At 65.2% G+C, this 56,871-nt stretch carries 55 protein-coding genes (1 of these 55 only partly in view); 40 read left to right on the forward strand and 15 right to left on the reverse strand.

Annotated elements, in window-relative coordinates:
- Window positions 1-118 precede the first annotated feature (118 nt).
- The 5 genes from NN2_RS07435 (at window position 119) to polX (ending at window position 6,117) form a co-directional block, all read left to right on the forward strand.
- Window positions 119-766, forward strand: a complete 648-nt coding sequence (locus NN2_RS07435; RefSeq protein WP_063011612.1) for a DUF2267 domain-containing protein — start codon at window positions 119-121, stop codon at window positions 764-766.
- Between the two features lie 166 nt (window positions 767-932).
- Window positions 933-2,261 (forward strand): phosphoribosyltransferase family protein, encoded by a 1,329-nt coding sequence (locus tag NN2_RS07440; protein ID WP_063011614.1) that lies wholly within the window; start codon window positions 933-935, stop codon window positions 2,259-2,261.
- 45 nt (window positions 2,262-2,306) lie between these two features.
- Complete coding sequence (locus NN2_RS07445; protein ID WP_174554953.1) at window positions 2,307-3,239, forward strand: ribose-phosphate diphosphokinase; 933 nt, start codon at window positions 2,307-2,309, stop codon at window positions 3,237-3,239.
- Between the two features lie 256 nt (window positions 3,240-3,495).
- The gene (locus NN2_RS07450; RefSeq protein WP_063011616.1) at window positions 3,496-4,293 is read left to right on the forward strand and encodes a ribosome hibernation promotion factor; all 798 of its coding nucleotides are present in this window, start codon (window positions 3,496-3,498) and stop codon (window positions 4,291-4,293) included.
- 69 nt (window positions 4,294-4,362) lie between these two features.
- Window positions 4,363-6,117, forward strand: a complete 1,755-nt coding sequence (gene polX / locus NN2_RS07455; protein ID WP_064922974.1) for a DNA polymerase/3'-5' exonuclease PolX — start codon at window positions 4,363-4,365, stop codon at window positions 6,115-6,117.
- A gap of 51 nt (window positions 6,118-6,168) precedes the next feature.
- Here polX and ftsH read toward each other — a convergent pair whose 3' ends face one another.
- Both ftsH and NN2_RS07465 read right to left on the reverse strand, forming a co-directional pair.
- Window positions 6,169-8,187, reverse strand: a complete 2,019-nt coding sequence (ftsH, locus tag NN2_RS07460) for an ATP-dependent zinc metalloprotease FtsH (protein WP_082856796.1) — start codon at window positions 8,185-8,187, stop codon at window positions 6,169-6,171.
- Between the two features lie 39 nt (window positions 8,188-8,226).
- Window positions 8,227-8,502 carry a DUF1918 domain-containing protein gene (locus NN2_RS07465; RefSeq protein WP_063910706.1) on the reverse strand — a complete coding sequence of 92 codons (276 nt, stop codon included), beginning with the start codon at window positions 8,500-8,502 and terminating at the stop codon, window positions 8,227-8,229.
- 209 nt (window positions 8,503-8,711) lie between these two features.
- Between NN2_RS07465 and NN2_RS07470 the strand changes: the two genes are divergently transcribed.
- On the forward strand, window positions 8,712-9,131 hold the full coding sequence (locus NN2_RS07470) for a CBS domain-containing protein (RefSeq protein WP_063011779.1): 420 nt from the start codon (window positions 8,712-8,714) through the stop codon (window positions 9,129-9,131).
- A gap of 890 nt (window positions 9,132-10,021) precedes the next feature.
- Window positions 10,022-10,561: a hypothetical protein gene (locus tag NN2_RS07475; RefSeq protein ID WP_063011620.1), complete on the forward strand. Its 540-nt coding sequence runs from the start codon at window positions 10,022-10,024 to the stop codon at window positions 10,559-10,561.
- 284 nt (window positions 10,562-10,845) lie between these two features.
- Here the strand turns inward: NN2_RS07475 and NN2_RS07480 are convergent, their stop codons facing one another.
- Window positions 10,846-11,772, reverse strand: a complete 927-nt coding sequence (locus NN2_RS07480; RefSeq protein ID WP_063011622.1) for an esterase/lipase family protein — start codon at window positions 11,770-11,772, stop codon at window positions 10,846-10,848.
- 129 nt (window positions 11,773-11,901) lie between these two features.
- On the opposite strand from NN2_RS07480, the gene NN2_RS07485 reads away from it, so the two are divergent.
- The 5 genes from NN2_RS07485 to NN2_RS07510 all read left to right on the forward strand — a co-directional run bounded on the left by NN2_RS07485 (window position 11,902) and on the right by NN2_RS07510 (window position 16,688).
- Window positions 11,902-12,444, forward strand: coding sequence for a TetR/AcrR family transcriptional regulator (locus NN2_RS07485; RefSeq protein ID WP_030518910.1), 543 nt, complete (start codon window positions 11,902-11,904; stop codon window positions 12,442-12,444).
- A 921-nt stretch (window positions 12,445-13,365) separates the two neighbouring features.
- Window positions 13,366-14,244 carry a helix-turn-helix domain-containing protein gene (locus NN2_RS07495; RefSeq protein WP_245658588.1) on the forward strand — a complete coding sequence of 293 codons (879 nt, stop codon included), beginning with the start codon at window positions 13,366-13,368 and terminating at the stop codon, window positions 14,242-14,244.
- 72 nt (window positions 14,245-14,316) lie between these two features.
- A complete protein-coding gene (locus NN2_RS07500) occupies window positions 14,317-14,928 on the forward strand; it encodes a dihydrofolate reductase family protein (protein ID WP_063011628.1) in 612 nt (203 codons plus the stop codon).
- 494 nt (window positions 14,929-15,422) lie between these two features.
- Complete coding sequence (locus NN2_RS36965) at window positions 15,423-15,641, forward strand: nuclear transport factor 2-like protein (RefSeq protein WP_156511249.1); 219 nt, start codon at window positions 15,423-15,425, stop codon at window positions 15,639-15,641.
- A gap of 366 nt (window positions 15,642-16,007) precedes the next feature.
- Window positions 16,008-16,688, forward strand: coding sequence for a DUF4232 domain-containing protein (locus NN2_RS07510; protein WP_082856797.1), 681 nt, complete (start codon window positions 16,008-16,010; stop codon window positions 16,686-16,688).
- Window positions 16,689-16,890: 202 nt separating this feature from the next.
- Here the strand turns inward: NN2_RS07510 and NN2_RS07515 are convergent, their stop codons facing one another.
- Complete coding sequence (locus NN2_RS07515) at window positions 16,891-17,847, reverse strand: glycoside hydrolase family protein (RefSeq protein WP_245658589.1); 957 nt, start codon at window positions 17,845-17,847, stop codon at window positions 16,891-16,893.
- 174 nt (window positions 17,848-18,021) lie between these two features.
- Complete coding sequence (locus NN2_RS07520) at window positions 18,022-19,005, reverse strand: GlxA family transcriptional regulator (protein ID WP_245658590.1); 984 nt, start codon at window positions 19,003-19,005, stop codon at window positions 18,022-18,024.
- Between the two features lie 113 nt (window positions 19,006-19,118).
- On the opposite strand from NN2_RS07520, the gene NN2_RS07525 reads away from it, so the two are divergent.
- Together NN2_RS07525 and NN2_RS07530 are read left to right on the forward strand one after the other, a co-directional pair.
- Complete coding sequence (locus tag NN2_RS07525) at window positions 19,119-19,763, forward strand: HD domain-containing protein (RefSeq protein ID WP_063011634.1); 645 nt, start codon at window positions 19,119-19,121, stop codon at window positions 19,761-19,763.
- Window positions 19,760-20,422: an HD domain-containing protein gene (locus tag NN2_RS07530; protein ID WP_063011636.1), complete on the forward strand. Its 663-nt coding sequence runs from the start codon at window positions 19,760-19,762 to the stop codon at window positions 20,420-20,422. The genes NN2_RS07525 and NN2_RS07530 overlap by 4 nt, the downstream gene beginning before the upstream one ends.
- Window positions 20,423-20,544: 122 nt before the next feature.
- On the opposite strand, the gene NN2_RS07535 is transcribed toward NN2_RS07530, so the two are convergent.
- Entirely contained in the window at window positions 20,545-21,240 is a 696-nt protein-coding gene (locus tag NN2_RS07535; RefSeq protein ID WP_063011638.1) for an MBL fold metallo-hydrolase, read from the reverse strand.
- Between the two features lie 240 nt (window positions 21,241-21,480).
- On the opposite strand from NN2_RS07535, the gene NN2_RS38460 reads away from it, so the two are divergent.
- The gene (locus tag NN2_RS38460; RefSeq protein WP_255407305.1) at window positions 21,481-21,651 is read left to right on the forward strand and encodes an SDR family oxidoreductase; all 171 of its coding nucleotides are present in this window, start codon (window positions 21,481-21,483) and stop codon (window positions 21,649-21,651) included.
- Window positions 21,652-21,753: 102 nt separating this feature from the next.
- Here NN2_RS38460 and NN2_RS07540 read toward each other — a convergent pair whose 3' ends face one another.
- Window positions 21,754-22,122, reverse strand: a complete 369-nt coding sequence (locus NN2_RS07540) for a VOC family protein (RefSeq protein WP_040830063.1) — start codon at window positions 22,120-22,122, stop codon at window positions 21,754-21,756.
- A gap of 433 nt (window positions 22,123-22,555) precedes the next feature.
- Between NN2_RS07540 and NN2_RS07545 the strand changes: the two genes are divergently transcribed.
- Window positions 22,556-23,539 (forward strand): serine/threonine-protein kinase, encoded by a 984-nt coding sequence (locus NN2_RS07545; RefSeq protein ID WP_063011640.1) that lies wholly within the window; start codon window positions 22,556-22,558, stop codon window positions 23,537-23,539.
- Between the two features lie 603 nt (window positions 23,540-24,142).
- Window positions 24,143-25,150, forward strand: a complete 1,008-nt coding sequence (locus NN2_RS07550) for an RNA polymerase subunit sigma-70 (protein ID WP_063011785.1) — start codon at window positions 24,143-24,145, stop codon at window positions 25,148-25,150.
- A gap of 49 nt (window positions 25,151-25,199) precedes the next feature.
- On the opposite strand, the gene NN2_RS07555 is transcribed toward NN2_RS07550, so the two are convergent.
- Both NN2_RS07555 and NN2_RS07560 read right to left on the reverse strand, forming a co-directional pair.
- Window positions 25,200-25,763: a dihydrofolate reductase family protein gene (locus tag NN2_RS07555; protein WP_063011642.1), complete on the reverse strand. Its 564-nt coding sequence runs from the start codon at window positions 25,761-25,763 to the stop codon at window positions 25,200-25,202.
- A 144-nt stretch (window positions 25,764-25,907) separates the two neighbouring features.
- Complete coding sequence (locus tag NN2_RS07560) at window positions 25,908-26,540, reverse strand: hypothetical protein (RefSeq protein WP_063910704.1); 633 nt, start codon at window positions 26,538-26,540, stop codon at window positions 25,908-25,910.
- 498 nt (window positions 26,541-27,038) lie between these two features.
- Between NN2_RS07560 and NN2_RS07565 the strand changes: the two genes are divergently transcribed.
- From NN2_RS07565 to NN2_RS07580, 5 genes are all read left to right on the forward strand, one after another.
- Window positions 27,039-28,082 carry a YdcF family protein gene (locus tag NN2_RS07565; RefSeq protein ID WP_063011646.1) on the forward strand — a complete coding sequence of 348 codons (1,044 nt, stop codon included), beginning with the start codon at window positions 27,039-27,041 and terminating at the stop codon, window positions 28,080-28,082.
- Window positions 28,083-28,275: 193 nt separating this feature from the next.
- Window positions 28,276-28,773: a hypothetical protein gene (locus NN2_RS36145; RefSeq protein WP_082856799.1), complete on the forward strand. Its 498-nt coding sequence runs from the start codon at window positions 28,276-28,278 to the stop codon at window positions 28,771-28,773.
- 359 nt (window positions 28,774-29,132) lie between these two features.
- Window positions 29,133-30,575 (forward strand): lipase family protein, encoded by a 1,443-nt coding sequence (locus tag NN2_RS07570; RefSeq protein ID WP_231983132.1) that lies wholly within the window; start codon window positions 29,133-29,135, stop codon window positions 30,573-30,575.
- 270 nt (window positions 30,576-30,845) lie between these two features.
- Window positions 30,846-31,460: a hypothetical protein gene (locus tag NN2_RS07575; protein WP_063011650.1), complete on the forward strand. Its 615-nt coding sequence runs from the start codon at window positions 30,846-30,848 to the stop codon at window positions 31,458-31,460.
- 56 nt (window positions 31,461-31,516) lie between these two features.
- Entirely contained in the window at window positions 31,517-31,993 is a 477-nt protein-coding gene (locus tag NN2_RS07580) for a hypothetical protein (RefSeq protein ID WP_063011652.1), read from the forward strand.
- A 37-nt stretch (window positions 31,994-32,030) separates the two neighbouring features.
- On the opposite strand, the gene NN2_RS07585 is transcribed toward NN2_RS07580, so the two are convergent.
- The gene (locus tag NN2_RS07585) at window positions 32,031-32,519 is read right to left on the reverse strand and encodes a hypothetical protein (RefSeq protein ID WP_063011654.1); all 489 of its coding nucleotides are present in this window, start codon (window positions 32,517-32,519) and stop codon (window positions 32,031-32,033) included.
- Here NN2_RS07585 and NN2_RS39255 point away from each other — a divergent pair.
- The gene (locus NN2_RS39255) at window positions 32,406-32,921 is read left to right on the forward strand and encodes a DUF427 domain-containing protein (protein WP_501193548.1); all 516 of its coding nucleotides are present in this window, start codon (window positions 32,406-32,408) and stop codon (window positions 32,919-32,921) included. The two genes, NN2_RS07585 and NN2_RS39255, sit on opposite strands and share 114 nt — an antisense overlap.
- Window positions 32,922-33,056: 135 nt before the next feature.
- Here the strand turns inward: NN2_RS39255 and NN2_RS07595 are convergent, their stop codons facing one another.
- On the reverse strand, window positions 33,057-33,848 hold the full coding sequence (locus NN2_RS07595) for an alpha/beta fold hydrolase (RefSeq protein ID WP_169812383.1): 792 nt from the start codon (window positions 33,846-33,848) through the stop codon (window positions 33,057-33,059).
- 375 nt (window positions 33,849-34,223) lie between these two features.
- Between NN2_RS07595 and NN2_RS07600 the strand changes: the two genes are divergently transcribed.
- The 9 genes from NN2_RS07600 to NN2_RS07640 all read left to right on the forward strand — a co-directional run bounded on the left by NN2_RS07600 (window position 34,224) and on the right by NN2_RS07640 (window position 46,512).
- Window positions 34,224-35,072, forward strand: a complete 849-nt coding sequence (locus NN2_RS07600) for a family 43 glycosylhydrolase (RefSeq protein WP_169812384.1) — start codon at window positions 34,224-34,226, stop codon at window positions 35,070-35,072.
- Window positions 35,073-35,210: 138 nt separating this feature from the next.
- Window positions 35,211-36,623, forward strand: coding sequence for an L-fucose/L-arabinose isomerase family protein (locus tag NN2_RS07605; RefSeq protein ID WP_063011660.1), 1,413 nt, complete (start codon window positions 35,211-35,213; stop codon window positions 36,621-36,623).
- Between the two features lie 2 nt (window positions 36,624-36,625).
- Window positions 36,626-38,107 (forward strand): FGGY-family carbohydrate kinase, encoded by a 1,482-nt coding sequence (locus NN2_RS07610; protein WP_063011662.1) that lies wholly within the window; start codon window positions 36,626-36,628, stop codon window positions 38,105-38,107.
- Window positions 38,100-39,107 (forward strand): glycoside hydrolase family 172 protein, encoded by a 1,008-nt coding sequence (locus NN2_RS07615; RefSeq protein WP_063011664.1) that lies wholly within the window; start codon window positions 38,100-38,102, stop codon window positions 39,105-39,107. Before NN2_RS07610 ends, NN2_RS07615 begins: the two co-directional genes overlap by 8 nt.
- The gene (locus tag NN2_RS07620; RefSeq protein ID WP_063011666.1) at window positions 39,108-40,088 is read left to right on the forward strand and encodes a zinc-dependent alcohol dehydrogenase family protein; all 981 of its coding nucleotides are present in this window, start codon (window positions 39,108-39,110) and stop codon (window positions 40,086-40,088) included.
- Window positions 40,089-40,112: 24 nt separating this feature from the next.
- Complete coding sequence (xylB, locus tag NN2_RS07625) at window positions 40,113-41,486, forward strand: xylulokinase (protein ID WP_082856801.1); 1,374 nt, start codon at window positions 40,113-40,115, stop codon at window positions 41,484-41,486.
- Window positions 41,487-41,592: 106 nt separating this feature from the next.
- On the forward strand, window positions 41,593-42,330 hold the full coding sequence (locus tag NN2_RS07630) for a hypothetical protein (RefSeq protein WP_218022003.1): 738 nt from the start codon (window positions 41,593-41,595) through the stop codon (window positions 42,328-42,330).
- Window positions 42,327-44,417, forward strand: coding sequence for a hypothetical protein (locus tag NN2_RS36970; protein WP_156511251.1), 2,091 nt, complete (start codon window positions 42,327-42,329; stop codon window positions 44,415-44,417). The genes NN2_RS07630 and NN2_RS36970 overlap by 4 nt, the downstream gene beginning before the upstream one ends.
- Window positions 44,418-44,469: 52 nt before the next feature.
- The gene (locus NN2_RS07640; protein ID WP_156511252.1) at window positions 44,470-46,512 is read left to right on the forward strand and encodes a hypothetical protein; all 2,043 of its coding nucleotides are present in this window, start codon (window positions 44,470-44,472) and stop codon (window positions 46,510-46,512) included.
- A gap of 184 nt (window positions 46,513-46,696) precedes the next feature.
- Here the strand turns inward: NN2_RS07640 and NN2_RS07645 are convergent, their stop codons facing one another.
- Together NN2_RS07645 and NN2_RS36975 are read right to left on the reverse strand one after the other, a co-directional pair.
- Entirely contained in the window at window positions 46,697-47,179 is a 483-nt protein-coding gene (locus tag NN2_RS07645; protein WP_063011674.1) for a hypothetical protein, read from the reverse strand.
- An 11-nt stretch (window positions 47,180-47,190) separates the two neighbouring features.
- The gene (locus NN2_RS36975; RefSeq protein WP_156511253.1) at window positions 47,191-48,636 is read right to left on the reverse strand and encodes a helix-turn-helix domain-containing protein; all 1,446 of its coding nucleotides are present in this window, start codon (window positions 48,634-48,636) and stop codon (window positions 47,191-47,193) included.
- A 245-nt stretch (window positions 48,637-48,881) separates the two neighbouring features.
- Between NN2_RS36975 and NN2_RS36980 the strand changes: the two genes are divergently transcribed.
- The 7 genes from NN2_RS36980 (at window position 48,882) to argS (ending at window position 54,065) form a co-directional block, all read left to right on the forward strand.
- Window positions 48,882-49,040, forward strand: a complete 159-nt coding sequence (locus NN2_RS36980) for a hypothetical protein (RefSeq protein ID WP_156511254.1) — start codon at window positions 48,882-48,884, stop codon at window positions 49,038-49,040.
- A 181-nt stretch (window positions 49,041-49,221) separates the two neighbouring features.
- Entirely contained in the window at window positions 49,222-49,836 is a 615-nt protein-coding gene (locus NN2_RS07660; RefSeq protein ID WP_156511255.1) for a hypothetical protein, read from the forward strand.
- Between the two features lie 9 nt (window positions 49,837-49,845).
- A complete protein-coding gene (locus tag NN2_RS07665) occupies window positions 49,846-50,091 on the forward strand; it encodes a hypothetical protein (RefSeq protein WP_063011685.1) in 246 nt (81 codons plus the stop codon).
- Entirely contained in the window at window positions 50,088-50,240 is a 153-nt protein-coding gene (locus NN2_RS36985) for a hypothetical protein (protein WP_156511256.1), read from the forward strand. The genes NN2_RS07665 and NN2_RS36985 overlap by 4 nt, the downstream gene beginning before the upstream one ends.
- 51 nt (window positions 50,241-50,291) lie before the next feature.
- The gene (locus NN2_RS07670) at window positions 50,292-50,771 is read left to right on the forward strand and encodes a hypothetical protein (protein WP_063011687.1); all 480 of its coding nucleotides are present in this window, start codon (window positions 50,292-50,294) and stop codon (window positions 50,769-50,771) included.
- Between the two features lie 102 nt (window positions 50,772-50,873).
- Window positions 50,874-52,025 carry a hypothetical protein gene (locus NN2_RS36990; protein ID WP_156511257.1) on the forward strand — a complete coding sequence of 384 codons (1,152 nt, stop codon included), beginning with the start codon at window positions 50,874-50,876 and terminating at the stop codon, window positions 52,023-52,025.
- 45 nt (window positions 52,026-52,070) lie between these two features.
- Complete coding sequence (gene argS / locus NN2_RS07680) at window positions 52,071-54,065, forward strand: arginine--tRNA ligase (protein WP_245658591.1); 1,995 nt, start codon at window positions 52,071-52,073, stop codon at window positions 54,063-54,065.
- 412 nt (window positions 54,066-54,477) lie between these two features.
- On the opposite strand, the gene NN2_RS36995 is transcribed toward argS, so the two are convergent.
- Together NN2_RS36995 and NN2_RS07685 are read right to left on the reverse strand one after the other, a co-directional pair.
- Window positions 54,478-54,789 (reverse strand): hypothetical protein, encoded by a 312-nt coding sequence (locus NN2_RS36995; protein ID WP_156511258.1) that lies wholly within the window; start codon window positions 54,787-54,789, stop codon window positions 54,478-54,480.
- A gap of 160 nt (window positions 54,790-54,949) precedes the next feature.
- On the reverse strand, window positions 54,950-56,467 hold the full coding sequence (locus NN2_RS07685; protein ID WP_063011693.1) for a DHA2 family efflux MFS transporter permease subunit: 1,518 nt from the start codon (window positions 56,465-56,467) through the stop codon (window positions 54,950-54,952).
- A 382-nt stretch (window positions 56,468-56,849) separates the two neighbouring features.
- Between NN2_RS07685 and NN2_RS07690 the strand changes: the two genes are divergently transcribed.
- Window positions 56,850-56,871 carry the 5' portion of a type IV toxin-antitoxin system AbiEi family antitoxin domain-containing protein gene (locus NN2_RS07690; protein ID WP_245658598.1) on the forward strand. The gene runs 632 nt beyond the window's last position, so the window shows 22 of its 654 coding nt (coding positions 1-22); it begins with the start codon at window positions 56,850-56,852; its stop codon lies off the right edge, out of view.

Genomic DNA, 56,871 nt, shown 5'->3' on the forward strand with positions numbered 1-56,871 from the left:
CGCGCGGGCCATCGCTACCCGGCCGGCATGAACCGGTGGCGGATATACCGCATCGTCGCCTGCTGTGAAGTGACATCGGACCCTTGTTGCGCGCCGCCTGCGGTCCGACGCTGGATGCATGTCATTGCAGCACGATCCCCTGGCACCGGCAGTTCATACCGCCCACGAATGGCTCCATGCGGTCGCCGACCGGATCGGCACCGAGGACCGCGCCTTCACCTACCGTGTGGTGTGCGCCTGGCTGCACACTGTGCGCGATCGCCTCGATGTCGCGGCATCGGCCCGTCTGACCGCGCAATTGCCCGAAATTTTGCGCGGCGTCTACTACGAGGACTGGGTGCCCGGCCATGTACCGGTCCGGCACGGCACCGACGAATTCCTCGCCCAGTTCGCTCATGAAGCCAGGGTCCCCCGCGACCAGGTGCCCGGCCTGGTGGGCGCGGTGACCGAGGTGATGCTGCAACGCTGCTCCTCCGGCCAGTTCGACGGCTTGTTCGCGGTGCTCCCGGCACCGATGAGAGAGCTGTTGCGCGGTTACCCCGAAGGTGCTGCGCGGCACACCGCGAGGCCGGCGGGGCCCGGCGACGGCAGCCGGATGGATGCCCTCGAACACCGCCTGCAACTGCTCGGTGATGCGGTAGCGGTACTCGCCCGCGGCCTCGAGGAGCTACCGACCACCGGCCAGGAGCATCGATCGGCCGCAGCCCAGCAGGCTCACCGCCTCCTCATGCGCGAGCATTTGACCACCCCCTCCACCGGACACTGATCGGCTCCGGCGAACCACGGCCACCACGGGAAGGGAACCGAAGCAGCTGCCGCCCGCTACGGCCGAGGCCGCGAAACAGGCCGCGTCGGTCCACTGCTGAACGGGTGGGCACAGGGCAGGTCGCTGACGACGTGTACACCGTTCCGGATCTCGAGGAGGTGATCTCATGTTGTTCATCGATCGTGGCGACGCCGGTCGACGGCTGGCAGTGCCATTGCAGTCCTTGGACGGTGAGGACATGGTGGTGCTCGGGATCCCCCGCGGCGGCGTTCCGGTGGCATTCGAGGTCGCCACAGCGCTCGGGGCACCGCTGGATGTGATTCCGGTATGCAGGCTCGGCGTGCCACACCAACCCGAACTCGCTTTCGGGGCCATCGGCGAGGATGTCCGCGTCATCAACGAGTTCATCGTCGAGCAAGCGCAACTCACCGTGGACGAGATGGCCGAGGTCGAGCATCGCGAGCGGGCGGAAATCACCCGCCGGGCCGCTCGATTCCGGCACGGGCATCCACCGACCCCCGTGGCCGGGCGCACCGCCGTGATCGTCGATGACGGGATGGTCACCGGAGCCAGCGCCCGCGCCGCCTGCCGGATCGCCCGCGCCCACGGCGCAACGAGGGTGGTGCTCGCCGTACCGGTCGCCGCCCGCGAGGCGGTGAACACCCTGAAACGCGAGGCCGACGAGGTGATCTGCCTCGAAACCCCGGCATGGTCGCACACCGTGGGCCAGTGGTACCGCAGCTTCCCGCGGCCCTCCGACGACGACATTGCCGAACTGCTGGACCGCGCGGCCACAGGTGCCCCCGAACCGCCGCACGCCGAGCCCGGACCGCCCCCGCTGCGCGACGACGACGTGCACGTGATCACCGGAAACATCGAACTGCGCGGGCATCTCACCATCCCCGCCGACCCGATCGGCCTGATCGTATTCGCGCACCCCAGCGGAAGTAGCCGCCACAGCCCCCGCAACCGCTACCTCGCCGGAGTACTCCAGCAGGCGGGACTCGGCACCCTGCTGTTCGATCTGCTCACCCCGGACGAGGAGATTCACCGAGCCCGGGTTTTCGATATCGACCTGCTCGCGGACCGACTGGTGGACGTCACCGACTGGCTCACCCACCAACCACACAGCGAGGGCCTGAGGATCGCGTACTTCGGAACCGACACCGGGGCGGCGGCAGCGCTGCGGGCGACCACCGACCCCCGGGTCGACATCGCCACCGTGGTATCCCGGAGCGGCCGGCCCGACCTGGCTCGCGACGCCATGACGCGGGTGCGGACACCTACCCTGCTCATCGCCGGTGGCGATGATCCGCTCACCTTGAAGTCGAACCAGCGGGCGCAAGCGACGATGTCGTGCGCGAGCACAGTCACGGTGGTGCCCGGCGCCGACCATCTGTTCACGCAACCGGATGCACTGGAGAGCGTCGCCGACCTCGCCCGGGGCTGGTTCGTGGCCCACCTGCGGATGAGCCGGCCATCCGAACATATCTGAGAACGATGCAGGACAGACCGCGACCGGGAAGGACACGACGCGATCATGACCACGCTGCGCATCATCACGGGCAGTGCGAATCCGGAGTTGGCCGGTGCACTCGCGAACCTGCTGGGCGTGGGCCCGCCCGATACCGTGCTGGAACGGTTTCCCGACGGCGAACTGCTCCCGACCGTCGAGCACGTCGGCGGCAGCGACGTGTACCTGGTGCAACCGACCCCGCCGCCGGTCAACGACCACCTCGCGGAATTGCTGCTACTGCTCGACGCCTGCCGCCGTGCCCGCGCGGCGCGGGTGACGGCAGTCGTGCCCTACCTCGGCTACGCCCGCCAGGACCGACGCATCCGTGCCGGGCAAGCCGTCGGAGTCGCGGTGTTCACCCGGGCCATCGCCGCCGCGGGTGCGGACCGCCTGGTGGTCGTGGATCCGCATACTTCGGCCCTGGAGGCGATCTGCCCTGTTCCGGTCGAGATACTCACCGCCGTGCCCGTCCTGGGCCGCGAGATCGCCCTGTCGGACCGTGTGGTCGTCGCGCCCGACGAGGGCGCGGTGAAACTGGCCGAGCGCTATGCCCAAGTGTCGCCGAACCCTCTTGCTGTGGTGCGCAAACGCCGCCTGAGCGGCACCGAGGTCACCGCACTCGAGCTGATCGGCGACGTGCGGGGCCGGTTGCCGGTGATCGTCGACGACATGATCTCCACCGGCGCCACGATCAGCACCGCGCTCGGGCTGCTACGCAGTCGCCACGCCGCACCCGACGTCACCGTCGCGGCCACGCACGGCGTGTTCACCCACGGCGCGGTGGGCCACCTGCGTCGATTCGGCCTGAAACGCATACTCCTCACCGACACCGTCGCCCACCGCGACCTCCCACCCGAATTCGAGGTGTGCTCGATCGCGCCGCTACTCGCCGACGCCGTCGCAGCCCTGCACAACGACGAACCTCTTCCCACATCGGCACGCGCAACCGCGAGGTAGTCCACCCGCCACGGGAGACTTCGGTCCCGCACCAGGGGCGGGCTGCCGCAGGCCTTCCCCGCATACCTCACCGGTCAGGACTTCGGTGGGCAGGACCGAGGAACTTCGCCCCTGGCCGGACACCAGCTCCGCACGATGTGCTGGAAGTGCGAGCCGAGCCGAAGGAGTTCCGACAAGTCCTCGGTCGGTCTCGTCGAGCACTGATCGCCACCGCCCATCCGATACGGACTTCATGAGACAAAGGCAGGTTGCCGACATGAGAGGTCCACGAGCAACGAGCACCGATTCCCTGCTGCAGGTTTCGAGCGGCCACCACGTTTCGGCCGGCGCGGCCGACTACGCGCGCGAAAAGATCGGCCACGCACTCACTTTCGCTCCCGAGCCGATCTTGTCCGCACGCGTTCGCCTGAGCGAGCGCGCGGATCCCGCGGCCACGAAACCGAGCATCGCCCAGGCCAACGTGAATGTGAACGGACACGGAATACGAGTTCAGGTCACCGCCGACACCGTCCGGGAAGCGATCGACCTGCTCGAGGCCCGGTTGAAGGAGCGATTCGAACGCCTGGCCCGGCATTGGGAAGGCATTCGCGGCCGGCAACCGAAGCCGGACCCGCACGAATGGCGGCACGACGCCCCACCCCGCACCCCTCTTCCCTACTTCCCGCGCCCGGCCGAAGAACGCGAGGTGGTGCGGCACAAGTCGTATGCGCTGGCCGACGAGACGTGTGACGAAGCCGCCTTCGATATGGAGATGACGGACTACGACTTCCACCTGTTCACCGAGTCCGGCAGCGGCGTCGACAGCGTGCTCTACCGCAGCGGCGACGGCTACCGACTCGCTCAGGTGGACCCGCGGCCCGACAGCGTCACACGCGGCAGCGTACCGATCACGCTCAGCCCGGCACCCCCGCCGGTGACGACGACCACCGGCGCCATCGAACGCCTCGAGCTCACCGGGTGGCCGTTCGTGTTCTTCACCGACCAGGACCGTCACCGCGGCTGCATCCTCTACCACCGCTACGACGGTCACTATGGACTACTCACCGCCGAATGAACACAGATGGCGCAGCCCGGCCGGCGGAACAGGCACGTCGATGACCCGGGTTCGCGGCAGGAGGCTGTCATGCGGTCGAACGATGTTGCCGCACAACAATTGCGGGAGATTGCGGATCTGATCGCGATCTCCGGCGGCGATCGGTACCGGGTGCGGTCCTACGAGAAAGCAGCCCGCGCGGTGGCCGGTTGTCCCGTCGAACTCGATACGCTGGACCGCAAGGGCCTGCTGGCCATCGCCGATGTCGGTGCCCACACCGCCGACCGGTTGCTGGAGTTGCGCCGTACCGGCCACATCGCCGATCTCGACGAATTGCACGCTCAGCTGCCCGCGGGCCTGCGCGCTCTGCTCGGTGTTCCCGGGCTCGGACCCAAACGGGCACACCAGGTGTACCAGGAACTGGGCATATCGTCGATGCCCGAGCTGGTGACCGCCCTGCATGCCGGCGATTTGGCCCGGCTGAAGGGATGGGGTGAGATCAGTGAGCGCAATCTCGCGCGTGCTATCCGGAGCATGCGCGAAACCGGGCAGCGCACCCCGATAGCGGTCGCGCTCGACCTTGCCGAGGACCTCCTCGCCCGGCTGTCGGCCATGCCGGGGGTGTGCCGCGCCGCCTACGCAGGGTCGCTGCGTCGCATGCGCGACACCGTGGGTGACGTCGATCTGCTGGCGGCGGCCGACGCGGCCGACGCGCCTGAGGTCATGAACCGGTTCTGCGGCCTGCCGTTGACCGATCGGGTGCTAGCGCACGGTCCGACGAAGTCGTCGGTGGTGACCACCGCGGGTATTCAGGTGGATCTACGGGTGGTTCCCGACGACACGTGGGGGGCCGCGCTGCTGTATTTCACCGGGTCCAAGGCCCATAACATCCGCATTCGCGAACGCGCCGTGCACGCCGGATACAAACTCAGCGAGTACGGGCTGTTCCGGGTCGACGACGATCGGCTGGTGGCCGCCGGTACCGAGGAGGAGATCTATGCCGCCCTCGGACTGCCGTGGATTCCACCCACCCTTCGCGAGGACCGCGGAGAGGTGGAGGCCGCGGCCGCGGGCGGGCTGCCCGAACTGGTGCGGGTCTGCGATATCGTCGGCGATCTGCACGTCCACACCGACCTCACCGATGGCCTGGCCTCGGCCGCCGACATGGTCGCCGCGGCCGCGGCGCGCGGCTATCAATACTGTGCCATCACCGATCACGCCCCTGCGCTCGCGATGCAGCGCATGACCCGCGCCAAGGCCCTGGCTCAACGCGCCGAATTACGCACGCTCGCACAACATTCCGGCATCGCCGTGCTCCACGGTTCGGAGTTGAACATCGCCGCCGACGGCAGTCTCGACTGGGACGATGAGTTCCTGTCCGGATTCGACGTGCTCGTCGCCTCGCTGCACTCTCATTTCGACCAGCCGCCCGACGTGCTCACCCGCCGGCTGATCACCGCGATGGAAAATCCGTACGTCAAGATCATCGGTCATCCCACTACTCGCATCCTCGGCCGCCGGCCACCGGTCGAGTTCGATGCCGATGCGGTATTCGCCGCAGCCGCCCGTACCGGAACGGCATTGGAGATCAACGCGTTTCCCGACCGGCTCGACCTCGACGACGAACTGGCCCGCCGGGCTCGCCGGTACGGGGTGGTGTTCGCCATCGACACCGACGCCCACGCCGTCCGCCATTTCGACCACATTCGCTTCGGGGTGGCCACCGCCCAGCGCGGCTGGGTGGAGCGCGACGAAGTGATCAACACCTGGCCCCTGGATCGGCTGCGTCGCTTCCTCAGGATCGCCCGCGGGCAGCGCTCGACGGCAGGGGCGAATGGCATCTGAAATCCGACCTCGGTCACCTGACCCGAGCCGACCGTCGGCGCCATGGACTGCTCACCGCGTCGTCCGCGAGCCGCCGAGGCCGGGGATGGTGCGGCCATCTCTCGGGAGCTCCGGCTCTGCGACGGCCGGACGGACGCCAGGATGTGGCGCAACCGTGGCGGCGGGAACGGGTTCGCAGCGGTCGGTCGGGACAGCGATTCCCAACAGGTCGTAAACCTTTGCGCCGTCGACGGTTTCGTGTTCCAACAGCAGGTCGACCAGACGTTGAAGGACGTCGCGGTGGGACTCGAGCAGGTCGATGGCGCGATGCTCCGCCTCACGCAGCAAGCGTGCGACGTCGGTGTCCACCATCGCCTGCGTGGCTTCGGCAAACGGCCGGCTCGACATCTGTGTTCCGCTGCCGCCGAGAAAGACCGATCCGCCCCGGGGGTATCCGACCGGGCCCAGGACCGGGGACAGCCCGAACTCGCGCACCATCTTTGTAGCGAGTTCCGTTGCCTGGGCCAGATCGTTCGCGGCTCCGGTGGATCCTTGACCGAAAACGGTCAATTCGGCGGCTCGGCCGCCCAGCCGTACGGCGAGGGTGTCGAGAAGGTAGTCCTCGCTGTAGAGATGGCGTTCGACCAGCGGTAGCTGTTCGGTCGTGCCGAGTGTCTGCCCGGCCGGGAGGATCGTCACCTTCGCGATGGGGTCCGCGTGTGGGCACAGCGCGGCAATCAGGGCATGGCCTGCCTCATGGACTGCCACGGCGTGCTTCTCGCTGGGCAGCAACACATTCGATCCCTCGCGGCGGCCGAGCAGAATCCGGTCGCGGGCGGTGTCGAAGTCGAGGGCTCGGATCGTATATCGATCGTCGCGGACTGCGCAGATCGCGGCCTCGTTGGCCAGGTTGGCCAGATCGGCGCCGGAGAACCCCGGGGTGCTGCGCGCCACGCGCTGCAAATCGACGTCGGATTCGAGGTGTTTACCGCGGCAGTGAACTCCCAGAATCGCTGCCCGTTCTTGCAGCGTCGGCAACGGGATCGTCACCTGCCGATCGAAGCGGCCCGGTCGCAGCAGCGCCGGATCGAGAATTTCGGGTCTGTTGGTCGCCGCCAGAACGACGATGCCGACCGCAGGATCGAACCCGTCCATCTCCGCCAACAGCTGATTGAGGGTTTGTTCGCGTTCGTCGTTGGCTACCGCCGTCGCAGACCCCCGCCGCGACCCGATCGCGTCGATCTCGTCGACGAACACGATCGCTGGGGCTCGTTTGCGAGCCTCGGCGAAAAGATCTCGCACTCGGGCCGCGCCGACGCCCACGAACATCTCGACGAAACTCGAACCGACCACCGAGAGAAAGGGGACATCGGCTTCACCGGCCACCGCGCGCGCCAAGAGGGTCTTGCCGGTACCGGGCGGGCCGATCATCAGGACTCCCCGCGGCGCTACCGCTCCGGCGCGCCGATATCGCTGTGGCGCCTTCAGGAAATCGACTACCTCGGCGATCTCTGTTTTGGCGCCGGTATAGCCCGCGACATCGGCAAATGTGGTTCCCGGCCGCTCGGTATCGAACACCTTGGCTTTCGACTTCCCGACGCCCATCGTGGTGCCGAGTTGACTCGAGGCCCGGCTTCCGGCCCGCCGAAGCCACCAGAACAGCAGCAGGAAGGGGGCGATCATCAGCACCCACGTCAACACTTGCGATGCCCCGGAGCGGGTGGCGGCCGGAGGTGATGCGCTCACCGAAACCCCCGCCTTCTCGAGGCGGTCCAGCAGCTGCGGCCCGGCCTGAGCGGGAATGACGGTGGTGTAGTCGTGGCCGTCGCCCAGCGTGCCCGAGGCCCGTCCGGACGACTGGAGCGTGACAGTCTTGATCTGATGTGCATCGATATCCGAGACGAACTCGCTGTAGCCGAGCTGACGCGGAGACGGCTTCGATTTCTCCAGTCCGGGCAGCCATATCGACGCCACCAGCACGGCGACGAGCGCACCGACCGGGACGAGCCACCACAGCCACGCTTTGCCCGCCGGCGGCGGCACCAGCGCCGGCGGGGTCCCCGCCGGCGGACCGCTCGCGCGTCTACTCATGAGGCCTCCTGGCCATGCGTGCCTCTGTGCGCGCTGCCATCAATGTCGCGGTCCGGCGCCGTGTGCGCCCGGCACGTGCTGCATGGACGAATAGCGTTCCGCCGCAACAGTTTCCTGCTTGCGCAGTTGCTCAACGGTCAGAACGTAGGCATCTGTACTGGGGAAGAACAGCGCTCGGTGGCCGGTATCGGTCCAGTGCACGAGGTACGGAGGCGCTCCCTCACTCCCGTGCACCTCCTCGATCAACCCGTGGCGTACCGCGCCACCTACCTCATGCCCCTCCACGACCAGCCAATCTCCGGGCTTCGCATACATCTGCTCGCACCTCCTCACCGACGATCATGGTCATTCGGAGGGTCTGCCAACAGGGTCGTTGGGCCCACACCGCCCACCACACCCGAGACCGACCCGTCCGGCCGCCGGGCACCTGCCGCGTGGGGGAGGCCGGGGACCTTCGCCCCTTCCGGTCGCGTACCGGCGGGGCGATGGTGAGAAGGATCGAAATGGCCGAACAGGAGGACGAGATGACAACTGCGAGACAGATCATGCACTCGGGTGCCACCTGGATGTCACGTGCGAACACGGTCGAGGAGGCGGCCCGCACGATGCGGGAACTCGACGTGGGAGTGTTGCCGATCAGCGATGAGCACGAGCGGCTGTGCGGAATCGTCACCGACCGCGACATCGTCGTGAAATGCCTTGCCCTGGGCCATGACCCGGCGACGACGACATGCGCCGATCTCTGCGAAGGAACTCCCCGCTGGATCGACGCCGACGCCGACGCGCGCGACGTTCTCAAGGAGCTGGAAGAGCACCAGATCAAACGGCTGCCGGTCATCGAGAACAAACGGCTGGTCGGCATGATCAGCGAAGCTGACATCGCACGACACCTCCAGGACGAAGAAATCGCGGAGTACGTGGAGCGGGTGTACGCGCACGGCTGATCACGCCGCGACGGCAGAACAGCGCCGTTACCCGCGTCACCTTACTGTTGTCTGCCGACACCGATGCCTGGCGACGGTCGCTGGATCGTCGCCAGTAGCATGCCGCGATCAACCAAATCATCGGCGTAGATCACCGGGCCGACCAAGTGGCCTATGCCACCATGCTTTTCGCAGATAAGACACTCATTCCCCACCGCGCGACTGTATCGACCAACGCACCGTCATGCCGCATACCGTGCTGACCGAACCGGCGGCCAGCGCGACCCCTCTGGATGCATGTGAGCTGTCTTTTTGGGGTAGACCCCAATCTGACGCACCCGTCGGCGATCAATTCTTCCGGCTGACCGACTGCGCTGGGTGAGCGTCTCGAGGTGTGTCGGAAAGGGGGCCCGAGCAGTGGTCCCGGGCGACCGAGGTAACCGCCCTACCGGTCTGGCCCTCGACCGGTTTCGGTGCTGAAGTCCTGTTGCTGTGAGGCTTTCGGCCCTGTGCAATGATCGGCGGCCGCGAGGACATTTACCAGTGGAGGCCGCCTGGCATCGATAGCGTCCGTTGGGTTGGGTTGGGTTGGTGCAGGAACCAGGCGGTGGGGGTAAGCAGGCGCATTCGTCGAGACTGCGAGGTGGCGCGTTGACGGAATTGGTGCGTTTCCGTTGGCCGATGGATGCAGCGTGCTCGTTGAGGTGCCTGCACAACATTGCCAGCGCCGGGAGGATGAGTCGATGACCAGCGGTCCGTCTTTTGCCGCGCGATGCCCATATCCCGGGGCCGACCAGCATCGGAACCGGAGTCGAGGAGGCGATCACGCAGATCGTGACACACCGAGAACAGTTCGACCACGCGCACCGCGGCGGCGCATTCTCACTGTCGTCGCGAGCGCCCTGGCCTTGGTGGGCCTTGCCGCTCCGGCTGCCGCGCACACCCCGGTCCTGCTCGGCTCGGACGACACCGTCGACGCCCTCGACACGAGTCCACTCGCCCCTATCGGAACCGTCTCGTTCGCCTTCTACGGCCGAACCAGCGCGGTCGGCGACACACGCGCGGTCCGCATCCAACTCTCCAGAGGCGAGCCCTTCCATGCCCAGCTCCTCATTCCCGATCTGGCCCCCGAGAACGAGCTACCCGTCCCGCAATTGCCCCGACTGTCGATCCTCGGCCCCGACCGAGCCGTGACCACTCTCGATAACACCGCGCGCGCCCCCTTCTTCGAACCGTTCACCCAGACCTCGTACCTAACCCTCGCCGACACCGCCTCGGCCGCGCAGGCCGGCACCTACGCCCTCGTTGTCACCGGATCCGCGCCGGCCCGGTTCGTGATTGCCACCGGCGACACCGAACAATTCGGCGCACCACTGGTCAACGCGACCGCCGCCACCCTCTCCGACGTTCAAACCTGGTACCGCACACCTCCCACCTCCGGCACCGGCTGATCTCCACCGTCCGTAACGCGTTCCCCGGGGTGCGACCGATCCGGTCGCACCCCGGTCAGCAGAATGCGGTGTCGAAATCGGGTGTATCGGGTGGGTTCGAGACGTGCGCTGTCCCTCGGAACTCACTGCCCGGCATCTGCGTTGTGAAGCGTTCCGAACGGCCGCCGACCACGCCGCAATTCGGGTGCTGGACCCGGCTCCTGCATCAGTGCATGGAGGGGCTGCTGCACGGTCTCGGCGATCGCTGGCAGGGTGTCGCGGATAGTTCGGGCGTTTGGGTTTTGCTATCGGCAAGGGGGCCCTAGGAGAGGGAGGACGATCGTGCAGGTCGGTGGGGTGGCGTGGGCGGGGTCGAGTGCGTCGAGTACTTCGTGTATCGCTACTGGATCCGATGTCAGCTCGTTGTGTTCGGTGAAGTCGGTCGGGCAAAGATCTTGTAGTACAACGTTGTTCACGTTGGGGCCGTCGAGAAGGCCTGTGGTGTAGGGGGTGGCGATCTGGTCGTAGCGGGTGACGATCATGGTGAACGGGATCGCCGGTGTGGCACCGGGGTTCGGTTCGAGGTCTTGCAGGAACGGTGCCCCGGGTGACAGCTGACACGGCCCGCAGTGACGGGTGGCCGCCGCGCCGCTCCCGGTGGATTCCACCAGCGGCTGCACACCGGCGAGACCGCTGACCGTCGATCCGTGCAGGGGGGCGGCCAGTGCGACGTAACGGCCGATCTTCGACGCCCCGCCGAGTCGGCTCAGGTAGTAGTAGGCCACCGCCCCGCCTATCGAATGACTCACCAAGTCAACCTGTTTCGCCCCCGTGGCGGCCTCGACCCGATCTATGAAGTTGCCGATCTGTGTGGCGCTGTCCTGCACGGGAGCGGTGGCGCCGATCGGGCCCAGCCCCTCGGATCCGTAGGTGGTGGTGTACACGCAGTAGCCGGCGTCGGCCAACACTGGCGACAGTGTATTCCAGCTGATGGTGTCGTTCGACAATCCGTGGAGCAGCACAACGGGATTCGGATGTGCTGCGGTCCGCCGGCACGATCGATCGTTGGCCCCAGGAGGCGATTGCCCCGGTCCGGTCAACTCGGCCTGCACACCACCCAGATAGCTGTAGGAGGGGGCGGGATCGGGTACATGATCGTCGGCCACGGCTGGACCGGCTGTTGTCACGAGCACCGTAGCAGCCAGCGTGGCAACGGATATCACTCGTCGCATCGACGCACTCCTTCGTTTGTATAGCCGGTCAGCAGTCCTTCCGCCCCCGCCGCGGAAGGAATGACCGACCGGCCGGTCATAATGTAGCATCGGGATACGCTGGCGGCAGCCTGAGAGAGGAGAGCGGTCATGGCCCGACCCTCGGAGCCCGGTCGTAGGGCGCTGTTGGACGCCGGTTCTGTGGTGGCCGAGCGTGCGGGACTGCGGGGGCTATCGGTCAACGCTGTGGTTGCGGCGGCGGGAATGTCCAAAGGCAGCTTCTATCACCATTTTTCGGACCGACGTAGTTACATGATCGCCCTGCACCGCCGCTACCACGATGTTCTGGCCGAAGCGATCCTCGCCGAAATCGGCGATCTCGCCCCGGGTTTTTCCCGTCTTGCCGCTGGCGTCACTTCGTATCTGGATGCATGTTTGCGGACGCGCGGTACGAAAGCCTTTCTTGCTCAGTCGCGTACCGACACCGACTTGCTCGATGAGGTCCATGCGCGCAATCGAGCAGTGGCTGCAGTCATCGAGCCGGATCTACGGGCTATCGGGTGGGACGATCCTGCGGCCGTGGCGCACCTGGTCGTCGCGATGGTCGCCGAAATCGCTTTGGCCGAACTGTATGCCGATGAGCCGCAGCCGACTCTGCGTTCAGCGGTGATCGGCCTTATCAACAGGGAATAGGCGCAGCTCGCGCAACACGAACCGGCAACACCGCCGACTTCGTGCTGACCTCGGTCTCGAACGGTATGGCTCCGGGGGAGCCGTCGCCGCCCCTTCGGGCACGTCTGCACCGGCCAGTCTGTCACTGCGTCCGCTGCGGGTTTTCGCGTAGGCGACGAGTTTGGGTTCGGGGTTCCTCGGGTCGTGTGGTCATGCGGTGCGGGTCGAGCGCTACGCCGGCGAGTTCGAGATCGTGCGCAGGGCGAAGGAGTCGCACATCGCTTGACCGGCCTTTCGGAGGCTGCCTCATTCCCAGTGATTCCGCGACGTCCTGTCGACGTCCTGTAGGTCCGAGTGAATCGGCGACCCGACTGAATCCGATTGTTCCGGCCGTATCGAGAATCCCGTTGAACTGCGGATTTGCGATTCGTCAGAACCGAGAAGAACGGGCCGAACGAGGAACTGCTCCAGCCTATTTGCGTATCGATCGCATGGAGTCGATGCTACTGATGACCGGTTGGTTTTGTCCGGCGAAGCGGCGCGACCTGCGGATTCGTGGTTGTTGGTGCGAATCGAGGGGTAGGGGCCGTGACGTCCGGGGGCATTCATCGATCGGTTCCGCATCACTCGTCCGCCGGCTGTCTGTGAGCAACGCGTGCAGCCCATGCGGGGAGTCTCGCTCGATCAGCAAACTCGCCAGCTTCACGTCACGGTGCAGCACTCCGTGCGCGTGTGTGTAGTCCAGCGCTTCTGCGGCATCGGCGATCAGCTCGATGACGAGCCCCAACCTCCAGGCCGCGCGGAGAAGCGACGAGTTCGGATGATCAAGGCGCGCCGCCGAATACACCTGTTACCGTGCAGAGGCGGTGGCCATGGGCAACTCCATGGTCGCGAGTCGCGGAGGGCTGTGAACACCATAGGGCTCCATCCGGCACAAGGTGGGTGGAACCGTGGGCGGACTTCGACAAGACTGGCCCTATGCACTACGTCGGCCGAGTTCCTGCGCCGCCGTTGGATCAGTTCGTCGATGATATCTACTGTCTGACGGGGGTACCGCGGCACCGACGGATGAATGTGCCGTCGATGCCATCGGCGCATTTGTTTCTCAACCTGGCTGGACCGATTCGGCTGTGGGATCCGGATTCCTCGGCGGTGCCCGCCCTGTTCGTCAATGGATGGTTCATGGGCGTGTGGACCAGGCGGTTCGTGGTCGAGTATCCCGACCGGGTGCGGGTTGTGGGGGTGCATTTCAAGCCCTGGGGACTTTCGCCGTTCATCGGTATGCCCGCGACTGAGCTGCGGGACCGATGGGCGCCGGTCGACGCTGTCTGGCAACGGTCGGTGGAGCGAATCCGAAATCAGGTCGGTGACGGCGCATCTGTTGACGAGATGCTGGGGGTAGTGGAGCGGGAGTTGCGTTCGCGGTTGCCCGAGGACTGGCCTCGAGGCCTCGACCTGGTCCGGCACGCGGGCACGAGGTTGGTGGCTTCGCGCGGCACCGTGTCGGTCGGTGCGTTGATCGACGCGATGGGCGTGAGCGGCAATCACCTTGCCGCACAGTTCAAGTCACATGTCGGGATCACCCCGAAGCCTATGGCGCGGATCTACCGATTCGCGCGGCTCATAGTGTCCGTCGACGCCGAGCACCCAGTCGACTGGGCGGAGGTGGCGCCCTCGGCGGGCTACTTCGACCAGGCGCATTTCAGTCGGGAGTTCAAGGCCTTCACCGGCCGTACCCCGACCGAATACTTGGCCCTGCGTCGCCGGTTCCCTGTCGATCGGGGCTTTCCGCCCGATCTCGGACCGATGCCCGCCGATTGATTTTTTACAAGCCGCACCGCGCTGGGCTCGACAAGATCGGATAAGACAACGTACGAGCCTCGAGGAGCATCAGTGGGTACCGTAATCATGCACAATGTCGTGTCGGTTGACGGTTACATCGCCGACAAGAACGACGACGTCGGCCCGCTGCACGACTGGTACTTCAACGGTGACACGCCCATCACGGCCGGCATGGACGAAGTATTCGACCATTCCGGAACCGGCAGCCGCTTCAAGGTCTCCGCCGCCTCAGCCGAATATGTTCGCGCCATGTGGGAATCGATCGGCGCCATCGTCATGGGCCGTACCCTCTTCGACCTGGTGAACGGCTGGGAGGGCCGTCCGCCCGCGGGCGAGCACGTGGTTGTCGTCTCACACCGCCCCAAACCCGACAACTGGCACCCCGAAGCCTCCTACCATTTCGTCGACGACGTGACCGCTGCGGTAGCCACGGCCCGCGAGCTGTCCGCCGACCGAAACGTCGCTGTGAATGCCGGCGAGGTAGGCGGCCAGATCCTTGCGGCCGGCTTGGTCGACGAAGTAGCGATGGACGTGGTGCCGGTCGTATTCGGTTCTGGCAAGCCCTATTTCGGTGGCATCGACGGTCGACACCGCCTGGAGGATCCGCATGTGATCATCCGTGGCGAGGGCGTACTTCACCTGAGGTTCCGAGTCCGCAACTAGCCGTGTGCACCGGGCAACTCACGCACGCGATGGGATCCGCCTCCTCGGTGCGGTGCGTGCCTGGTAAGTCAGCCGGTCGCCCGCCGCCGGCTGCAAGCGCATGACCGTCGCCCATCGTGGAATTGGTTGTGGCTGTTGCTCTTCCTTGCCCGCTCTGGCGCTATTGGGGGTTGGCCGCGGACTCTTTCGGTGCCGGTCAGCCGCTGACGTGGGCGGTGTTGTCGAGCCATTGCAGCCTCTGCCCGGTGCCGTGCAGGGTGTGGGCGGACTCAGGCCGCTGCGTGGTCGAAAGGTAGTCGATTGCAGACGAATTGACGTGTGTCGTGAGGTTCGGCTCTGGCGCCGATCTCGTTCACGGTGTTGTGTGGTCGCCCGCGGAATTCAGCACGGTCGCGATCAGTCGGCACCGAGCGGGGTATCGCCGAGAAAGCGGAACCGCAGGTCCGGCGCGGCCATCGCCACGGCGGCGTCGTGATCGCCCGAGCCTGGTGGATGTGGTCTCCAGCGGCCCGCCCTGGAGAACGAAGGTCGCGGTCCAGCTGGAGGTGAGCGGAACCCTGGCCGACGGCAGCGGTTACCGCAACACCGCGATGCAGTGGCTCACCCTGCGCTGGGGCAAGCTGGTGGACGATCTGGTCCTGGAGGACACCCTGACCCTGCAACGCGCCCTCGGCCGGCAGCAGGCAGACGGGGCGATCGCCCGATCGCTGTGAGGCGGTCGGCAACACCCGATCGACGACCTCCACGCCACCACACACGAAGCCGCTCAGCAGCCGCACCGGATCATCGTCGACGACGACATCGTCGGGAGTACCCTCGGGCCGGCGCGAACGCAGCACGAAGACCTGCAAATCCGGCCGGAGCCACCGATCAGCAGTCGGCGCAGGCTCGAAGGTCGTGCGGCCCATCCGAGAGCCTCACAGGTATGCAGGAATTCGGCGATTCCGTGACTGCCCGGGGCGAACTGTGTTGGACGGCAGCCGCTTACGCGAATTCTTGCTGACGCCGCGGCGTAACGGGGGGCTGGTACGGATCGATACCCGTGCGAACGGTTGCGGTATCGGACTCGAGGGGGACTCATGCGTACCAAGTCACTGATTGTTGCCGGCTTCGCGGCGAGCGTCGCCATCACCGTCAGCGGTTGCGGCCCGGCCTCCACTCCCGGGTCGCTGTCCACAACCACTCCGGCGGCCCAGACTTCGCAGCCGCCAGCACGAACCGGACAACCAGCCCAATCGGGACACGCGACCGAGCCTGGCGGCAGCGTCCCCGAGACGGCCGAGGCTACGGTCGTGCCGGCGCCCGGGGCCGCTGCCGCCGACCCGGCTACTCCCGCCGACACCGCATTCCCGAAGTGTGTGACCGCCCAACTCCGTCTGGATAAGGGTGTCGGCGGCCCGGTGGGAGGGGACTGGTTCCTACGGTTCATCAACTCCAGCTCGCGAACCTGTGTCCTGCAAGGTTTCCCGGGCGTCTCGCAAACCAACGGCCCCAGCGATGACCCGGTGGGCGAGCCCGCCGTGCGGGACGAGGCTCCGCAGGCGCCCAAGCCCGCTCCGGTCACGCTCACACCGGGCGGGGCAGCTCAATTCGAGTTCATCACCTATCCCAAGCAGATCAACGATTGCGCAGCCCTGCGCACCACCACCCTGCGCGTCTACCCGCCCGACAACACCGAATCGCTGTGGCTGCCCTGGGACAACCTGATCTGCCCGAGCCCGCAGCGCATGCTCGTCGTCCGCGCGATCACGCCGCTGTAGGCGCTGCTGCTGATAGGTCCTTCCTCCCACGATGGGATCCCGGCCTTCCCGTTGCCTGTGCGGGAAGGTCGCAGGCGGTGCCCACAGCGATCGCCGGTGCGGCAACCGGAAGGTGATTTCGGGAGGGCAAGCCGTTGCACCCGTGCGCTTTTCGCGAGATCGGTCTGGTCTAGCCCGCGGACCGGCCGCGGCCCGATCGTCCTCACCGCGTGACGGGCTTCGGGCCCGGTTGCGGGCCGGTGTTCAGCTGTTCGGGTAACACGGTGAAGTGGCGGACGAAACCGGACAGGACGGGCAGGTCCTTCGGTGTGGTCCACTCGCCGAGCAGGTCGCCGGTGACGGTGTCGCTGTAGAGATAGTGACCGTGCGTGGGTTCGTCGAGGTCGTAGGCATCCAGGTAGATCCGCCATCGGCCGTCGGGGAGCGGGATCACGCACTGTCCCTCGCGCGGTTGTCCCGGGCCCGGTCCGCCCCAGCGGGCCCAGTTCCCGGTTCGGGCGAACGTGTACGGGCCGACCAGGCGGTCGGCCACCGCGACCTCGACGTTCTTGGTCGATTCGTTCTTGACGAACGCGTAGTAGCGTCCCTGCGACAACTTGACCGTGGTGTCGATGTAGCCGAGGTCGCCCGGTGCGGGAATGACGCCTGCCAGCGGTATGGGCGTGGTCCAATGCAGCCGGCTCAGCGATGAGGTGGTCGCGGTCATGACGCAGGGCCGGAAGACCGTGCCGTCGTTGATGTTCACCAGGACGCTGACCGTGCCGTCACGGTCGACGAACCATTCCGGCGCCCAGGTATGGGTGACACCATCGAACGGAATTGTGTACTCGTACAGGAACTCCCAGCTGATCCGGTCGCGGCTGCGCGCGAACCCGATGGTGTTGCCGTCCCATGCGGTCGTGTACGTCACGTAGTACTCGCCGTCGATGTGACGAAAGACGCTGGGGTCGCGGCACAAGCCCTTCTTGGTGGTGGCCGCCGCTGCCGGGGTGTCGGCGGGGTCGGCGTCCGGCGGACGGTAGGCGTCGGCCTGGACGAGCCGGAAATTCGTTGCGTCGGTGGATTCGTAGACCCACATGTCGGTCTGGCTGGCGTTGGTGAACGCCGTCATCGTGTATCGGATCGGCGGGGCGGCGGCCACGGCGCGTCGGGATGCCACAGCGCTCAACGGTACGCTCGCTGCCAGGGCGAGCATCGCTCTGCGGGACAGCCCGATCGACGTCATATACGGATTATTCAGCCCGTGAACGCTGAATGATTGCTGACACACCGCGCGTGGTGAGTAGGTCGATATGCGAAAGAACGGCCGAGTGGGCCGTCTACCTCTGGTGCGTCAGGGCGCAAGGGTTGTGTTCGTTGGTGCGGTGGTGATGAAGCGGTGCTTGTAGTCGGTGGGGGTCAACCCGAGGTGGCGGGCGAAGGCGCGACGGAGGGTTTCGTCGGTGCCCAGCCCGCTGCGGTGCGCGGTGGCGGTGACGGTGTATCCCTGCAGCAACAGTTGCTGGGCGTGCTCCACACGCACGCGTTCGAGCCAGCGCGCGGGTGTGGAACCGATGTCGGCGTGGAAGAGTCGCGTGAGATGTCGCGGGCTCACGCCTGCGACCGCGGCCATGGTGGCGGTGGTGTGCGCACCGGCGGGGTCGGTGAGTACGGAGTCGATGGCCGCACGCAGGGGCTCGGTGCGCGCGGGTCGGGTGGACAGGGCGTGGGAGAACTGCGACTGGCCCCCGGGCCGCTGCATGAACATGACCAATTCCTGTGCCACGGTCCGGGCCACGCCGGCTCCGTGGTCGTGCTCGAGCAGCGCGAGAGTCATGTCGATACCGGCACTGATACCCGCGGAGGTGAGATAGCGGCCATCGTGCACGTGCAAAGCGTCGGTCTCGACCTGGATGCGCGGGAACCGGCGTGCAAGGGTGCCGGTGTGGCGCCAGTGGGTGGTGGCGCGGTGACCATCGAGTAGTCCCAGCTCGGCGAGCACGAACGCTCCCGTGCAGACCGAGGCCACCCGCTGGGCGCTGTCGGCGAGCCGGGCTGCGGCGGTGAGCAGGGCGGAGTCGAGCGCCCCGTCGGTGAGCGCGCCGCCGGCGACGATGAGTGTCTCCGGTGTCGCGGCATCGGCTGCCGCGGTGCTCGAGAGCCGCACACCTGCCGACGTCGTGACCATTCCCCCGGCAGGAGAGACGATATCGACCTCGTAGGGGTGGCCCAGCGCGGTCGCTTCGTGCAGCACTTCGCCCGGTCCGCTCATATCCAGCAGCGTCACTCCGTCGAACACCAGGATCGCTATTCGATGAGCCGTTGTCTCGCCGCTCACCTCATGTCCGTATCTGTGGTTCTTTTGTCGTATTGGACATGGCGTCAGGGTATCGCCGCGCGTCAGAGTGGACAAGCACAGACAAGCAAACACCCGGAAGGAGCGATGATCCGATGACGACCGTCACCACGATCGCGGGGGTAGCGATCCCCGACAGCGCGATGGCGCGCGAGGCCGACCAGCTGGTGCGGGAGGCCGCGACACCTTTGGTCTACGACCATTCCCGGCGGGTGTTCCTGTTCGCGGCGCTGCGCGGAGCCGAGCTGGGTGTGGATTTCGATCCCGAGCTGCTGTACGTGGGGGCGATGTTCCACGACCTCGGACTGACCGAAACCTTCCGGCGTGATGACCAGCGATTCGAGATCGACGGTGCTGACGAAGCGCGCCGGTTCCTGTTGCGGCACGGTGTCGATACCACTGCGGCGCAACGGGTGTGGACCGCGATCGCCCTGCACACCACCCCGCAGATCCCTTTGCACATGGATGCGGAGATCGCACTGGTGACTCGCGGGGTCGAACTCGACGTACTCGGTATCGGCTACGACACGATCAGCGACGCCCAGCGCGAGCAGATCGTGGCCGCGCACCCGCGTCCCGATTTCAAAAACCGCATTCTGGCCGCTTTCACCGACGGCATCGCGCACCGACCCGACACCACTTTCGGCAACGTCAAGGCCGACGTGCTGGCGCACTACGTGCCCGGGTTCGAGCGCGGCGACTTCGTCGAGGTAATCAAGAACTCTGCGTGGGCACAATGAACAGCGCCGGTTCCAGAGTCACCAACACGGGGCAGCTGGCGATTCCCGAGTCCACCGCCACCGTCCGCGCGTACGAGATCGCCGCGGAATACACCTCGCCGGCTCTGCTGCATCACTCGGTTCGTGCCTACCTCTGGGCTGCGGCACTGGCACGTCAGGAGCGGATCGAGTTCGATCCCGAATTACTCTGGGTCGCAGCGATGTTCCACGATGTGGGGCTGGTCGAAGCGTTCGACAACCACCGTCTGGCATTCGAGGAGGCGGGCGGGCATCTGGCGAAGGTGTTCGCCGCCGGGCTCGGATGGTCACCTCACCGCCGCACCCGCTTGCACGAGATCATCGTGCGTCACATGTGGCCCAGTGTCGAGTCGGACGCAGACCCGGAGGGGCACCTACTCGAGCGTTCCACCGGCATCGACATCTCCGGTCGCGAGATCGACACTCTCACAACCGAACTACGTGGCGAAATCCTGGCGCGCTGGCCGCGACTAAGGCTGGCTGAGGAGTTCACGAACTGTTTCCGGGATCAAGCCGCTCGCAAGCCCCACACCAGCGCGGCCACCGCGTTGGCGAACGGCCTCGCCACTCGTTTGATCACCAACCGACTCGAACACCACCACCCCCACGCCCAGAAGCAGACAACTACAACGCGGGGGTGACGGTGAAGCGCCGCACTATGCCGCAGCCCCTTTGTGCAGCCCCGCGAGGACAGCATTGAAATCCTCGCGTTCTCACCCGACGGCATCCGCCGCAAGGAGCGACCCGCCGATGCGGGCGTGCGTCAGCCGTCCGATCCGTGGCCTCGCCATGTGAGCAGGGGTGCGCCGGTAAGCGCATCACCGTGTCCGACGCAGACGACATCCACGTCGAGTTCGGCCAGGCGGCGGGCGGCTGCGTCGACGGCGGTGCTGTCAAGGTTGAACACACCCGGCATGGTGACACCGCGCACATTGGCGAGCGTGTCGCCGGTGAACAGCACACGGTGTTGCGACATATGGAGCGCCAGACTGCCCGCGGTGTGGCCGGGAACTGCCAGAACCTCTGCGCCGCCGCCGAAATCGAGCACTTCGCCGTCGCGTAGCTCGCGGTGTACCGGAGCCGGGCGCGGGGGTGTGCCCGGTTCGAGAGCCTCGGCGATCGGGCGTTCCCACTCACGCAGGACCGGATCCGGTTGCGGACGTTCGCCCCGCACGATGTCGGCGTCGGCGTGGTGCACCCAGATTTCGGCTCCCCACTCCGCGAGGTCGGCCGCCGAACCGATGTGGTCGTCGTGGGCATGGGTGAGAATTACCCGCTGCACGTCGTCGCGGGTCAATCCCCGAGCGCGAAGGCCTCTTTCGATCTCCCCGGCGGCGCCTGGCAGACCGCTGTCGATCAGAGTCACCCCCTCGGGATCGCTCCACACGTAAACATTCACGTCGTTGGGCTGGGAAAACCGCAACGCCGTCAACTGCGGCAGCACGGATATGATCTCCATGGGCGGGACCCTATCGAGAGTCGGTGGAGCGTTCACACCTGATCTGCTCTGGGCAGAGATATCGAGCATCTCGAGTACCGCGCCGCATCGGCGCGGACCTTATCGGCGCTTTCGATGGGCCGCCGCACCGACGCCTCTCATCGTGGACAGCGGACGAGCAGTAAGGCTTCGACATCTTCGTCGAGCGCTTGATACACATGCGGGACATCGGCGGCCCAACTGCCATGCGCGCCAGGGCCGATCGAGACTGGGGACGCGAGGGTGCCTACCCGCGCGGTGCCGGCGAAGATGATGCGCAGGTGGGCTGACCCGGAGGAACTCGTCGGTGCGGCAGTCTTGCTCGCAAGTCCTGCGGCCTCCTACCTCACCGGCGCTGTACTACCGGTCGACGGTGGATGGACCGCGCACTGAGCTCGCCATCCACTGATGAAGCCGCACAACGCACTTCACAACCCGCTCCGCACAGGCCGCCGCACCTGACACAGGGCCGCGCCCGAACTGCGCGGCCGTGGACTACCCCCAGTTGGCAGCCAGGGTGAGGCAGAACGGGTGGCCGCTCGGATCGAGCAGTACGCGCCAGCTCTCACCGGGCTGAAACTCCGGCACCGTGGCGCCCAGTTCGACCAGTTGCTTACTGGCGATCTCGAGGTCTTCGACCGCCAAATCCAGATGGAACTGCTTGGTGCCGTTCTCGTTCGGCCAGGTCGGCGCCTGATAGTCGGGGATTGTGCCGAATCCGAGCGCGTGATCGGGGCCTGTGAGCATGGCGTACTCGTCCTGCGCGTGCGCGATCTTCCAACCGAGCGCCGCGGCCCAGAACTCGGCGTCTCGCCGTGCGTCGGCACTGTCCAGGGTGAGCATTTTCAACGTGGCAACGGCCATGGGGTTTCCTCTCCGCAACAAAATTACTGTCAGTCAGACTGCAATACCGGCGCCGAAGGCGATTGCAAAAACGCGACACTGGCCGCGCCCGGGATCGGCGGCGGCCGCAAGCGGTCCGCCGACGCCCGTGTACTGACCGCGTATGCCGGATCCTTCGCGACATCCGCCAGCGAAGAAACGGTTTACCCAGTAGCCGCTTTTCGTGACAGCGACAAACGCGGTTGTGTCTTCATGTCGCTGTCGGCATGCCGGTTCTGCGGCCGGTTACAGCGACCCGCGAATCTCACCGCGCGGGAATGCAATTGACCCCGCTCGAGGCCCGTGCCGTGGCCGTTTCCGCTCTCGGAGCCTTCACCATGTAGCGTCCGTATCACGACGCCGGCTCCGCATCGGTGAGAACAACGCCCCAAGGGAGAGCGCTTATCGTGGGACGATGCCGCTCGCGCCAGGTGACCAGTTCGCGGGATTCGTTGTGAAAGCCCGGCTCGGGCACGGCGGCAGCAGCGCGGTGTATCTGGCCGAGGATCCGGAAGCATCGCGGCCTGTGTCACTGAAGATTCTGGGACCGGACGACAGCCGGTCGCCCGAGGCACGGGCACGATTCGTGCACGAGTTCGAAATTCTGTCCGCGCTGCGGCACCCGAACATCGTGCGGATGTATCGACACGGTGAAGCCGACGGCAAGCTCTGGTCCGCCCGCGAGTACGTTCGCGGCGCGACCGTGGCGAAGCTGGTTCGGATGCCGCACCAACGCCCGGATCTGCGGCGGGTGCTGCACGTGCTGGCAAACGTGGCCGCTGGATTGGATTATGCGCACGCCGAGGGTGTGGTCCATCTCGACGTGAAACCGGCGAACGTGCTGTTCGGCGCATCTACCGTGAAAATCTCCGACTTCGATCAGGGCCGGTGGCTGCACCGGCCCGAACCGCCCCTGGCCACCAATGGTTTCGTCGTCGTGTCGGTACCGTATGCCGCACCCGAACTGCTGCGGGCGGACGCGATATCCCCAGCGACCGACCAGTACGCCCTGATCTGCTCGGCCATCGAGTTGCTCACCGGCCGTCCGCCGTTCCCTCGCGAGAACCTCATAGCCACCGCCCAGGCGCAACTGCGCGAACCACCGCCGGAGATTTCCGAACGTCAACCCTGGATCCCGCCCGAAGTCGACCCGATCCTGCACCGGTCACTCGACAAGGATCCCGGCGCCCGTTATGACTCGTGCAGCGAACCCATACACCTGCTTACCGAAGTACTCCAGCACATCGATCCCCGTCCCCTCGCTCCCGCCCTGAACCGTCTGAAAGCCGCACTCACCCGACCGCACCTGCTGAACTCCACACTCGGACGGACAAAGGAAAGGCGACCGGGCGCCAAGCCGGTTCCGGGGCTGCATAGCGGTAGGTCGGGGTACCTCTGATCCCGCCGCGCCGGCGATTCGACGCCTCCCTCACGCATACCGGCGGCGGTCCGATCGGCATCGCCGTGCTCATCGACATCTGGATCACGGGCAGCTATATCGGCTTTTGCATTCTGCTCACAGAGCCCCGGGCGCCACTGGAAAGTGAGCCAGCGCTTGCTCACGGCGACGTGGTTTTGTCCGGCGAAGCGGCGTGACCTGCGGATCCGTGATTTCGCCGTTCCGGCAGGCGCCCGATCGGTGAACCCAGAGGGCGGTGCGCCGCATCGCCACCAGTCTCGCCGCCGTCGCAGTCGTATTGCACGAGGTGTTCGACGCCTCCGCACGATCCCGGCAGTTTCGAATTGTGGGCGCCATCACCGAAGAAGCTCTTCGGCAATTTGACACGAAAACCTCACTGCCGCTGTGGCTTCCAGTATCCATCGTGTCCACCACCCCTTCGCCGACACCACAGCCGGCTGGGTAGCGGACCTGCCGACATGGCGGCTCCGCCGCACCGCACGCACGCCCGACACACACGCAAACACCACGTCACCGATCAGAAATCCTCCGCTACGTCGTCAGCTCTGGTAGCCCCTCGCAACAGTGGAAGGATTGATGACCATGACCGACGCCGGAGCGCTGGGCGCCGATGAGGCCACGTTCATCGAGGCGGCCCGCTCGGGCGACACGGCGCGGTTCGCGGACATCACCGAGCGCCACCGGCGTGAGCTGCAGGTGCACTGCTACCGGATGCTCGCGAACTACGAGGACGCCCGGGACTTGACGCAGGAGACGTTTCTGCGAGCGTGGAACAAGCGGGAGTCGTTCCAAGGCCACGCCACGCTGCGGACCTGGTTGTACCGGATCGCGACCAACGCCTGCCTCGACTTCCTGGAGAAGCGCAACGACCGGACACCCGTACCGTACGGGCTGTCGGACCCCGGCTCCGAGGTGCTGTACCTGCAGCCGTACCCCGACCGGATGCTTCCCGACGACCCGCAGGATTCGGTCGTGGCGCGGGAGACGATCGAGCTGGCGTTCATCGTCGCCGTGCAGCACCTGCCGCCGCGGCAGCGAGCGGTGTTCATCCTGCGCGACGTCCTCGGCTTGCCGGCGCCGAAGGCCGCCGAAGCCCTCGAGCTGACCGTCGCATCGGTGACCAGCGCACTACAGCGGGCGCGTGTGACGATGCGCGAGCAACTGCCCGGCCGCCGCCTCGATTGGCGGAGCCCTGCCACTCACGAGCTGTCGGATGACGAGCGGGGCGTGGTGAAGTCCTACATCGATGCCCATGAGCGCAACGACCTCGACGGATTGATGTCCCTGCTGCGCGACGACCTGCGCTTCGCGATGCTGCCCGATCCGGGCACCGTGATCATCGGGGCTCAGGACGCGGTGGACGGCTGGGTCTCCGGTGGGCTTTTCCAGCGCGGCTACGACGACTGGCGCTGTATCGCCACGACAGTCAATCGAATGCCTGCCGCCGTGCTTTACCTCCGCACCCCCGACGACCCGGAGTACCGGCTGTTGAACATAGCGGTCCTGCACATCGCCGACGGGAAGATCGCTGCGCTCACCGGATTCGACGCCACCGACAAACCATGGCTGGGCCTGCCCCCGACACTGTGATCTCGAGGTATCTCCAGCGAGTCGGTCAATACCTCACTCTGGCCCGTACTCATCGCCTCGTCTCGTATCGGGTCAGCACCACGCCGCCGGGAAACGTCCGCGTTTCCACCAGATTCAGGTTCACCCAGCTGTCCAGCGCCGGGAAGAACGATGTGCCGCCGCCCACCAGGACCGGATGGGTGACGATCGCGTACTCGTCGATCAGCTCGGCACGCATGGCCGCCTCGGCGAGCGTCGCGCCGCCGATGCCCATCGTGCCGCCGCCCTCGGCCTTGAGCCGGGTGATTTCGGCGACCGCGTCGCCGGTGACCAGGCGGGTGTTCCAGTCGACTTTGTCGATCGTCGAGGAGAACACCACCTTCGGCGTGTCCCGCCAGTTCCGCGCGAACTCGATCTGCGCCGGGGTGGCGTCGGGCTGCTGGTCACCGGTCGGCCAGTAGGAGCTCATGGTCTCCCACAGCTTGCGCCCGTACAGCGACACCTCGTGCGCTCGCTCCTGGCCGAGCCACCACTGGAACCGTTCGTCGCTCGGCTCGCTCCAGCCGATGTCGTCGCCAGGCGCGGCGATGTAGCCGTCCAGTGTCACGTTCATGCCGAAGACTATTTTCCGCATTGTTGCCAGCCTCTCGTGAGTCGATCTCACACGTACAGACTGCCGCGCCGCGAAAACCTAATCTGCGCTCGATCTGCGACCGCATGTGGTCCTCGCATAACCGACTCAGCCGACGCACTCCGTTGAGCTCGAGCACCACGCCGGTTACAGCACGCTCATATAGTTTCCGTAACAACCGTTCAGGGCGTCCGTTGCGGCTGCGGCGATGATCTCGCGGCTGTCTTGCGAACATCGGGTCAGAAACATCCGCACACGAGGCCCGGACCAACCGGCTGCCGCGACCGCCGGCCAGTACGCCAGGAACTTGTGGTTGAGATCGTGGAAATTGGCCTCGGCGTAGTCGAGGACGGCGTCGACCGCGGAGTCGGGGAATTTCAGTCGGAGCATCGCGACCGCGCGCAGCGCGCCGTCGGCGAGAAGCTCGACATCTTGTTGCAGGCACCACAGGGCGGGAGCAGGGTCGTTGTCGGCGTCGCGGCCCAGGCGGACGATGGCGTCGCCGAGCGCAGCGTTGACCGTGGTTGCCGATCGTGGTTGCAGCGCCAGCTTTTTCAATAGCTCGACATCCGCGCCGCTGCCGGTCGTACCCAGTGCCATGATCAATTGGTACTGCGTCTCCCAGGTGCGTTTGTCCAGCACTTCGTGTTCGAGCGCGGTGCGGATTCGAGCCGCTGCTGTCGGGTCTGCGAGCGCGCGCAGCCGTTTTGCGCCGCGTCGTCGTCGCGTCGAGAGCGAGTCTGTGAGTAGCGCCAATGCGTCATTGCGTGTCAGCGTCATCGAGTTCGGCCTATCCGTGTTTCATAGCTTGTCGATCCATCGCGGATAATTCCATGCCGCACTGACAAAGACAGACTCCTCTTCCTCGGCGAACATCCACCCGCGCCGCCTATTTCGCGATTCCGCCTATTTTGCTTTGTGTCGATTCGTCTACACAGCCGGTCCAACGCGTGGGCTGTCGCGTAGCGGTTCTTGTTTCCGCGCGAGGCAGCCATCCAGTGCGTCGCCGCTCCGCGGGCCAGATCGGCCAGCGCGATTCGAAAGTGTGGGGCACCTGTCGTGTACACGCGGAAACCCATGGTCCACAAGCCAACTCGCCCGTATCTCGATGTCGGCGGAGTGGCGGGGAAGGGGCCGCGCCACTGGTCTGTTTCCGGCGCTCCGGAATGGGAAATCGTCGGTACGTCGACCGGTCGCCGCGAATTTCTCGTCGCGCCGACGACTTCGTAGTGTCTTCGGCGCGGCGGCCCGGCAGGGGCCGGAAGGAGTCTCGGGCGGATGCAGACGGCGACGTACCTGTCGATCGGCGGGCTTCTGGTGGCGAGTGGGGCGGTCCTGGCATTCATCGCGGCGATCCGCGTGGCCTTGGAGCCCCGCCGGCTCTCGACGGGATTCGTCCTGCTGGCGGCGGTCACGCTGCTGGGCGTCGGCGGCGCGACCGCGGTCGTCGGACTCGGCCCCGACGCGCCTTCGTCGTTCGGGGTGGTCGTAGTACTCACGGCTCCGTTCGCCGTGGCCGGTATCGCGTTGCTGGTCAACGGAATCGAGCTGATGTCACGGGAGGGGATCGCCGCGACCACCGCGTTGCCGGTCGTGCTCGGGGCCGGCTTGATCGGCGCGGTGGCCGCGGTCGTCACGGTCGCGTCCGGTCCGGCGATGCCGGGCTGGGCCATTCAGTCCATCGTTCTGGTCGCCGCGGTCGCGGTCTATTTCGTGGCGCATCTGATCGCGTTCGGCGGCTACGCACTGATCTACGGCAGCCTGGCGGCTCGCCCCGAAGCCGATGCGGTCGTGATTCTCGGTTGCGGCCTGAATCGCAGATCGGTCACGCCGCTGCTGGCCGCGCGACTGGACCGCGGTATCGACGCCTACCGCACAGCGCTGCGGTCCGGACGCCAGCCGGTCCTGGTCACCTGCGGTGGACAGGGGCCCGACGAGGCGACGACCGAAGCCGACGCGATGGCGCGCTACCTCACCGCCCGCGGCGTCAGCGGACACGCCATCGTCCGAGAACGGCACTCGCGCAATACCGCCGAGAATCTGCGTAACTGCCTGCGCGAACTGAACCGGCGCGGTATCGATCCGGAGCAGCTCCGAATCACGGTGGTAACCAGTAACTTTCACGTTCTCCGGACGGCCGGGCTGACCCGCCGCCTCGGCATCGATGCCCAGGTCCTGGGGTCTCGGACCGCCGCCTATTTTCTGCCCGCCGCCTTCTTGCGCGAATTCGTCGCGGTATTGGCGACCCATTACCGACGCAGCCACATCACGGTCGCGGTCTCGCTTCTGGTCGTCCTGCTGGCCGTGATGGTCCTGCCCTGAACATCGGGCCGTGCTTCACGCCGGACGGGTGAGATGACTGGCCAGTTCTGCCCGGTGAACCGGTGTGACCTGTGCGTTTGCTGTTGTTCGTGAGTGATGCGGCCCACGAGTTTGCTTGACTGCAGTGGAATCGGGCACCAGGCTTGAACGCAGAGTATATAATCCAGCGCTCACTCGAGGAGACGATGGAGCTATGTCCAGCGAACATCTGTCCGAAGAGCCTCAATCGCAGCGGGGAGCCAAAGGCTCGCGAGATACCGGGTCGAATGCGCCGGGCGGCGGCCCGACCGATCGCCCGGCCGGCACGTTCGACCAAGAAGAAGTCACGTCAGCCCGTGATCAGAACCAGTCCGAAGACGACGTCGCCACGACCGGGACGCGTCCACCCGGCGACGCTGAATCGGCCGTGCCGCCCTATGAGGGCCGCCGGACGAGCGCGGAAGAGGTAACCGGCACCACCGGACCCGGGAGCGGCGCCAGGACAGCTGGCGCGACACGTCCGGTGGCCGACCCGAATTTCAAATCCTCTGCGCCTGGCCAGACTTCCGGCGGGGCCACCGCCTCCCCGGCCGAGGAGCAACCCGCATCGCAGGCACCCGAAACCGAGGGCGCCGACGAAGGGGCCGAGGGAGGACATCACGGCGGCGTGCGCAGAGCCGAGGACCAGCCTCGGGAATCACGGCCGCAATAATCGCTACGGCGAGTCGGTTCACCTCGCGGGTTGTCGGCGAGGAGCCCTCTGCCGCGTTGGTCGGCATCGTTGGCGACGGTCCGGACGCGATGACGGAATCGTTATGTTTTTCGACGCATATCGAACTACTCGACCGCCAGAAATGCACGATTCGCGTCGATTCGTGAACGCAATCCTCGACGACATCGAGATTTTTCACAACCGTCGGCGCTGCCACTCATCAGCCGCCGTCGAGTAGTTCCGTTGCACTTCAGCCACCGTTTCGCGCACAAAGCACCGATATTTGCGCGACCACGAATTATGTGTCGATTTCGCAACCCGCTTTCGTGGTCAGGATCGCAGACGCTTGCTAAAGTCGCTTGGCGCAACCCCCCCGGCAGGGGAGACTCCCGGCAGTTTCGTCCGAACAAAGGATGTCGCTTGTGAGAGGGTTTCTGGCAGCTGTGGTCACTGTTCTCGTCGCCAGTGCGTGTTTGGGCGAACAGTCTGCTCGGGCGGACGAAGGCCCGCCCATCGGGCCGATCACGCAGTCATCGCCCGGAAATCCGCCCTCCCCAATGCAGAACTGGATCGACCAGAACATAAAACCGCCGCAGTTGACCGCCGGCCCCGAGCAGTCCGCCGCTGATCAGCAGGCGGCGTTGTGGCGGGCGATTTTGTCGTCGCCGACCGGGGATCAGACCTTCGATGCCTGGCCTGCGAATCTGGCCGCGCTGGAGCCGGGGCAGATCTTCGAGTCGCGTGACGTGACGGCGACGACAGCGCAGCACATGGCGGCGCCGATCGAGCGGGCGGTGCTGTTGAAGTTTCGCTCGACCTCGGCGACGGGCACGCCCTCCTTCGGCACCGCTACATTGATCGTCCCGGCGGCTTCGTGGAACGGTCCGGGGCCCCGTCCGGTGGAGGTGGACGCGATGCCGATCAACGCACTCGGGTTGCACTGCACGCCGGGCTATCAGTTGTCGCACGGCATACTCGATCGGACCAACACGGATCTGGTCTGGTTTCTGCCGGCTATCTGGTCGGCCCTGAACAAAGGGCACGCGGTTCTCCTGCCCGACCATGAGGGCCCGCTGATGGCGTACGGCGAGACGAATGTGGCCGGGCACATGATGCTCGATTCGATTCGCGCCGTGCGTAATGCCCTGCCGGAGTTCGGTAACAGTCGTTATGTGGTCGAGGGCTACTCGGGCGGAGCGATCGCCGCGTATGCCACCGCGATGTTGCAGAGTGAGTACGCGCCGGATCTGTCGGACGTTCTGGTGGGCGTCGCCTCGGGTGGACTGGCGGCCGACTACCGGGATATCGCCCACCGTTTCAACGGCGGGATCGCCTCCGGCATTCTGTTGTCGGTGTCGACGGCGATAGCGCGTGAGCATCCGGAGGTGCTCCAGTACATGAATCATCTCGCGCAGTGGGTGACGACATCCCCGACGCGGGATCTGTGTGGTGACGCCGATGGACCGCTCGGCGTCGTCGGTATTCCGATGGATGTGGCGACGAATATCAGCAACCCACTCGACAGTCCGATGGCCGACAATCTGTTTCGCCAACTGGATTTGTCCGACCGGACGTCGGGTGTGCCGCTGTATATCTATCACGGTGCGTGGGATCCCTGGATTCCCCTGGAGGACGCTCAGCGTATGTACGGTGAGCAATGCAGCCGTGGCGTTCCGGCCGTTTTCCGCACAGTGCCCGGCGAACACCTGAGCAGTTACGTCACCAGCTATCCGGGACTCAGCGAATGGATAGACGGCCGGCTGCGCGGCGAACCGGCACCGAGTGAATGCCCCGGGAGGTAGATTCCTGCCTCGCAGTGCTCTGGGCGGCTTCCGCTCGGCACTCACCGTGGAACGAGAACGCTTGCCCCGCCGTGAAAAACGGTGGTTCAGCCGGGACAACCACCTGCTGCAGGCGTGGTGCATGAGTGTCGTGCTGTTCGGCACTTTGATCCTCGTCTACGGGCTCACGAAATTCGCTGTGGCCGAGTATCTTTGCGGGTGCCCTCGGGGCGACGTCGTAGATCGGATCCGGGTGCGGGAACGATCGGACAAGCGTGGGAGATGTTTGGCATGTTCGACGACGATCTCGTGCGAGATTCGGTGGAGCGGGCCGATGCGTTCCAGCGCGCGCTGGTCGCTACCCTGTGCCTGAATCGAGCGGCCGTTCTCGCCGCCACCGATCGGGCCGACCGCGAGGTCGCCGGACTCTGCCGGCTCATCGACGACTCGCTCGAATACTGTCGCGCTCGCGCGGTCGGTGCCCCACCGCGGATCGGCCCGGAGCTTCTGGCCACGCGATTCCGCGACATTCTCGGCCCTGATGATCTGCCTTTCGAGGAGCCCGACGGTGTCGCGGCCTGGTACATCGATGTGGTCTCGATAGCGGATTACGTCGTGAGGACGTGGAACGAGCCGGATGCCGGCGATTCGCGATGCTTCGACGTCCTGGTCGCCTGCTACTCCCTGGCAGGAATGCTGCAAGACGATCCCCGGACTCCTAGCTCATGGGAGCTCGCCGAGCTCGAGACTGCGAGACAGATCAGCGACCTGCGCGCGGTGGACGGCCTAGCCGAGCCGATCGGCCCCGACCGCCTCGGTGCACTGCTGGCGGCGTCGCAGCCGCTTCGCGAAGCGTACGCGAGGCGATTCCAGGATGTCCTGGGCGAACGCGAACTCGAGCCGTGACGGAGATCGATGCATCGATTGTGCATCGAAGCGGGGTGCATGGGTACAGCCACTACATGACCAACGACACCGACACGAAAGAGGTCGCGGACAGCGGCCTGGCCACCGAGGAGCAGCCCGCGGCCCGGCATCGTCGTCCCGGTGATGCCGGCGACGACGCGGTCCGGGCGGCCGGGACCTTGTCCGAAGCGCTGGAGACGATCGAACAGGCGCGTGGGAATTTGTACGCGTTTCACCGCCTGACCGGTCGTGCCGATCTGCTGTTGGACAGCGCTGCCGATCAGCTCGTCGCCGCGGGCCGCCCGGACTTGGCGGAGCGGGTGCGAAGCGAGTTGATCGGTCGCAACGTGCTATCGGGCCGATGGACATTTCAGATCGTGGAGGAATACGACGACGGGTATTACGCGGCATTCGCCGACATGGAACGCACGGTGCGCGATCAGCTAGTCGAAGGCCGGCGCCACGTCTTCGAAGCGGAGATGAAGGAACAGCGTCGCACCCGCGGGCGTCCGGACCACACCGCACGGCCGTAACCGGCACGGCCCCGGGCAGCTACTCGACCGCGTCGAATCACGATCGTGACATGAGGCGCAACAGGCCGAGCTGCGGTTCCAGTGCGCCGTCCTGGCCGAGGGCACGGAAATCGGCCTCCACGGCGTCGACATCGCGGCGGCCCGCGCGCACCGCGCGGTAGCGCAGGAACGACCAGACGAACATGTCGAGGAACGGTGGCATCACCCCCGAGCGCACCCGGGCATCCAGTGCGGCGAGCGCGGCCCCGTCCGTCGGGGCCAGGCGCGCGAGAAACGATGTGACCGAACGGGTTCGATCCGGCACCACGACGGGTTCGGCGTCGGGGAACCAGCGGCCCAGATCGGCATCGAGGCCACCGTCGACATAGCCGATCAGATCGGCGGGGAAAGCGTCACCGGCCGATCGTAGAGTGTGCCAACAGAATTGGCCTCGCCGCGTGGTGGACGGTCCCGCGCCGCCCCTGTACCGCCGGTCGTCCTTCGCCGACAGCGTGGTCGTTCCATCGGCATCGGTCTCCGCGAACACCGAGTTCGTATTGTCGACGCCGCCGGGGCCCGGCTCGACGGGGCTACCACGATCTCCTCCCGCAGCTGGTCGCCGCTGGGACCCGCTCGCCGATCGAGGCAGAATAGACGCATGGCAAAGGCAACGGTCAACGGTGTCACCATCGCGGAGTCCGACCACTACGAAACAGTGGAGGGCAATATCTACTTCCCGCCGGAAGCGATCAAGAAGGAGTACTTCACGCCCACCGAGACGCACACCATCTGCCCGTGGAAGGGTCGTGCGAGCTATTACACCGTGGATGTCGGTGACGGAAATCCCCTCGTCGACGCCGCGTGGTACTACCCCGAGGCGAAACGGGCGGCGGCCAACATAGAAGGTCACGTCGCCTTCTACAAGAACAAGGTCTCCATCCACGAGTGATCCACCTCGTCCGCCGGCACTGATGTTGCGGGGACGCGCAGAGAGTCGCTTCCGGGGCCGGTAGGCGAGACAGGTCCATGATCGGCAACGCAACCGGTCGCGCCGGCTGCTGCGCGGGTCAACGGAGGCTCGGGATCACCCGGGTAGCGACTTCGACAGGAATTCCAGCAGGTGCGGTTCCACGGCGTCCGCATCGGTGAGCGAGAGGAAGTGCGCGCCGCCGTCGACGATCACCGGCGGTCCGGCGTCGGGCAATGCCGCGGCCAACTCGACGGCTCGATCGACCGGATAAGCGGCGTCCGCCGACCCGTGCAGGACCAGGGCGGGGCAGTCGATCTCGGAAGCTCGGTCGAGGATGCTGTCCCGCTCGACCAGTGGGGTCAGAACGCGGTCGATGTGATCTCCGGAAAGCTTGCGCCACTTGGCCTGCCACTCGGTTGCGTCGTGCCGGCCCAGGCAGATGGCGGCGTTCATGTCGAGCAGGTCCTGCGTCGGACCGAGTTCCCGCCATGCCGCAGCGGCCTGCCGGTAGGCGTCGGCGACCTGCGGGTCCTCGGCGGCGCCCGACGTTCCGAGCAACACGAGCGCGGCCACCCGGTCCGGTGCCAGGAGGGCCATCCGCAAACCGATGAATCCGCCCTGACTCGTACCCAGCACCGCGCACCGGGCGATTCCGAGGTGGTCGAGCAATCCGAGTGCGTCGCGGGCCACGTCCCAATAGGTGAAGGGGCCGTCGGCGGGCGTTTCGCCGTGGCCGCGCTCATCCATGGCGATCAACCGGTAGGACTGGCCGAGCGAACGTACCTGCGGGGCGAACATGTCCGCGTCCATCAGGTAGCTGTGCAACAGCAGTACGGCGGGGCCGGAACCGCCGTGGTCGACATAACTGACGACTTGGCCGCTGTCGAGCGTCATCGCTGTCCGCATGCGGCGCAGTCTATTCGGAAGCGGCGATACCGAGATTGTCCCCACCGATGGGAATGGTGTCGCCGATTCCGCTACACGCATGGATTCGTGGCCGACGCCGGGTGGTCGGGGTGAGGCCGGCTGCGAGTGGGTAATGAATCTTGCCGGCGCAGTGCAGCGCGATGTGGCCGCTCTCCATCGCGGTGTCATCTACCGTGTCATGGGATGCCGAGACGGTCGTTCACCGGCCTGCGAGCCGATCCGCAGTAGGCGTCCCCGGCAGCGTCACACCCGGTACGGCGAACGCGACTGAGGAGAGCGGTGGCAGATGACCGAGATCGAATGTCGAGAAGGACCGCCACCGAGCCTGCTCGTCCGGGGCGATCGGCACGCCGGATGGTGAGCGTTCGAGCCGGGCGTTTCCACACGATCTACGACCCGAGCGCCGGCGAGTCGCAGCGGTGGTACATCAACGACCACACCATCATTCGCGACGAATCGGGCTGCTGGCACCTGTTCGGCATCACCCATCCCGAACCCGCGGATCCGTTCGACGAGATCGAATTCGCCCACGCCAGTGCCGACGATCTGCAGGGCCCGTGGACCACACACCCGTCGGCTCTGGTGGTGGACCGCGACTACGGCGAGACGCACCTGTGGGCGCCGTACGTGATCCGCGCCGACGGCCGCTACCACATGTTCTACGCGGGCGGTGGTGACGACCGCACCGCGGCGGCGATCTGTGTGGCCACCTCCGACGACCTGTTCGAGTGGACCCGCGAACCGACCGGGCCGGTGTTTCGCGACGGGTACGACGCCCGCGATCCGATGGTCGTGTGGATCGACGACCGCTGGGTGATGTACTACGCCGCGACGAGTTCGCCGACGGGCGGCAACTACGTGGTCGCATACCGCACGAGTAGCGACCTGCGCACCTGGAGCGAGCGGCACATCGCGTTCACCGACCCCACGTCGGGCACCGAGGCCGGCAATACCGAATCACCGTTCGTGTTGTCCCACAACGGATCCTGGTATCTGTTCATCGGCCCGCGACCCGACTACGTCGGCACCGACGTGTTCCGCGGCGACAGTCCGTACCACTTCCGGATCGACGACCGTGTCGGCCACATCGCCGCGCATGCCGCCGAGGTGATCGACGACGGCGATCTGTGGATCACCAGTTGCGGCTGGGGCCAGGGCGGAGTGTCGCTGGCTTCCCTCGAGATCGGCAGAACCGCACCGTAGACCGTGCCCCGAGTGATATCTCTAGTGGTGCGAGCGCGGCCCGGAGGCGGCAGCCTGCGTTACCACCGAGGACCGTGCGGACCACCATCGGGCACAGCAGCGAGTAGTCCGACCGTTCGTCTCTGGAAGGGATCCGGCGTGGCACGTATCGGTGTGATCAGCATTTCCGACGGACGCGACTATGTGCACGACGGCATAGCCGAGTTCATCCGTACCAACGAGGACCGGCTCGTCGCCGAACTGACCTCCGCCGGACACGAGGTGGTGCGCGGCTCCGCGCCGGTCAGTACCAACACTCTCGCCGTCTCGGTGGCTCGCGAAGTCGCCTCGGCCGGAGTCGATCTGACCGTTCTGCACTACGCGGTGTGGGCGTTCCCGCACTTCACGATGCTCGTCCAGGGAGCCACGCCGGGAGCGTTGCTGCTGCTGTCCAATATCGACCCGGTCCAGCCCGGAATGGTCGGGATGCTGGCGGCCGGGGGAGCGCTGGATCAGATCGGCCGCACGCACACCCGGCTGTGGGGCGACCCGGCCGACCCGGACCTGATCGAGAAGGTCGGTGTGCAGGCGGTGGCGGCGTCGGCGGTGTCGAGCTTGCGCGGCTCGACGTTCGGACGGTTCGGCGGCCGGCCGATGGGGATGAACACCGCTGTCGCGAATACCGATCAGTGGCAACGCATCTTCGGTGTCGACGTCGAGGAGATCGACCAGTGGGAGATCGTGCGCCGCGCCGAGCTGGCCGATGCCGCGGAGGTCTCCAAGGCTCGGACTTGGCTGGAGGAGACCACCGCGGGCGTGCACTACGACGGTGACAAACTCACGCCGGAGTTGCTGGAGCGCCAGATCCGGTCCTACCTCGCGGTGCGCGAGCTGATCGACGAATGGAATATCGACTTCTCCGGCATCAAGGGGCAGCCCGAGCTCACCCAGTACTTCGCCACGATGGACGTCACGGAGGCGTTCCTCAACGACCCGTACGACTGGAACGGTCCGAAACCGACGCACGTGTGCGCGACCGAAGCCGATATGGACGGCGCGCTGACCATGCAACTGCTGAAACAGATCTCGGGGACGCCGGTGTTGTTCGCCGACGTCCGCCACTACCACGCGGACCGCGACATCTGGGATCTGTGCAACTCCGGCCAGCACGCCACCTGGTTCGCGGCGCGCAGCGACGATCCAGCGGAGAACCTGTCCCGCGTGCATCTGTTCCCCGAGGTGTTCTTCTTCCCCGCCGGCGGGGCGTCCGTCCATCATCTCGCGGCCCCGGGGCAGATGACGCTGGCCCGGCTCACGCGCAACGACGGCAACTATCGAATGCAGTTGATGCTCGGCGACTTCGAGACCTACGACGAGGCCACCAACGACGAATTGATGCGCCAGTCGACCCGCGAATGGCCGCACGCGTTCGCGCGGCTGGACGCTCGTGCCGAGGATTTTCTGTCCCGGTTCGGCGCCAACCACATCCACGCCGTGCCCGGTGACCATCGCGGGACCGTGCGCGCCGCGTGTGATCTGCTCGGTGTCACCGTGGACGAATTCACTCGGTGACCATGTTCCTCGGAATCGACATCGGCACATCGGGTTCCAAGGGCGTACTGACCGACGCCGACGGCAAGGTCCTCGCCCGTGCCGAGCGTCCGCACGAGGTGTCGATGCCGCGACCGGGCTGGGTCGAGCACGACGCGGAAACCGTGTGGTGGGCGGATTTCGTCGCCATCGCCCGCGAACTGGTCGGTGCCGCCGCCGGTGCTCGGCTGGAGGGGCTCGGGATCAGCGGTATCGGGCCGTGCCTACTGCCCGCCGACGCGCAGGGAAACCCGCTGCGGCCGGCCATCCTGTACGGCGTCGACACCCGGGCAGGAGCTGAAATTGCCGAATTGGCAAACGAATTCGGTGCGGCGGCGGTGCTCGAACGCGCCGGCTCGCCGCTGACCAGTCAGGCCGTCGGACCGAAGCTGCGGTGGCTGGCGCGGCACGAGCCGCACGTGTACGAGCGCACGCGCATGCTGCTCATGGCGAGTTCCTTTCTCGTGCATCGGTTGACGGGGCGATACGTGCTCGACCATCAGTCGGCGAGCCAATGCGTGCCCATGTACGACCTGCGCAAACGAGAATGGGCGAGCGACTGGGCCGAGCACTGCGCTCCGGGCCTGCCGTTGCCCGAACTCGCCTGGCCCACAGAGATAGTCGGCCGGGTGACTGCGGAAGGTGCTGCCGCGACCGGTCTTCCGGAGGGCTTGCCGGTCACCACCGGCACCGTCGACGCGTGGGCCGAAGCGGCCAGCGTCGGCGTACGCGCTCCCGGCGATGCCATGGTCATGTACGGCACCACGATGTTCCTGGTCCAGATCCTCACCGAGCCGCGTCCGCATCCAGGCCTGTGGGGAACCTGCGGCGCGTGGCCCGAAACCTATTCGCTCGCAGCGGGAATGGCGACCTCGGGCGCGGTCACCGATTGGCTGCGCCGCCTGGTCGGCGGAGACTTCGGTGACCTGGTCACGGAGGCCGGCAAGGTTCCGGCGGGCAGCCGGGGACTGCTGATGCTGCCGTATTTCGCCGGTGAACGAACGCCTCTGTTCGATCCAGACGCTCGTGGCATGGTCGCCGGCCTCACTACCAGCCACGGCCGCGGCGAGCTGTACCGCGCCGCGCTGGAAGGAACCGCATACGGGGTGCGACACAACCTGGAAGCCATGGCCGACGCCGGTGGCCGCGCTCGACGCTTGGTCGCGGTCGGGGGTGGAACGAAGGGCGGTCTGTGGACCCGGATCGTGTCCGACGTGACCGGTCTGCCGCAGGAATTGCCGGCGGAGACCGTCGGTGCCTGTCTCGGCGACGCCATGCTCGCCGCGGAGGCTTCCGGCGTCGACACCTCCGGCTGGAACCCGGTGACGTCGATCGTCGAGCCGGAAGCCGCACGGCACGCGGTCTACGACCAGTACTACCGGCGCTACCGCGAACTCTACGAATCGACTACGGATATCGCGCATTTCCTTGCTACCGAACAACATCGGGCGGCGAATAATGGCTGAACTCTGGCGACTCGACCGGGCGCGGACACGCTCGATCAGCCCCGAGAACCCGACCGGCGCGCCGGGCGCGGGCGCACGGGCGGAGACCGGCACCGGCGCGGGCGCGGCACGCGATCTCGGTGTGGGGTGGAAGGTGTCCCCGTCGATCGACCTCGCGGCCGGATCCACCGCGACGCTGGCCGACGTATCCGGACCGGGCGTCATCCGGCACTTCTGGCTGACCACCGACCGCACACTGCTGCGCCGATTGAGGCTGACTTTCACCTGGGACGACGACCCACATCCGTCGATCGACGTGCCGCTGGGCGACTTCTTCTGCAACGGCTGGGACGAACTGGCACTGGTGAGTTCGGAAATGGTCGTGGTCGCACCCGCCGGTGGCCTGAACAGCTACTGGCCCATGCCTTTTCGCGAGCGCGTCCGCGTCACCCTGCACAATCCGACCGAACGTTCGGTGCCGGTCTACTATCAGCTCACCTACGACGAGACCGAGGTAGGCGAGGACGCCGGCTACCTGCATTGCCAACGGCGACACAGTAATCCGCTGGGCACTCCGGCCGTGCACACCATCGTCGACGGTATTCGGGGCCGCGGACGCTATGTCGGCACCTATCTGGCGATCACCCCCAACGCCCCGGGCTGGTGGGGCGAGGGCGAGATCAAATTCCATCTCGACGGAGACGACGAGTTCCCGACGATCTGCGGCACCGGCACCGAGGATTATTTCGGCGGCGCCTGGAATTTCGACCTCGACGGCGCCTACCGAGATTATTCCAGCCCGTATCTCGGCCTGCACCAGGTACTTCCGCACGACGAGATCTACACGCCGCAACAACGATTCGGCATGTACCGCTGGCATGTGCGTGACCCGATCCGCTTCCACGAGGAACTGCGCGTCACGCTGCAAGCACTGGGATGGCAGGACGGCGGGCGGTATCTGCCGTTGGCCGACGCCGATATCGCCACCACCGCATGGTGGTACCAGGAAAGGGGACGGTGAATGCGTGCGTTGGTGATCGAAAAGCCCGGTGAGTACTCGGTCCAGACAATTCCGGACCCGACCCCCGGCCCCGGCGAGGTGGTCGTCGAGGTGGCCGCGGTAGGAATCTGCGGCACCGACATCCACATCGTCGAAGGCGAATTCCCACCCACGCCCTATCCGATCGTGCCCGGCCACGAGTTCTGCGGTGAGATCGTCGACGGTCCGAGGTCCGGCGAGAAGGTGGCCGTGGACCCGTCGCTGTTCTGCGGCGCGTGCCACTACTGCCGCATCGGCCGCGGCAATCTCTGCGAACGCTGGGGCGCGATCGGCGACACGGTGAACGGCGCCATGGCCGAATACGTCGCGGTGCCGGAGGCCAACTGCTATGCGCTGCCGGCCGATCTGCCCACCGCACACGGCGCGCTGGTGGAACCGCTGTCGTGCGCGGTGCACGGATTCGACGGATTACCACGCACATTGGGTGCGCACTATCTGATCTACGGCGCGGGCACCATGGGCCTGATGATGCTGCAACTCGCCGTGACCGCGGGCGCGACCTCGGTTTCGGTGGTGGACCTCAACACCGACCGATTGCAGGTCGCCCGCACACTCGGCGCCGACGCGGTAGCCACGAACGCCGACGAGTTCGACCGTCCGCACGGCTGGGAAGTCGTCATCGACTGCACCGGCGCGATCCCGGCGATCGATGACGGCCTCACCCGGGTCCGCCGCGGCGGCACCTACCAGCAGTTCGGCGTCGCCCCCGGCGACGCGACGGCCTCCTTCTCGCCCTTCCGCATCTATAACGACGAAATCACCGTCGTCGGCTCGATGGCAGTGGTCCACAGCTTCGGCCGCGCCGTCGACCTGATGTGCAAGGGCGCGATCGACGCCGACACCATGATCACCCACACCTTCGGACTCGACCAGTTCTCGGAAGCGCTGCAAGCCTTCCGCGACGGCATCGGCCGCAAGATCCAGATCGCCCCGCGCGGATAGCGGATAGATGGCAACGTCGCCGGAGTGGACAGCTCCACCCAATCCTGCAAGGTCGTGGTGTGCGACGCGGACACCGGTGAGGTGTTGGCGCGGGGATCCGCGCCGCACCCTGACGGAACCGAGGTCCCGCCTGAGGCATGGTGGACCGCATTGCAACAGGCGGGGGAGGGATTGCTCGACAAGGTCGACGCGGTGTCGATCGCCGGCCAGCAGCACGGCCTGGTGGCGCTCGACGATTCGCACCGCCCGGTGCGAGATGCCCTGCTGTGGAACGACGTTCGCTCGGCCGAGGCGGCTGACGACCTCGTCGCGGAACTGGGCGGCCCGCAGGCGTGGCTGGACGCAGTCGGCAGCGTCCCGGTCGCCGCCTTCACCGCCGCGAAACTGCGCTGGATGGCCGATCACGAGCCCGAACTCGCGGACCGGGTCACCCGAGTGATGTTGCCGCACGACTACCTCACCTGGCGATTGCTTGGTGGTAGTGGTGCCGCACCCACCACCGATCGCAGCGACGCCTCGGGCACTGGATACTGGTCCGCGGTGGAGGGCCGGTATCGAGAAGATCTGCTGGCCTTGGCCTTCCGTGACCGGACCCCGCAACTTCCGAGGGTGGTGGAACCGTCCGAGAGCGCCGGACGCACCGCATCGGGCGCTCTGGTCGCCGCGGGCGCGGGGGACAACGCGGCTGCGGCGCTCGGGCTCGGGATCGGAGATGGCGACGTGGTGATCTCGCTGGGCACCAGCGGGACGGCGTTCGCGCGCACCTCGCTGCTGCACACCGATCCGTTCGTCAACGGATTTGCGGATGCGACAGGACAATTCCTGCCGTTGGTGTGTACGCTCAACGCCGCCCGAGTGCTCGAGGCAACAGCCACAGCCCTGAGAATCCCGCTAAGCGAACTCGATGCGATGGCCCGCCAGGCCCCACCAGGCGCCGCCGGAGTCGTACTGCTGCCATACCTGTCCGGCGAACGCACCCCGAATCTCCCGCACGCGACAGGCAGCCTGCACGGTTTGAGCATGGAGACAATGCGCCCCGCACATCTGGCCCGCGCCGCAGTCGAAGGGATGCTGTGCAATATGGCAGACGCGCTCGACCGACTGCGTGCTGCCGGCGCGACACCCCGGCGAGTACTCCTGATCGGCGGCGCTTCGCGTTCGGCGCTCGTAGCCGAGACCGCCGCGCAGATCTTCGGTGCGGCGGTAACCGTGCCGGAGCCAGAGGAGTATGTCGCCCTCGGCGCCGCGCGACAGGCCGCGTGGGCATTACAGGGCGGCACCGAGCCGCCGCGGTGGCCTGCGGCGGCGAGCGTCGAGATTCCACCCGGTGAAGGTGCCGTGGGTCTGCAGATCCGCAGCACCTATACTCAGGCACGAGAGACGTTGTACCGCAACTGATCGTTCTACAAGCCATCCAGCTCGGACACGGTGATGCCGTGGGCGGCGACTCCTGAGCTAATGTGTAGGTACCAGCATCGGCGCCACTTCCATAACCTTCTTGACAATGATTGAAGAGGTTGAACCGCTCGCGTGCGGTCCCGCCACTCGCTACGGTAAGTTCATGCAAGGGGATGACGGAGGGGATCGGTTTGCCGACGCGATTCGGCTTCTGCTTCTGATTGCGGGTACTGCGGACCCGCTCGACGAGATATCAGCTAAGGGGGCACCGGCGACCGCGGTGGCGGTGGTTCGGTCAGAGAGTCGTCTGCAGAAGCTCGATTTCTGGCTGCGGAATCCTGACTACCTTGCCGACGAGCTATTGAACGACTATGAGCGTGAACATGATTCGCAGGCTCTGGAGATCGCCGGTAGCATCCTCGATTCGGAAGAGCCCGAAATCTGCGCTATTCCGATGCTGAGATATCTTTTTGGTGCGTTCGAGCACTTGGACCGCGCCTTGAGTGTGCTGGTCGCGCCACGATTGCTGATGATTGAGACCAAACGCAACGTGACCGGGAAGGTGATCCAGGACAACTACTACCTCACACAGAAGGGGCGTGAGATCGCAGACCGTGCGACGGCCGAGTTTCCTGAGTTGGCCTGGTACACCGAACGCGCGGTGCTGGTGCGGGCTCTTGCTGACGCTACAGGACACACCGGGTTGGCGCTGCGCAAGCGACAGTATCTACAGCGAGATTACGCCTCCACTCCAGTGGGAGAGATGATCCCTTCGATCGCCGAGCAGGCTCGAAAACGATTGGCGCAACTTCGGGTTGCTACATTGGATGGTGACGCGGCGTGACTGCGAACATGCTGGTCCCGAGTGAACAGATGCTGCACGAGCAAGTCGCCGAGCGGTTGGGTAACAACGTCGCCCCTGAACTTGTGGCTGAAATTCTTACCAAACATGGGTTAGAGCTGACGGGCCCGTTGCCGACCAAACGGGAACTGGTCGTGCACCGTTTGTATTGTGACGGTGAGAAGTCGGGTACCGACAGCAACGATGGCCCATTTGCCTGTGATATGCGGCTGGGCCGCGGACCGTGGGTGATCGCCAGCAGGATCAACTCGGCGGGCAAGTCGAGCCTGCTTTGGGCACTCAGTTTCGCACTGCGGGGGGAAGGTTTCGATGGTTTCGCCAGGCCCGAAACGAGGGGATGGTTTCAGTATGTTCGCGCCGACGTGGTCGTAGGCGGGGCCGCTGCCTCAATTCGGCTGTTGTTCGAAGAGCCTGGGCGCCCGAGCGTGAGACTACTGACCGCTAACACGATCGAGGATCTACTCGCCCTCGACGGCCGGTGCGAAGATCACCCTGACGTGCACGTGATGGCGAGCGCTGGGCCAAGCGGGGTTCGAACACTGATCGGGCGATTCATGATGGAACGTCTGGGGCTCCGGCCTCTGTCGGTTTGGACTTCGGAGCAGGGCGCCTCAGCCACCGCCGACGGCGAACGAGATGGCGCTGAGCGTGTACACGGCTGGGCTAGCTACTTCTATGCGATCGCTCTCAATTCCGCCAGCGACAGTATCCTGTTGGGACCCACGGTCGTCGGTCAGCTTCCGGTGAAACTGATGCAACTTTTTTTGAATGTGCCCTTCGCGCCAGAATTAAGTCGGACCTCATCCCTGACAAAAGTGTTCACTCAGGAAGCCAGTCGTGTTGTACGTCGTGCTGAGGATGATGCTCGGAGTCGCCATGACAAGATTGCTCCATTGCGAAATGCGCTGGTCGACGCAGAGCAGCGGTTACGCGCTGTAGAGGCTGGAGGTCCGGACATAGGAAAGCTCGCCGACGATGTGGCACGAGCTGGCGAGGAATTGGCGGCCTGCAGGGCAAGACACGATGAGGCTAGCGAGCAATACGCAGCATCGCGGAAGGCCAGGCAACGGGATCAACGTGAGGAACGCCGCTTCAAACAAAGCGGAGCGGCACGCTTACTGCTGGGTGCGTTGGAACCGGAAGCATGCCCCCGCTGCGACCACGAGATTGACGACACGCGGCGGATCGCAGAGGACGTCGAACATCGCTGTTCGGTCTGCGTGAACCCGCTACCCGACATTATGCATCCGCAATCCGAGACCGACGCCATCGCGGAGATTGACGCACGCCTCGCCGCCTCAAGGCTGGTGGAAGAACAGTGTGCCGCTGTGATGGGCAAGTCCGCGAACGCACTCGCCACCGCACGGGCGCGCTACGAAGAAGCTTCTGAAGAGCTGAATGCTGCGCGATCAGGCCAATGGTTCATCCGCTATGAAGAGTGCAAACAGGAAGTTCAGCAGCTGCAGGGTGCCCTCGCGGTAGTAACTGGCGAACGTGAGGTAACAACCTCTGACGTCCTTATGAAGGCCATTGACACTGTGAGCGTGGAAGAGACGAGTCTGGTCGACGCCGCGATCGGTGAGATGCACGTCCTGACCGCAACGAGCAGTGTTCTCAAAGAGTTGGTGGACGCGAACAGCCGTGCGCTCTTCGCCGAATTGAACGAAGAGATCGTCCGTATCGCCCGTCGTTTGGGAGTAACGAACTTGACGAGCGTCAATCTGAACCTTGCGGGGCACCTCAATGCCGTGAAGTCGGGAGCGAGACATTCGTTCAAGAAGTTCAGCCCTGTGGACCGCCTTCGAATGCGGATCGCGACCGTCGTCGGGATGATCAATATCGGACGTCGTCGTGGAATTATGTCGCACCCGGGACTGCTGCTCGTCGATGCTCCGACCGCAGATGAACTGACTCCGGAAGTTAAGTATCAGGTTCTGTCCGCCCTTTACGAGACCGCGGAGAGTGTCCCAGACATGCAGGTGATCATCACCTCGATCGAGGAGCCGATATGGACGATCTTCCCGAGGGACCGCATCCTTACCGGGCCGCGCGAGCGTGAGTTGTTCTGAGCGATGGTCAAACCGTACACGGCGCTGAACGCGAGGAGGGACAGTGCATCCCATGGACGCGCGAATCGAGGCGTGGGCACGCAGGACACCCTCCACCGAGCTTGCCTGCGGCCCAACCATTGAGGAGCTTGGTGGCCCCGACGAAATCGTCGCCCAAGCCGACTACTTCATAGGGGGACCATTTCTCGGATATCTGGTCACCGCCGCTGGAAAGGACGTCAATCGTGGTCTAACGCCGGCGCTCGCTGACACGATCGTCGCCGGACTGACCAATTCGACTCGACACTTAGCTTTCGCTGAAGCGCTCGATTCTCTCGCGGCTCAACCGGGGCTAGTCCGCGCGCTAGGGGGGAGGGCGGTTGCGAAGGCGCTCCTCGACAGAATCACCGCCGCTGGCGAGGCGACCGAAGATCCGGCAGTAGCGCTCATCGGAGCTGATTCCGCTGAATGCCTGCTGCAACTGGCGATGGCAAAAGTGACGACGGCGGCCCAGCTTGCGGGGAAGCTGGACGAGGTTACCGAGGACGTCGCAGCACTGCCGAAAGAATTCGCAGTCAGGCTCCCTCGGCTATTAGGTGCTCTGGATGCTCACCTTCCGGGGGCCGGCATGCGTGAAGCTCTTGAGCGTTGTCTACCGTTCGACCATACTTTTCGCGACGCAGCTTTTGAGCTCGCGCTTTCCGACATACGGAGCGCTCTCGAACAACACGGCTATCAAGCGATCATCTCTCGTCTTTCGACCGTTCGCAGCCAACTAATTGCGTTGGCCGAGACGGACCCAGACAGATTGGACGCCACGATCTACTTGGCCGCGATCGACGGGCTGCTAGGTCTGTCGGCCCCCGACGCGCCCGAGCGGGTTTCGAATGCAGCCGCCGTTTTGCATGAAAGCCTGCAGCGATACCATTCGTGGCGAATGCGCACCAATACTCCGTCGTGGAGTAGGTCGCGCCAGGAGGACATAGCGTCATGGGCAAAGCTCATTGCTCTGCTGGATGACGCAGCAAATTACATGGGGCGGGATGATCCTTGGTATGAGCACGGGCACGGCATCTTGACGGCGCTCGTAGGTGCATACACGGCGCACCACACCCTGACCGTCCTTGCAGATGCACCTGCGCAATGTGTTGTCGAAACGCTCGTGTCTCCAGTGATCGAAGACGTCTTCCTGCAGAACGAAAATCGACTGCGGATCCTCAGGTACGCGTTGGCGAACGACAGAGAGTTGCGGGGCGACCCTGGAGCTCAAATGCTCGATGCGGCTCTGGTTGCGAGGCTGGACGAAAGGGAAGCTTCAACAACGTCCGAAGGGGTCGATCTGGGAAAAGCTCGGCGCTGGCACCAACTCGCGCGCCAGCTCTCGCACGACTTCCCCGAGATTGTGGCCAACAATGATGAACTTGTCCTCGACAGGCTGGAGCTCGCATTGCGAGACACTGACGATCTGGCTGTGGCCGCAGCTGACCCCAAATACAGCCGACTCATGAGGTCGCTTGTAGAGCGACTGGAGCGATCGGGCGACTGGTGTGCAGGTGTAGCTGAAGCCTTTCTCGTCCTCCTGGACGTCACAATAAACTTTATGTGCTTCTCCTACGAGGTCGGCCGCAAAATGGGAGGAGGCTATACGGAATACCTTCGCCTGCGCGACAAGGACGGGAAGAAGCAGAAGGTAGACGAGGCCCTGTTTCATCAGCACTACCTCAGTTTCGTCTACGGCACATCGCTATTTCGGATTGTTCACTCCGAAGTGATCGATAAAGCTGGTGGGCGCGTGGATATACTCTTCACTTTTCCGGCGGCGCAAATCAATGTTGAATGCAAGATAGAGGACAAGGATGCCAGTCGAAACGGTTTGAGAAAATATGTAGCGCAGGCTGCTGAATATCAGAATACAGGTCCTTCCTTTGCTGTCTTGCTCGTCCTGGACAAGACGGTGGGCTCAGAAGGGGCGGTGAACTTGTTTGACAGCGTGTGGATAGAAGAAGTCCAGAGGTCCGATGAAGTAGAACCATGCCTGGTTGTTGTTTTCCGGATACCGGGAAGTCGCGAGAATCCTAACGATCTTCGGCCAGGTCTTCGACCGATCGACGCCTAAAGGTGAGGGGGTCAACTGCTCGGAGATGTGCTTGAAAGCGTTTTCAAAGTAATATCACCGAACGGATTTCCGCCTTTGGATTGGCAATAATAGCGTAATTATGCAATCTACGGAACCAATCTTCGCTTCAACTATTCCCTTCGCATGTTTGTGCTGGGCGGATGTCTCCTTTTCGTAAAACCGACTACGCGCGAACTGCACCGTCGGGCCACACGATTTCTACGGGCAGTTCCTTCTGCTGCGCCAGCGCGACAACGGTTCCCGTCCCACTGCGTTCGCCGGCCTGGCCGTCCCACACAGCGATCAGTCGATCGCACGACCCGAGCACAGCCTGGTTCGCAGCTTCGTAGGCGTCGGCACCGGCGTCATTGAAATCCATCACACGCACCGTATCGGCTCGGCGCAACAATTCATCGAACAGCTCGGCATGGTCCTGCTTTACCTTCCGCTCGCGGTAATTCCGCGACGGGAGCACCACTTCCAGGCGCCCGCCTCGATCGAGAACGGCCTGCGCGAACACCGAGTCGGCTCCACGGGCGATGCAGCTCACACCGACCAAGTCAGCCGGATCACCCGCATCGACCAGATGACCGACGATCTCGTCGTACACCAGCCGGGCCGTCTCCGGCGTGATGTTCATATGCCCGGTAACGCCGATACGCACCATCCACAACTCCTCTACACAGACACCGAAACCATCGGTCGCATACGGTCTCTCAGCTCGGCCACCGCGCCGACGCTCTGCAATTGCTCGGTCTGGTTGTACACCCTCAGCAACTTCTTCCGCACACGGTCCGATCCGGTCTTCTCGACCGTATCCAACGCGGCCTGACCAAGACGGCACGCCTCCTCGAGCTCGCCTTCGATCATTCGCGCCTCCGCTATACCCAGTTGGTCGAGTGCCGAGCTCCGCAATCGATTCGATTGCCGCAGTGAGATCGCGTTGCTGATGGACTCCGCTGCCTCTCCGGCGAATGATGGTTCGTGGCGGGCAATTTCGAGTAGGCGACCGCCGAGGGTGCCGCGGAGTTCCGCAGCGTCGAAGTAGTTGATCCAGTAGGGATCCTCCGACGGGTCGCAATCAGCGAAGGCGCTGTCCGCCTTATCGCAGGACCGGCGAAACGCGGATAGCCGGCCCAGCTTGCCGTATGCCCACGCCTCCCTCGTATGCAGCATCGCCCGTACTGTCGGAGTCACGCGATCGGCGAAGCGGTCCTGGGCGAGCCGAATGAGTTCCAGCGCGTCTACGGCACGTTCGCGTTCACTGTCTGCCCGTTGGAAGGCCGTGCCGTAGTGGTCCAACGACATCAATTGGCGGGCCATCCCCGCGATTGCGTTGGCGCACAGGGCTGGATCATCGGCGGCGTTCGCTGCACGGATCGCGAGCATGTAGTACTTCTGCGCCGTTTCCTGCTCACTCGAGTCCCACGACATTGTGGCCGCCGTTTCGGCAAGCAGTGCCAGAACGCGCAGCAATCGACGCTTGATCTGCGGCGGGTGAGCATCCCGAAGCATCTCGTTGACCTCGCTGAGCTGGCCGACAACGGCCTTCCTACGCAAACCGCCACCGAACTGATCATCCCACTCGCGAAACACCCGTGCGGTGTTCTCCAGCTGTTCGATCTCCTGATAACCAGAGCCGATGCCCAGATGGTCCATTGTCGTGCAGTCGGTTTGGGTCGACAACCATCGTTCCAGTGGTTCGAGCAGCGCTAAGCCCGCTACGACGCCTGCGAGTGCTTTCGATATTTGGCGCCGGTCCAACACCAGATCCTTCCTCGTCAGGTCATGGGCGATTGTCGTGCAGTCAGCGGACCATATGTCCACGCCCGAATCCGGGAAAACGACCTCGATGTGGGCAGGATGCGACGTGCCGGCAGTCGGGGCAACCCGTGAAGAGCGCTGATGCGCGACGAAGCGCCGCCGCTGGTCGGGCGTCGCCTGCTCCAGCATGGTGCTCATCAACTCGGCGAAGAAGGACGGAAGTTGGACGGTCGTTCCTCGGCGCTTCCACTTCTTCACAGTCGACACAGCGATTCCTGCGCGCTGGGCGAATTGGGGTTGAGACAACCCCAGCGCTTCGCGCAAAGCTGTCGCGTCGGCACCGGTCCATATGCCCTGCATACCCAATACCTCATCCCCTGCCGGAGGTGCGTGTACCAGCGTGAACCGAGCGTATACCAGCGTGCCCCGCGTCAACCTTTCAATGCAAATCCTCCAACGCCAAGGTTGATCCAGGCCCCGCCGCCGGGTCGATGCCGGTGCTTTCGGCGCGCCGATCAACCCAGCAGTGACACCCCTGGTCGGTGGCAAACGCTCCTCGGCGGCGGGTGCCTTACCAGTGAAACAGCCCGGAGGAGCAGAACAGCATGAATCTCGACCGCGTTCCGGTGAGCAACGTGGGGAGTGCCCACATCATCACGCTAGCCAATCTCGACTGTGCCGTGTGTGACTGCCCGGTCGAGCGGCAGGCGAGGCAATGGTTGGTCGAAACCAATCGCCTTGTGTCGGACGGCAATGCGCGGTGACGGCGATGTCGTGGGGACGGAGCGCGGCGATAGGAATTCCCGTGGTGGTGGGTCTGCTGGCAGTCGTTTGGCCGGAACGGGTCGAGCGGGGCAAATCCGCCTACGACATCGAGGCACGGCGGCGGGCGTCGACCAGGATGGCCAAACGAGAGGACAGGGCATGAATACCGGAACACGGAATGTGCAGCGCACCATCGCGATCGGCCTGATACGTGCCGATGTATCGGGCTCGCGAGCGCCACTGCACGCTGAGCAGATCCGTCGCCATGCCGAGCGCATGGGGTACGTGTACGCCTACACGGTGCAGCCACCAGCAGACGATGCCGACCCGATTGGCTACGCGCTCGGTCTCGCCGCCGGCCTGGGTGTCGATGCGATGATCGTCTACGACCTGGAAACCGTCGGGCACACCCCGAGCCGGGTGTGCGAGCTGTTCGATCTGGAGACGGTCTGTCCTCCGGTGACGTGGGCTGCAGCGGTGCTGAGCCCGGACGACGCGGCTCATAGGCATCCGGAACAGCCGCTCACGGTGGTCTCAGCGCAACGAATCATGCAGCAGCACTTGAAGTGTCACGCGATTTCGTGCGCGCGAAAGTCGAGCGCTTACAGCTTCCTTGTGCGCGAGGGCAAGATCGTCCCGCCCGTCGACACCCCGCGCGAGCGCGCCGCTGCCCGCGGCATTCCCTTCCGACCGCGACCTGACAGCGACGCCCCGCTACCGGAGGGCGTGAACCTGGAAACGCTGCTCGAGGTTCTGGCCGGCCTGGCCGAATATTCTCCAGTCGGGAAGCAGTAGCGGGATGCGATGAGTTTCGCCAATCCCGCTGAAGCTCAACATGAATCGCCGCTGCCGGACGAGCCGGATATCGGCCTCTGCGTCCTGATCACGGTCCCCAGCGAACATGAACTGAAGTTTGTGGCGTGCGTATCGGCCGCGATGCGGTTCGTCGTGTACTGGTGCGCCGACTACCCGGCCGTGAGCGTGACCTTCGAAGCGCCGGGCCGAGGGTGGCGTCGGCTGCCGTGCGAACGGCTGTGGGCTCTTCCGTGACCGGCGTCTGGATCTTCTGTGCGGTCACTGCCGGTGTGCTGCTCACCGTCTTATCCGGCGTGTGGTGTTGGCCGAGCTGCATCTCGAAAGGCCGCTCAGTGGACGAGATACGTCAGCGCATCGAGGACGAGGAGAACGACGAACTGTGACAGTGCGCCGAGCTAGTCTGACCAGCAACCAACCGACGACGGGAGCCCGATATGAGCGACGCCGAGCAGATCGGTTTCGACATCGAATTCGACGACAAGACACAGGCGTGGCTGGACTGGCTCGAGCCGGCCCGGATGAAGCAGGCCGTCCGAACGTTCCTCGCCGATACGCTCAATCCGTCGGTGGATCAACCGAATTGGTGGGAGCCGGAAGTCTTCGATCGCCTCGGCGAGCGGATCGCCGCCGTGTTCCCAAACCTCGATGCTCTGACCGCAGCGGACAACCGCGAGATCGCCGATCAGCTTGTCCGCTTCCTCGGCGAGGGTTTCATCCGCCGCACGGGCATGATCTGGGTGAACAACCCCGAGTGGGGCGAACTGCTCTACACCGACTTCGGGCCCTGCGTGCAATTCGAGGGCGACCAGCCCAGCATCGTGTCCATGACCCACATGGCCGAACTCACCGCAACCGGCGAATTCGGTGCCGTGTTGTCAATTCTCGACGACTGTCTGCGCCGCGATCGTCGATAGATCCAAACCTGCTGTCTGACAGCGTTATCCGCTTCCGATTAGCAGTCGAGTAAGTCAGGCGCGTTTCGCAATCGACTTTCGATATTCGGGGGTGGGTGAGCCATGTCCGGCGACAGCTACGACGACATCCGACGCGGCCATGACAGCAATACGCGTGGCCGGATCTTCGAGAACGGCACCGACAGGTATTTCCGCGATCGACAGCGGGGCTATCAGCAGCAGTCGCGCGAGTACGCCACGCCATTCGGCAAGAGGCGGTTCGACAAGGCCAGAGCCAGTGGACGCGAGCGCGGCCGCGTCGACAGCATCGAGGACAAGTCGGGGCGGCTCGGCGGCAAGAAGGACGAAAACCAACTCCGCAAAGATCACTATCTGCTCAGCGAGAACGTCGTCAGCCAGTACCGGTTACGCACGGTGGAAGGCGAGAAGATCTCGAAGACAGCGCGGGAGCTGATCGACAAGTTATCCCGCGACTTTCCGGACCGATTTACTCATCAGATCATTTCGCGAACCCAGGCAACGCAAATCTATGCGAACGGCCGCGAGCGCGAAAAGGACAGTCGGCAGCTGGAGCTGTACAACGCGCAAGCGCTGCAACGGCGTCAGCGCGCGGCTCAGCGACTCGAGAAGGTTCGCGTGGCAGCTCGGCGCCTGCATGAACGCGAGCAGCAGCGGAGGGATCGCGAAGATCGGCGGCGGCGGGCGGCGGAGCGGCTGCCGAAGGTGCGTGAGGCCGCCGAGCGGCTGCGGCTGTGTGAGGAGCAGCACCGCCGCGAAGCGCGAGAACAGAAAATCCGCGAAGCCTCTGAGCGGGTGGCACGCGAATTCGGGGAGGTCATGAGGGGCATCAAGCGTCGAGATCGGGAGGTCAAGGAGGCCCGCGTTGCGCGCGAAGCGCGCCTGCACGCGGAATTGCACGAGATGAACGCGTATGCAGAACAGGTCCGTCAGGCTCGTGAAGCAGCCGACGCCGCGGACCATGCTCGCCTCGAGGAAGCCGCCAAAGCCGAAGAACGCGCGCGGCTGGAGCGAGAGACGACGGAAAGGGCGCGGCAGCAACGGGAGCAGGCGGACGCACACCTGCGGGCGAGGCTGCCGCCGGACGTAGCCGATCTGCTACTTCTCAGTCGGCCGACACCGGGGTTGGAGTCACCACACCGTGAGCCTCCGTCCGCGGGTTCGACGCGCGGTGGCAGGGCGGAGCGATCACGAGCAAGAGAGCGCGGACGAGAGGGGAGAGGAAGAGGCGGCTGACGGCGTCGGCTCGCGCCCCAATCACGTTCCGACACAAGAGCTCCCATGTCAGTCTCGGCCTCTGTAAGAACTTTCTCGGATACATGCCCACCACCCACCTCCGTTCGGTCGTCGCGATGGGAATGGCGGCGCTCGTCGCAGCGGGAGACCTCGAGGTTCTCCCCGGTGCGCGGGTTCGGCCAAAAGCCCGCACCCACCTTGAAAGTCATGCAAACAGAGGTCGCTGAGATAATCGGTGCCCACTGTCGTTCAGGAAAGGAATCCCAGGTGAGCCCTGCCGGTGTTGTGCCGCTGCTCGGATCTGTCGCTGCCGCTGTGTCGGAGGCGATCGCCCGAGTCCGACCCGATCTGGCAGGAGCCGACCCGGTGGTGCGACGATCCGATCGCGCCGACTTCCAATCGAACGCTGCGCTGCCGCTGGCGAAGAAGACCGGGACGAAACCCATCGAACTGGCACACTCGCTGGTACAGCATCTCGAAGGCACTGGCCCCGGGGCTGTCGAGTCCGTGACGGTGTCGGGACCAGGCTTCCTGAACATCACCGTCTCCGATGCTGCGATCTGGTCACAGGTCTCCGCCAGGCTGGCCGACGACCGGCTCGGCGTTCCCGCCGACGAAACCGGGCACCGGGTGGTGATCGACTATTCGGGACCGAACGTAGCCAAGGAAATGCACGTCGGGCATCTGCGCACCACCATCATCGGTGACAGCCTCGCCCGTGTTCTCGGTTTTCTCGGCGCCGAGGTGATCCGCGCGAACCATCTCGGCGACTGGGGAACCCAGTTCGGAATGCTCATCCAATACATCGATGAGCACCCCGAAAACCCCTGGCACCAGGACGATCTCACCGATAACCAGGTCAGTGCGGTCTCGGCCTTGGACGCGCTCTACAAAGCTGCACGGTCCCAGTTCGACGCCGACCCTGACTTCGCCGATCGTGCGCGACGGCGTGTGGTCGCCCTGCAAACCGGTGACGAGCAGACGGTAGCCCGGTGGAAGGAGATCGTCGCCGAATCGGAGAAGGCATTCGGCGCGATCTATGACCGTCTGGGCGTTCTGCTCACCTCCGACGACTATGCCGGGGAGTCCTTCTACAACCCGATGCTCGCCGACACCGTCACCGAACTCCTCGACAAGGCCGTCGCTGTCGCCAGCGACGGCGCGATCGTCGTGGCCTCGGAAGAGGTCACCGGCCCCGACGACACGCCCGCCGTGCTGATGGTTCGCAAGAGTGACGGTGGATACGGCTACGACAGCACCGACCTGGCCACAATCCGTTACCGCATCACCACCCTGAAGGCCGACCGGCTGCTGTATGTCACCGATTCCCGCCAAGCCCTGCACTTCCAGTTGGTCTTCGAAGCAGCCCGTCGGGTCGGTTGGATCACCGACACCGTCACCGTCGACCATGTTCCTTACGGCACCGTCCTCGGTCCAGACGGCCGCCCCTTCAAAACCCGCGCCGGTGGCACCGTCCGCCTGATGGATCTGCTCGACGATGCCGTTACCGCCGCCCGCACCGTTGTTGCCGAGAAGAACCCCGACCTGCCCGCCGCCGAACTCGATGCCATCGCCGAACAGGCCGGAATCGGCGCGGTGAAATACGCCGACCTGTCCACCAGCCGGATCAAGGACTACACCTTCGACCCGGAGCGCATGACCGCATTCAACGGCAACACCGGCGTCTACCTGCAATACGCCCACGCCCGAATCTGCTCGATTCTGGGTAAAGCCGAAGACCTCACGGGTGTTTCGGTGGAGCCGAGTATCTTCCTCGAGCCCGCCGAGCGAGAACTCGCACTCACCCTGGACGGATTCGCGGATGCCATCGCGGAGGTCGCCGCAACGCTCGAACCCCACCGCCTGGCCGGCTACGTCTACGAACTCGCCCGCACCTTCACCCGGTTCTACGACACCTGCCCCGTCCTGACCGCCGCTGAGCCCGTCCGCGGCAACCGGATCGCCCTGTCCCAGCTGACGGCGCGAACCCTTGCCCAGGGGCTCGGGCTGCTGGGAATCGCTGCGCCGGAACGACTCTGAACAGAAAGTGATCGACGAGCCACGTCGACGCTCCAGCGCGCATGATGCTGAGCCCCGCAATTGTGACCTTCGAATACATCCGTCCTGTGCTCGACAGTGGTGTTCGGTGTTCGGAATTATCGAACACCGAACAATCCATTGCGTGCCAACGACCACGGTGCCCGCACAGCGTGATACCACCTCAGTCAGTCGCCGGCTTGCCGTGCTCAGTTGACCAGTTCCACGTGAGTGTCGGTCAGGGCGGGTTCGGAGGCTGCGGCGGCGTGTCTGGACAGCAGGTTTCGAGGGGCCACGGTGCTGATGATGGTTCTCGGGAGACGCCCGTGTGCTGCCGACGATTGGCGTGGTGCCGCCGCGGAGAGGTGAAAGTTTTTAACACGCAGAGCAAACGCGTTAGGCTTTTCGCAGATATTCAACATGTTTCTCGTGATGGTGGCGGTGTGACTTTCGCGATCCGGATTAGGCCCTTGCTTGTGCTAGCGAGACTCAGGGGCCAAGTAACTTTGACGGCCCTAAGATCATGTGAACCCTGTTGAACTGCTTCATATTCCACTTCAACCTGATCGTTGAGGACAACGTCCCCGAAATTCTTGTGCTCACCCAGCGAGTCGAGACCGAACCAGACATGCGAACCGTCAACGGTCTCGATTATCCCGGTGGCGCGCTTCTCGTTCCAGCGCCAGACTTTCCCCTTGGCGCGCTGCACCTTTCGCTCGTATTCCATGTGCTCAACTATATCCACGGCGGATCGGCAAAGTGTCCGCGCAAAATTCCGTCAAAAGGTCCTGGCCATCCTTATCGAGGGAGGAGGAAGCTGCGGCCCCGGGTGATTGCCTGAGCGGCCGGAAAGCTTGTGGTGGTGCGAGTTTCGCGATCGGATTCGATCAGAGCCCCGGCGCTACCGGTGTCTCCTCACGCTCCCGCGCGGCATGCCGCGGCAGGAACATGGCGGGCACGATGATCACCGCGGTGAGGCCGAACGCCACCCAGAACGCGAAGCCGAAGGAGTCGGCGAGCAATGGTCCGACCACCGGCATCAGTTGAGGCGGGACAGAGCTGATCTGCCCGGAACCACTACTGCCGGAGGGCATTCCGTGCTCGGTCAATTGCCCGGAGAGGTGTTGCGTCAGCGCCGTTACCAGCAGGGCGCTGCCGAGCGACGCGCCGACCTGCTGAATGGCCGAGAGTGTGGGCGCCGCGCGTGTCAGGGCGTCCTTGCCCAGTTCCGTGTAAGCAGCCGCGATGGTCGGCATCATCACCGAACCGAGGCCCATACCGCGGACGAACAGGGCCACACAGAGCCAGACGTACGACGTGTCGGTGCCGACGTGCGTGAAGGGGAGGGTGCCGACCAGGGCGAGGACGACGCCGACGGGGACCACGTAGCCGGCGCCGATGCGGTCGGTGAGCCGGCCGCCGATCACCATCGCCACGACCGCGCCCAATCCCTGGGGTGCGAGGAGCAGGCCGGCGTCGAGCGGGCCCTGTCCGCGCACGGTCTGGTAGTACAGCGGAAGTAGCAGCATGCCGCCGAACAATCCGATGGCGACGAGAAACACCGCGATGGTTCCGCCGGCGAAGAGCCGGTTGGTGAGCAGACGGACGTCGACGATCGAGTCGGCTCCCTTGTGCAGGCTGTGCCAGGTGTAGAGGGCCAGGCCCGCGACGCCGCCGATGAGCCAGCCGAGCACGCCCCACTCGGTGAAACCACCGTGTGAGCTGGCCTCGGAAAGTCCGTAGAGCAGGCAGACGAGGCTACCGGAGAGCAGGATCAGCCCTCGCAGGTCGAGACGGCCGTGCTCGGGCAGGGTGTCGCCGTGCGGAAGCTTCCAGACCGCGAGCGCGAGGGCGAGGGCGCCGACGGGGACGTTGACGAGGAAGATCCAGTGCCAGCTCGTGTACTGCACCAGCAGGCCGCCGATCACCGGGCCGAATACCGGTCCCAGCAGCATGGGGACACCGAGGATGGCCATGGCCCTGCCGAGGCGTTGCGCGCCCGCGGCTCGGGTGATGATCGCCTGCCCGGCGGGCAGCAGCATGCCGCCGCCGAGTCCCTGCAGGATGCGAAAGCCGATCAGGCTTTCGATGGACCAGGCGGTCGCGCACAGAGCCGAGCCCGCGACGAACAGACTTACCGCGGTGAGCCAGACCGGTCTGGAACCGAACCGATCCATCGCCCACCCGGTGACCGGGATGGCCAGCGCCACCGCCAGCAGGTAACCGGTCACCACCCACTGCGTCGTGGACAGGGTCGCGCCGAGTTCGGTGCTCAACGACTTCAGGGCGACGTTCACGATGGTGGTGTCGAGAACCACCATGATCATGCCGGACACGATGACGAGTCCTGTGACGATAACGCTGCGGTCGAGCTTGCCCGACTGCTGCGCGGTGGTGGCTTCCATATCAGCTCCCTCATCGAAGGTGCCAGGACTCGACCGGGCGACAACACCCTGCGACTACCCGTCGTATGGTCGATTATTGCGGCGCTGTCGTTCCGCGGGTTGTCACAGACCTCATCGCCGAGGGGGAGATCGGACGAGCCGGGGTGGGTGATACCTCCGCGGACCCACGACACATGTACACGGTCTTTCGGTGGCATGAGAATGCCGGAGGTCGACGGATGGAGATGTCTGGAACGAGTCGGCCGGTTCAGGTGGCTCAGGGTCGGGAAGCCGAGGTCGTTTTCCCACTGCTGTGCCCCGACCTCGATTTCCTGTCGACGTATGCGGTGTTACTATGCAATTAGTTGGGTTATAGCCAACTATATGCATAATCTCTGAGGTGATGCTGATGACTGGGGCCCGCA

Origin of the sequence: Nocardia nova NBRC 15556 (genome assembly GCF_001613005.1) — a bacterium.
Taxonomy (GTDB): Bacteria; Actinomycetota; Actinomycetes; order Mycobacteriales; family Mycobacteriaceae; genus Nocardia; species Nocardia nova.

What these genes read in the sequence shown, in the direction of transcription:
- NN2_RS07550 (WP_063011785.1), top strand. Translation starts at nt 24,143, where the DNA reads ATGACCGACGCCGGAGCGCTGGGCGCCGATGAGGCCACGTTCATCGAG.
- NN2_RS07465 (WP_063910706.1), bottom strand. Translation starts at nt 8,502, where the DNA reads ATGTATGCGAAGCCCGGAGATTGGCTGGTCGTGGAGGGGCATGAGGTA.
- NN2_RS07560 (WP_063910704.1), bottom strand. Translation starts at nt 26,540, where the DNA reads ATGACGCTGACACGCAATGACGCATTGGCGCTACTCACAGACTCGCTC.
- NN2_RS07630 (WP_218022003.1), top strand. Translation starts at nt 41,593, where the DNA reads ATGATTGAAGAGGTTGAACCGCTCGCGTGCGGTCCCGCCACTCGCTAC.
- NN2_RS07535 (WP_063011638.1), bottom strand. Translation starts at nt 21,240, where the DNA reads ATGGAGATCATATCCGTGCTGCCGCAGTTGACGGCGTTGCGGTTTTCC.
- NN2_RS07580 (WP_063011652.1), top strand. Translation starts at nt 31,517, where the DNA reads ATGACCAACGACACCGACACGAAAGAGGTCGCGGACAGCGGCCTGGCC.
- NN2_RS07530 (WP_063011636.1), top strand. Translation starts at nt 19,760, where the DNA reads ATGAACAGCGCCGGTTCCAGAGTCACCAACACGGGGCAGCTGGCGATT.
- NN2_RS07435 (WP_063011612.1), top strand. Translation starts at nt 119, where the DNA reads ATGTCATTGCAGCACGATCCCCTGGCACCGGCAGTTCATACCGCCCAC.
- NN2_RS07670 (WP_063011687.1), top strand. Translation starts at nt 50,292, where the DNA reads ATGAGCGACGCCGAGCAGATCGGTTTCGACATCGAATTCGACGACAAG.
- NN2_RS07600 (WP_169812384.1), top strand. Translation starts at nt 34,224, where the DNA reads ATGGTGAGCGTTCGAGCCGGGCGTTTCCACACGATCTACGACCCGAGC.
- NN2_RS36145 (WP_082856799.1), top strand. Translation starts at nt 28,276, where the DNA reads ATGTCCAGCGAACATCTGTCCGAAGAGCCTCAATCGCAGCGGGGAGCC.
- NN2_RS07485 (WP_030518910.1), top strand. Translation starts at nt 11,902, where the DNA reads ATGGCCCGACCCTCGGAGCCCGGTCGTAGGGCGCTGTTGGACGCCGGT.
- NN2_RS07545 (WP_063011640.1), top strand. Translation starts at nt 22,556, where the DNA reads ATGCCGCTCGCGCCAGGTGACCAGTTCGCGGGATTCGTTGTGAAAGCC.
- NN2_RS07645 (WP_063011674.1), bottom strand. Translation starts at nt 47,179, where the DNA reads ATGGTGCGTATCGGCGTTACCGGGCATATGAACATCACGCCGGAGACG.
- NN2_RS36980 (WP_156511254.1), top strand. Translation starts at nt 48,882, where the DNA reads ATGAATCTCGACCGCGTTCCGGTGAGCAACGTGGGGAGTGCCCACATC.
- NN2_RS07610 (WP_063011662.1), top strand. Translation starts at nt 36,626, where the DNA reads ATGTTCCTCGGAATCGACATCGGCACATCGGGTTCCAAGGGCGTACTG.
- NN2_RS07620 (WP_063011666.1), top strand. Translation starts at nt 39,108, where the DNA reads ATGCGTGCGTTGGTGATCGAAAAGCCCGGTGAGTACTCGGTCCAGACA.
- NN2_RS07440 (WP_063011614.1), top strand. Translation starts at nt 933, where the DNA reads ATGTTGTTCATCGATCGTGGCGACGCCGGTCGACGGCTGGCAGTGCCA.
- NN2_RS07595 (WP_169812383.1), bottom strand. Translation starts at nt 33,848, where the DNA reads ATGCGGACAGCGATGACGCTCGACAGCGGCCAAGTCGTCAGTTATGTC.
- polX (WP_064922974.1), top strand. Translation starts at nt 4,363, where the DNA reads ATGCGGTCGAACGATGTTGCCGCACAACAATTGCGGGAGATTGCGGAT.
- NN2_RS07565 (WP_063011646.1), top strand. Translation starts at nt 27,039, where the DNA reads ATGCAGACGGCGACGTACCTGTCGATCGGCGGGCTTCTGGTGGCGAGT.
- NN2_RS07685 (WP_063011693.1), bottom strand. Translation starts at nt 56,467, where the DNA reads ATGGAAGCCACCACCGCGCAGCAGTCGGGCAAGCTCGACCGCAGCGTT.
- NN2_RS07470 (WP_063011779.1), top strand. Translation starts at nt 8,712, where the DNA reads ATGACAACTGCGAGACAGATCATGCACTCGGGTGCCACCTGGATGTCA.
- NN2_RS07555 (WP_063011642.1), bottom strand. Translation starts at nt 25,763, where the DNA reads ATGCGGAAAATAGTCTTCGGCATGAACGTGACACTGGACGGCTACATC.
- NN2_RS07510 (WP_082856797.1), top strand. Translation starts at nt 16,008, where the DNA reads ATGCGTACCAAGTCACTGATTGTTGCCGGCTTCGCGGCGAGCGTCGCC.
- NN2_RS36990 (WP_156511257.1), top strand. Translation starts at nt 50,874, where the DNA reads ATGTCCGGCGACAGCTACGACGACATCCGACGCGGCCATGACAGCAAT.
- NN2_RS07640 (WP_156511252.1), top strand. Translation starts at nt 44,470, where the DNA reads ATGGACGCGCGAATCGAGGCGTGGGCACGCAGGACACCCTCCACCGAG.
- NN2_RS07615 (WP_063011664.1), top strand. Translation starts at nt 38,100, where the DNA reads ATGGCTGAACTCTGGCGACTCGACCGGGCGCGGACACGCTCGATCAGC.
- NN2_RS07445 (WP_174554953.1), top strand. Translation starts at nt 2,307, where the DNA reads ATGACCACGCTGCGCATCATCACGGGCAGTGCGAATCCGGAGTTGGCC.
- NN2_RS07540 (WP_040830063.1), bottom strand. Translation starts at nt 22,122, where the DNA reads ATGGCCGTTGCCACGTTGAAAATGCTCACCCTGGACAGTGCCGACGCA.
- NN2_RS07525 (WP_063011634.1), top strand. Translation starts at nt 19,119, where the DNA reads ATGACGACCGTCACCACGATCGCGGGGGTAGCGATCCCCGACAGCGCG.
- NN2_RS36995 (WP_156511258.1), bottom strand. Translation starts at nt 54,789, where the DNA reads ATGGAATACGAGCGAAAGGTGCAGCGCGCCAAGGGGAAAGTCTGGCGC.
- NN2_RS07480 (WP_063011622.1), bottom strand. Translation starts at nt 11,772, where the DNA reads ATGCGACGAGTGATATCCGTTGCCACGCTGGCTGCTACGGTGCTCGTG.
- NN2_RS07450 (WP_063011616.1), top strand. Translation starts at nt 3,496, where the DNA reads ATGAGAGGTCCACGAGCAACGAGCACCGATTCCCTGCTGCAGGTTTCG.
- argS (WP_245658591.1), top strand. Translation starts at nt 52,071, where the DNA reads ATGTCAGTCTCGGCCTCTGTAAGAACTTTCTCGGATACATGCCCACCA.
- NN2_RS36975 (WP_156511253.1), bottom strand. Translation starts at nt 48,636, where the DNA reads ATGCAGGGCATATGGACCGGTGCCGACGCGACAGCTTTGCGCGAAGCG.
- ftsH (WP_082856796.1), bottom strand. Translation starts at nt 8,187, where the DNA reads ATGAGTAGACGCGCGAGCGGTCCGCCGGCGGGGACCCCGCCGGCGCTG.
- NN2_RS07665 (WP_063011685.1), top strand. Translation starts at nt 49,846, where the DNA reads ATGAGTTTCGCCAATCCCGCTGAAGCTCAACATGAATCGCCGCTGCCG.
- NN2_RS07575 (WP_063011650.1), top strand. Translation starts at nt 30,846, where the DNA reads ATGTTCGACGACGATCTCGTGCGAGATTCGGTGGAGCGGGCCGATGCG.